Annotated in this window: 60 protein-coding genes; 36 read left to right on the forward strand and 24 right to left on the reverse strand. The window is 33.0% G+C overall.

The window, feature by feature from the left end:
• The 4 genes from EV01_RS0108825 to rimP form a co-directional block, all read right to left on the reverse strand.
• Positions 1-1,085 (reverse strand): translation initiation factor IF-2 N-terminal domain-containing protein (locus EV01_RS0108825; protein ID WP_032523283.1); only part of this gene is annotated, 1,085 nt, incomplete at its 3' end.
• A gap of 47 nt (positions 1,086-1,132) precedes the next feature.
• Entirely contained in the window at positions 1,133-1,414 is a 282-nt protein-coding gene (locus EV01_RS0108830; RefSeq protein WP_193741405.1) for a YlxR family protein, read from the reverse strand.
• Positions 1,411-2,814 carry a transcription termination factor NusA gene (gene nusA, locus EV01_RS06145; protein ID WP_032518096.1) on the reverse strand — a complete coding sequence of 468 codons (1,404 nt, stop codon included), beginning with the start codon at positions 2,812-2,814 and terminating at the stop codon, positions 1,411-1,413. The genes EV01_RS0108830 and nusA overlap by 4 nt, the downstream gene beginning before the upstream one ends.
• A gap of 32 nt (positions 2,815-2,846) precedes the next feature.
• The gene (rimP, locus tag EV01_RS06140) at positions 2,847-3,314 is read right to left on the reverse strand and encodes a ribosome maturation factor RimP (RefSeq protein ID WP_032518431.1); all 468 of its coding nucleotides are present in this window, start codon (positions 3,312-3,314) and stop codon (positions 2,847-2,849) included.
• Between the two features lie 160 nt (positions 3,315-3,474).
• Between rimP and EV01_RS06135 the strand changes: the two genes are divergently transcribed.
• Both EV01_RS06135 and rpiA read left to right on the forward strand, forming a co-directional pair.
• Positions 3,475-4,605 carry a trypsin-like peptidase domain-containing protein gene (locus EV01_RS06135; RefSeq protein WP_032518097.1) on the forward strand — a complete coding sequence of 377 codons (1,131 nt, stop codon included), beginning with the start codon at positions 3,475-3,477 and terminating at the stop codon, positions 4,603-4,605.
• Between the two features lie 46 nt (positions 4,606-4,651).
• Complete coding sequence (gene rpiA, locus EV01_RS06130) at positions 4,652-5,365, forward strand: ribose-5-phosphate isomerase RpiA (protein ID WP_342625985.1); 714 nt, start codon at positions 4,652-4,654, stop codon at positions 5,363-5,365.
• Here the strand turns inward: rpiA and hisD are convergent.
• Entirely contained in the window at positions 5,362-6,648 is a 1,287-nt protein-coding gene (hisD, locus tag EV01_RS06125; protein WP_032518098.1) for a histidinol dehydrogenase, read from the reverse strand. The two genes, rpiA and hisD, sit on opposite strands and share 4 nt — an antisense overlap.
• A 121-nt stretch (positions 6,649-6,769) precedes the next feature.
• On the opposite strand from hisD, the gene rpsT reads away from it, so the two are divergent.
• The 13 genes from rpsT (at position 6,770) to EV01_RS06065 (ending at position 22,019) form a co-directional block, all read left to right on the forward strand.
• A complete protein-coding gene (gene rpsT / locus EV01_RS06120) occupies positions 6,770-7,063 on the forward strand; it encodes a 30S ribosomal protein S20 (RefSeq protein WP_032518099.1) in 294 nt (97 codons plus the stop codon).
• Between the two features lie 17 nt (positions 7,064-7,080).
• Positions 7,081-7,890, forward strand: a complete 810-nt coding sequence (locus tag EV01_RS06115) for a TatD family hydrolase (RefSeq protein WP_032518100.1) — start codon at positions 7,081-7,083, stop codon at positions 7,888-7,890.
• Between the two features lie 176 nt (positions 7,891-8,066).
• Positions 8,067-11,360: a DNA-directed RNA polymerase subunit beta gene (rpoB, locus tag EV01_RS06110; protein ID WP_032518101.1), complete on the forward strand. Its 3,294-nt coding sequence runs from the start codon at positions 8,067-8,069 to the stop codon at positions 11,358-11,360.
• Positions 11,361-11,398: 38 nt separating this feature from the next.
• The gene (locus tag EV01_RS06105) at positions 11,399-13,303 is read left to right on the forward strand and encodes a DNA-directed RNA polymerase subunit gamma (protein ID WP_032518102.1); all 1,905 of its coding nucleotides are present in this window, start codon (positions 11,399-11,401) and stop codon (positions 13,301-13,303) included.
• Positions 13,304-13,338: 35 nt separating this feature from the next.
• Positions 13,339-17,439 (forward strand): DNA-directed RNA polymerase subunit beta', encoded by a 4,101-nt coding sequence (locus EV01_RS06100; protein ID WP_032518103.1) that lies wholly within the window; start codon positions 13,339-13,341, stop codon positions 17,437-17,439.
• A 54-nt stretch (positions 17,440-17,493) separates the two neighbouring features.
• Complete coding sequence (locus EV01_RS09965) at positions 17,494-17,646, forward strand: high light inducible protein (RefSeq protein ID WP_011863593.1); 153 nt, start codon at positions 17,494-17,496, stop codon at positions 17,644-17,646.
• A gap of 28 nt (positions 17,647-17,674) precedes the next feature.
• The gene (rlmN, locus tag EV01_RS06090) at positions 17,675-18,721 is read left to right on the forward strand and encodes a 23S rRNA (adenine(2503)-C(2))-methyltransferase RlmN (protein WP_032518104.1); all 1,047 of its coding nucleotides are present in this window, start codon (positions 17,675-17,677) and stop codon (positions 18,719-18,721) included.
• A gap of 49 nt (positions 18,722-18,770) precedes the next feature.
• Positions 18,771-18,917, forward strand: a complete 147-nt coding sequence (locus tag EV01_RS09695) for a hypothetical protein (RefSeq protein ID WP_193741406.1) — start codon at positions 18,771-18,773, stop codon at positions 18,915-18,917.
• A 19-nt stretch (positions 18,918-18,936) separates the two neighbouring features.
• On the forward strand, positions 18,937-19,704 hold the full coding sequence (locus EV01_RS06085) for a HEAT repeat domain-containing protein (protein WP_032518105.1): 768 nt from the start codon (positions 18,937-18,939) through the stop codon (positions 19,702-19,704).
• A gap of 149 nt (positions 19,705-19,853) precedes the next feature.
• On the forward strand, positions 19,854-20,069 hold the full coding sequence (locus EV01_RS06080) for a DUF2997 domain-containing protein (protein WP_032518106.1): 216 nt from the start codon (positions 19,854-19,856) through the stop codon (positions 20,067-20,069).
• Positions 20,056-20,448 carry a DUF1257 domain-containing protein gene (locus EV01_RS06075; protein WP_032518107.1) on the forward strand — a complete coding sequence of 131 codons (393 nt, stop codon included), beginning with the start codon at positions 20,056-20,058 and terminating at the stop codon, positions 20,446-20,448. The genes EV01_RS06080 and EV01_RS06075 overlap by 14 nt, the downstream gene beginning before the upstream one ends.
• A gap of 9 nt (positions 20,449-20,457) precedes the next feature.
• Positions 20,458-20,817: a ferredoxin gene (locus tag EV01_RS06070; protein ID WP_032518108.1), complete on the forward strand. Its 360-nt coding sequence runs from the start codon at positions 20,458-20,460 to the stop codon at positions 20,815-20,817.
• 8 nt (positions 20,818-20,825) lie between these two features.
• Complete coding sequence (locus EV01_RS06065) at positions 20,826-22,019, forward strand: aldo/keto reductase (protein WP_032518110.1); 1,194 nt, start codon at positions 20,826-20,828, stop codon at positions 22,017-22,019.
• A gap of 2 nt (positions 22,020-22,021) precedes the next feature.
• Here EV01_RS06065 and rsmG read toward each other — a convergent pair whose 3' ends face one another.
• On the reverse strand, positions 22,022-22,735 hold the full coding sequence (rsmG, locus tag EV01_RS06060; protein WP_032518433.1) for a 16S rRNA (guanine(527)-N(7))-methyltransferase RsmG: 714 nt from the start codon (positions 22,733-22,735) through the stop codon (positions 22,022-22,024).
• A gap of 88 nt (positions 22,736-22,823) precedes the next feature.
• Here rsmG and EV01_RS06055 point away from each other — a divergent pair, with 88 nt between their 5' ends.
• Both EV01_RS06055 and EV01_RS06050 read left to right on the forward strand, forming a co-directional pair.
• Entirely contained in the window at positions 22,824-23,264 is a 441-nt protein-coding gene (locus EV01_RS06055; RefSeq protein ID WP_032518111.1) for a J domain-containing protein, read from the forward strand.
• 15 nt (positions 23,265-23,279) lie between these two features.
• Entirely contained in the window at positions 23,280-23,537 is a 258-nt protein-coding gene (locus EV01_RS06050; protein ID WP_032518112.1) for a DUF3143 domain-containing protein, read from the forward strand.
• A gap of 8 nt (positions 23,538-23,545) precedes the next feature.
• Here EV01_RS06050 and bioA read toward each other — a convergent pair whose 3' ends face one another.
• Genes bioA through EV01_RS06025 form a run of 5 tightly spaced genes read right to left on the reverse strand, consistent with a single transcriptional unit; the run spans position 23,546 to position 28,113 of the window.
• Entirely contained in the window at positions 23,546-24,847 is a 1,302-nt protein-coding gene (bioA, locus tag EV01_RS06045) for an adenosylmethionine--8-amino-7-oxononanoate transaminase (protein ID WP_032518113.1), read from the reverse strand.
• Positions 24,848-25,513: a dethiobiotin synthase gene (gene bioD / locus EV01_RS06040; protein WP_032518434.1), complete on the reverse strand. Its 666-nt coding sequence runs from the start codon at positions 25,511-25,513 to the stop codon at positions 24,848-24,850.
• Positions 25,510-26,280, reverse strand: a complete 771-nt coding sequence (locus EV01_RS06035; protein ID WP_032518114.1) for a methyltransferase domain-containing protein — start codon at positions 26,278-26,280, stop codon at positions 25,510-25,512. The genes bioD and EV01_RS06035 overlap by 4 nt, the downstream gene beginning before the upstream one ends.
• Positions 26,273-26,977 carry a hypothetical protein gene (locus EV01_RS06030; protein WP_032518550.1) on the reverse strand — a complete coding sequence of 235 codons (705 nt, stop codon included), beginning with the start codon at positions 26,975-26,977 and terminating at the stop codon, positions 26,273-26,275. Before EV01_RS06030 ends, EV01_RS06035 begins: the two co-directional genes overlap by 8 nt.
• Positions 26,974-28,113: an aminotransferase class I/II-fold pyridoxal phosphate-dependent enzyme gene (locus EV01_RS06025; RefSeq protein WP_032518117.1), complete on the reverse strand. Its 1,140-nt coding sequence runs from the start codon at positions 28,111-28,113 to the stop codon at positions 26,974-26,976. Before EV01_RS06025 ends, EV01_RS06030 begins: the two co-directional genes overlap by 4 nt.
• A gap of 139 nt (positions 28,114-28,252) precedes the next feature.
• Here EV01_RS06025 and EV01_RS06020 point away from each other — a divergent pair, with 139 nt between their 5' ends.
• The gene (locus tag EV01_RS06020; protein WP_032518118.1) at positions 28,253-30,979 is read left to right on the forward strand and encodes a DEAD/DEAH box helicase; all 2,727 of its coding nucleotides are present in this window, start codon (positions 28,253-28,255) and stop codon (positions 30,977-30,979) included.
• A gap of 9 nt (positions 30,980-30,988) precedes the next feature.
• Here EV01_RS06020 and EV01_RS06015 read toward each other — a convergent pair whose 3' ends face one another.
• Positions 30,989-32,374 (reverse strand): class II fumarate hydratase, encoded by a 1,386-nt coding sequence (locus tag EV01_RS06015; RefSeq protein WP_032518119.1) that lies wholly within the window; start codon positions 32,372-32,374, stop codon positions 30,989-30,991.
• A gap of 48 nt (positions 32,375-32,422) precedes the next feature.
• Positions 32,423-33,718 carry an adenylosuccinate lyase gene (gene purB, locus EV01_RS06010; RefSeq protein ID WP_032518120.1) on the reverse strand — a complete coding sequence of 432 codons (1,296 nt, stop codon included), beginning with the start codon at positions 33,716-33,718 and terminating at the stop codon, positions 32,423-32,425.
• Between the two features lie 281 nt (positions 33,719-33,999).
• Between purB and EV01_RS06005 the strand changes: the two genes are divergently transcribed.
• Positions 34,000-34,812, forward strand: a complete 813-nt coding sequence (locus EV01_RS06005; protein ID WP_032518122.1) for a TlyA family RNA methyltransferase — start codon at positions 34,000-34,002, stop codon at positions 34,810-34,812.
• Between the two features lies 1 nt (position 34,813).
• Here EV01_RS06005 and EV01_RS06000 read toward each other — a convergent pair whose 3' ends face one another.
• Both EV01_RS06000 and EV01_RS05995 read right to left on the reverse strand, forming a co-directional pair.
• Positions 34,814-35,152: a P-II family nitrogen regulator gene (locus EV01_RS06000; protein WP_032518123.1), complete on the reverse strand. Its 339-nt coding sequence runs from the start codon at positions 35,150-35,152 to the stop codon at positions 34,814-34,816.
• Between the two features lie 24 nt (positions 35,153-35,176).
• Positions 35,177-35,422, reverse strand: coding sequence for a hypothetical protein (locus tag EV01_RS05995; RefSeq protein ID WP_011819076.1), 246 nt, complete (start codon positions 35,420-35,422; stop codon positions 35,177-35,179).
• Positions 35,423-35,612: 190 nt separating this feature from the next.
• Between EV01_RS05995 and queF the strand changes: the two genes are divergently transcribed.
• Positions 35,613-36,023: a preQ(1) synthase gene (gene queF / locus EV01_RS05990; RefSeq protein ID WP_032518124.1), complete on the forward strand. Its 411-nt coding sequence runs from the start codon at positions 35,613-35,615 to the stop codon at positions 36,021-36,023.
• On the opposite strand, the gene EV01_RS05985 is transcribed toward queF, so the two are convergent.
• From EV01_RS05985 to EV01_RS05975, 3 genes are all read right to left on the reverse strand, one after another.
• The gene (locus EV01_RS05985) at positions 36,020-37,306 is read right to left on the reverse strand and encodes a cytochrome c biogenesis protein ResB (RefSeq protein WP_032518551.1); all 1,287 of its coding nucleotides are present in this window, start codon (positions 37,304-37,306) and stop codon (positions 36,020-36,022) included. The genes queF and EV01_RS05985 overlap by 4 nt on opposite strands.
• Entirely contained in the window at positions 37,307-37,963 is a 657-nt protein-coding gene (locus EV01_RS05980) for a cytochrome c biogenesis CcdA family protein (protein ID WP_032518126.1), read from the reverse strand. It abuts the gene before it with no gap.
• 82 nt (positions 37,964-38,045) lie between these two features.
• Positions 38,046-39,281, reverse strand: coding sequence for an FtsW/RodA/SpoVE family cell cycle protein (locus tag EV01_RS05975; RefSeq protein WP_032518552.1), 1,236 nt, complete (start codon positions 39,279-39,281; stop codon positions 38,046-38,048).
• Between the two features lie 266 nt (positions 39,282-39,547).
• Here EV01_RS05975 and EV01_RS05970 point away from each other — a divergent pair, with 266 nt between their 5' ends.
• From EV01_RS05970 to EV01_RS05920, 11 genes are all read left to right on the forward strand, one after another.
• Positions 39,548-40,024, forward strand: a complete 477-nt coding sequence (locus EV01_RS05970; protein ID WP_032518128.1) for an ATP synthase — start codon at positions 39,548-39,550, stop codon at positions 40,022-40,024.
• Between the two features lie 24 nt (positions 40,025-40,048).
• Positions 40,049-40,774 (forward strand): F0F1 ATP synthase subunit A, encoded by a 726-nt coding sequence (gene atpB / locus EV01_RS05965; protein ID WP_011863567.1) that lies wholly within the window; start codon positions 40,049-40,051, stop codon positions 40,772-40,774.
• Between the two features lie 162 nt (positions 40,775-40,936).
• Positions 40,937-41,182 carry an ATP synthase F0 subunit C gene (gene atpE / locus EV01_RS05960; RefSeq protein ID WP_002805169.1) on the forward strand — a complete coding sequence of 82 codons (246 nt, stop codon included), beginning with the start codon at positions 40,937-40,939 and terminating at the stop codon, positions 41,180-41,182.
• A gap of 69 nt (positions 41,183-41,251) precedes the next feature.
• Positions 41,252-41,713, forward strand: a complete 462-nt coding sequence (locus EV01_RS05955) for a F0F1 ATP synthase subunit B' (protein WP_032518129.1) — start codon at positions 41,252-41,254, stop codon at positions 41,711-41,713.
• Positions 41,710-42,222: a F0F1 ATP synthase subunit B gene (locus EV01_RS05950; protein ID WP_032518130.1), complete on the forward strand. Its 513-nt coding sequence runs from the start codon at positions 41,710-41,712 to the stop codon at positions 42,220-42,222. Before EV01_RS05955 ends, EV01_RS05950 begins: the two co-directional genes overlap by 4 nt.
• Positions 42,222-42,764 (forward strand): ATP synthase F1 subunit delta, encoded by a 543-nt coding sequence (atpH, locus tag EV01_RS05945; protein ID WP_025930851.1) that lies wholly within the window; start codon positions 42,222-42,224, stop codon positions 42,762-42,764. The genes EV01_RS05950 and atpH overlap by 1 nt, the downstream gene beginning before the upstream one ends.
• A 30-nt stretch (positions 42,765-42,794) precedes the next feature.
• Positions 42,795-44,312 (forward strand): F0F1 ATP synthase subunit alpha, encoded by a 1,518-nt coding sequence (gene atpA / locus EV01_RS05940; RefSeq protein ID WP_011863563.1) that lies wholly within the window; start codon positions 42,795-42,797, stop codon positions 44,310-44,312.
• A gap of 19 nt (positions 44,313-44,331) precedes the next feature.
• Positions 44,332-45,282: a F0F1 ATP synthase subunit gamma gene (locus EV01_RS05935; protein WP_032518131.1), complete on the forward strand. Its 951-nt coding sequence runs from the start codon at positions 44,332-44,334 to the stop codon at positions 45,280-45,282.
• Between the two features lie 16 nt (positions 45,283-45,298).
• Entirely contained in the window at positions 45,299-45,625 is a 327-nt protein-coding gene (locus EV01_RS05930; protein ID WP_011819064.1) for a 2Fe-2S iron-sulfur cluster-binding protein, read from the forward strand.
• Positions 45,622-45,813 (forward strand): hypothetical protein, encoded by a 192-nt coding sequence (locus EV01_RS05925; protein ID WP_032518132.1) that lies wholly within the window; start codon positions 45,622-45,624, stop codon positions 45,811-45,813. Before EV01_RS05930 ends, EV01_RS05925 begins: the two co-directional genes overlap by 4 nt.
• 27 nt (positions 45,814-45,840) lie before the next feature.
• Positions 45,841-46,899, forward strand: coding sequence for a DUF3326 domain-containing protein (locus EV01_RS05920; RefSeq protein ID WP_032518134.1), 1,059 nt, complete (start codon positions 45,841-45,843; stop codon positions 46,897-46,899).
• Here EV01_RS05920 and EV01_RS05915 read toward each other — a convergent pair.
• From EV01_RS05915 to EV01_RS05900, 4 genes are read right to left on the reverse strand one after another with little or no spacing between them, the layout of a single operon-like run.
• Positions 46,896-48,593, reverse strand: coding sequence for an NAD+ synthase (locus EV01_RS05915; protein WP_032518135.1), 1,698 nt, complete (start codon positions 48,591-48,593; stop codon positions 46,896-46,898). The two genes, EV01_RS05920 and EV01_RS05915, sit on opposite strands and share 4 nt — an antisense overlap.
• Before the next feature lie 4 nt (positions 48,594-48,597).
• The gene (locus EV01_RS05910; RefSeq protein ID WP_032518136.1) at positions 48,598-49,167 is read right to left on the reverse strand and encodes a nicotinate-nucleotide adenylyltransferase; all 570 of its coding nucleotides are present in this window, start codon (positions 49,165-49,167) and stop codon (positions 48,598-48,600) included.
• A 7-nt stretch (positions 49,168-49,174) separates the two neighbouring features.
• Positions 49,175-50,416 (reverse strand): GTP-binding protein, encoded by a 1,242-nt coding sequence (locus EV01_RS05905; RefSeq protein ID WP_032518553.1) that lies wholly within the window; start codon positions 50,414-50,416, stop codon positions 49,175-49,177.
• Complete coding sequence (locus EV01_RS05900; RefSeq protein WP_032518138.1) at positions 50,413-51,396, reverse strand: CNNM domain-containing protein; 984 nt, start codon at positions 51,394-51,396, stop codon at positions 50,413-50,415. The genes EV01_RS05905 and EV01_RS05900 overlap by 4 nt, the downstream gene beginning before the upstream one ends.
• A gap of 74 nt (positions 51,397-51,470) precedes the next feature.
• Between EV01_RS05900 and EV01_RS05895 the strand changes: the two genes are divergently transcribed.
• The 3 genes from EV01_RS05895 (at position 51,471) to EV01_RS05890 (ending at position 53,591) form a co-directional block, all read left to right on the forward strand.
• The gene (locus EV01_RS05895; RefSeq protein WP_032518139.1) at positions 51,471-52,796 is read left to right on the forward strand and encodes an aminopeptidase P N-terminal domain-containing protein; all 1,326 of its coding nucleotides are present in this window, start codon (positions 51,471-51,473) and stop codon (positions 52,794-52,796) included.
• Positions 52,797-52,850: 54 nt separating this feature from the next.
• Positions 52,851-53,009: a hypothetical protein gene (locus tag EV01_RS09700; protein WP_193741407.1), complete on the forward strand. Its 159-nt coding sequence runs from the start codon at positions 52,851-52,853 to the stop codon at positions 53,007-53,009.
• A 105-nt stretch (positions 53,010-53,114) separates the two neighbouring features.
• Positions 53,115-53,591: a 30S ribosomal protein PSRP-3 gene (locus tag EV01_RS05890; RefSeq protein ID WP_032518140.1), complete on the forward strand. Its 477-nt coding sequence runs from the start codon at positions 53,115-53,117 to the stop codon at positions 53,589-53,591.
• A gap of 3 nt (positions 53,592-53,594) precedes the next feature.
• Here the strand turns inward: EV01_RS05890 and atpC are convergent, their stop codons facing one another.
• Entirely contained in the window at positions 53,595-53,999 is a 405-nt protein-coding gene (gene atpC, locus EV01_RS05885) for an ATP synthase F1 subunit epsilon (protein WP_032518141.1), read from the reverse strand.
• A gap of 40 nt (positions 54,000-54,039) precedes the next feature.
• Positions 54,040-55,500, reverse strand: a complete 1,461-nt coding sequence (gene atpD, locus EV01_RS05880; protein ID WP_011863550.1) for a F0F1 ATP synthase subunit beta — start codon at positions 55,498-55,500, stop codon at positions 54,040-54,042.
• 220 nt (positions 55,501-55,720) lie between these two features.
• Between atpD and groES the strand changes: the two genes are divergently transcribed.
• On the forward strand, positions 55,721-56,032 hold the full coding sequence (groES, locus tag EV01_RS05875; RefSeq protein WP_002806275.1) for a co-chaperone GroES: 312 nt from the start codon (positions 55,721-55,723) through the stop codon (positions 56,030-56,032).
• Positions 56,033-56,083: 51 nt separating this feature from the next.
• A partial coding sequence (gene groL / locus EV01_RS0108835; protein WP_032523284.1) for a chaperonin GroEL occupies positions 56,084-57,421 on the forward strand: 1,338 nt, incomplete at its 3' end.

The following is a 57,421-nucleotide window of genomic DNA, read 5'->3' on the forward strand; positions in this document are numbered from 1 at the left end:
CCTGAAGTCCTTTGCCCACTGTATTTAGAATCAGCTCTAGTATTCATACCAGGCCTGTTGGGGGCACCAACTCTATTAGGCATGCCAGGTCTGTTGGGAGCATCAGCTCTATTAGGCATACCAGGCCTATTGGGGGCACCAACTCTATTAGGCATGCCAGGTCTATTGGGAGCACCAGCTCTATTAGGCATGCCAGGCCTGTTGGGAGCACCAGCTCTATTAGGATTTACTTGTTTAGTAAAGGAGCCTGACCTACCTTGATCTGATGGTTTGTTTCTTAATCCAGGTCTGTTGGGAGCATCAGCTCTATTAGGCATACCAGGTCTGTTAGGGCCACCAGTTCTGTTGGAGTTATTTTGTTTATAGGTAATGTTCTGCTTACTATTATTTTGCTTATTTGAAGCATCTCTTCTTATTGGTGCGCCCACTAATTCAGGGGGATTTATTCTGTTATTAAAATTTTTTGTTTTAGGATTGTTCGTATTTTGATTAGGTTTGTTTGGTAGTTGTCTTTTTTCTCCTGAATTGTGGATGCTCTTGGAAGGTTCATTATATTTATTGGTATTTGTATTTTGAGGCTTTGCAATTAGTTGAATAGGTTGTTTTGGAGGACTTTTGATGGGTATATTTGTGTTTCGAATAGGGTTTTTATCTTGGTTGATATTTTTTGAAGTTTTACCCTTTATATTTTGATCTTTAAGATTTGTTTGAGATTGTGAACTATTAACAATATTTGGTTTATTTGGATTCTTAAGTTGATTTGGAATTGTTTTTAAGCTTTCAGGCTTATTAAGAGGTTTTATCAATAATGGCTTATTCTTTGAACTATCTTTAAGAGGTTTATCTTTTTTGTTTTGTTTGTAATTATCTTTTTTAATTGAAGGTTTATTAATAGAAAGTATTTGTTTATCTGAATTCTTTGTCTTAATAAGATTTTTTATTTTGTTTGCATCCTCTGTACTAATAGAACTACTATGACTTTTTACTGAAATTGAAAGTTTTTGAGCGGCATCCAATATATCTTTATTTTCCAGATTTAAGTCTCTGGAAAGTTCGTAAATTCTGATTTTATCGCTGATAGTCATTTAATCTAATTTGTACTCTTTTAAAAATTAAAGAGGATTTAATTTAATTATATTCCCTTATTGGGATAGTCATTAAAGCTTGTAATTTCTTTTTCAAAAATTTCAATAAATTCAGGTTTTAAAAATATTTTTAGAGCTTTTTGAAGCTTTTTTTTAATCTTGGAATCTGAGTAACACTTTTTTGACTTGCAAATGTAAGCGGATCGACCCATTCCCTTAAAAAACATAATGCCATGCTTATGGTCATTAGTAATCTTTAAAAGATTGTTCCTGTCATATGTTTTTCTACATGAAATACATAAACGCATCACAGGATTTTGTTGTGTCACCTTTCTCTCTCCTCTAGGGAGGATATCTCACTATCTTGAAGAGTATCTAATTCTTCATTATCTGAGAAAGGTTCTTCATCGTATTGTTCTTCTCCATATTCTTGATGATCTTCAGGAAGGGGGTAAAGTTCTCTTAATCTTGCATCCTCTGCAGCTCGTGCAGCTTGTTCAGCCTCTAACCTTAGTTCAGCTTCTCGCTGGAGATTCTCTTCATTTTCCCTTTGAATGATTAATTCAGATACTGCAGCATCTTCTGATTCTTGATCGTATTCATGTGAGTTTTTAACATCAATCTTCCAACCAGTTAATCTTGCAGCTAGCCTCACATTTTGTCCCTCTCTACCAATTGCGAGACTTAATTGATCAGGAGGAACTAGTACATGCGCATGTTGCCCAGCTGGATCAACTAATCTCACTAAATCAACTTTTGCAGGACTTAATGAATTTAAAATATACTGAATAGGATCAGGTGACCATTTAATAACATCAATTTTTTCTCCTCTCAATTCATTTACCACTTGTTGAATTCTCGCCCCCCTGGCACCAATACAGGCACCTACAGGGTCAACCTCTTGTTCGACACTATCAACAGCTACTTTTGTTCTTGGCCCAACAGCTCTCGAAGGAGGGTTCGCTTCTCTTGAAACAGCAACAATTTTTACTGTACCTTCTTGAATTTCCGGGACTTCATTTTCAAATAAATAAACTACTAATCCAGCATTTGCTCTACTAACAAAAAGTTGTGGTCCTTTTCTAGCTATTTCACTAACTTCTTTTAAAAATACTTTAAAAGTTGCGTTCGCTCTATAATTATCATTTGGTAATTGATCTCTTTTGGGAAGTTCGGCCTCTACTTCAGGTCTACCTATGCCAGAACTAACTCCCATAATGACTGACTGTCTTTCAAATCTTATAACTCTTGCTGTTAAAACAGGATCTTCCATATCTGCAAATTCTTCCTGGATCATTTTTCTTTGTTGATCTCTTAATTTTTGGGCTAAAACTTGCTTCGTTGTTGATGCAGCCATTCGCCCAAAATCCTCTTTTTCTGGAGTAACGTCTAAAACAACCGTGTCACCTATTTGAGCATCATCCGCGACTTGTTTAACTTCTACTAAAGATATTTGATGATCTTCGCTTTCTACTTCTTCCACAATTACCTTACTAGAAAGTATCCTATAACCTTCTTCTTCTAAATCTAGGCCAACATCAAAATTACTAAAATATTCTTCATCAAATGGATCTTCATCAACCCCAATGTAAAAAGTTTTTCTGTATTTTTCATATCCTTTTAGTAAAGCTTCGCGTAAGGCTACTTCCACGATATTAGGAGGCAACTTTTTTTCCTCACTAATGTCTTCAATGAGATTGTTTAAACCTGGGAGAATAACTAATGCCATCTATGATGGGAGAATTGAATAATGGTTGATAATTAATCTTGTAATGTACAAAGACTAATCTTTAGTACTTCATCAAAGGGGATTTTTTTTATCTTACCTTTTATGTTAATGGCTAAATAATCTTTAGACTTTTCATAAAGTAAACCATTCAGAAATTTTATTTTTGAATTCTTTTGGTTTAACTCAACATTAACTGGAAAACCCTTAAAAGTTTTGAAGTCTCTTTCTGAGGTTAATTCATCACTGACCCCTTGACTACTAATTTCTAACACATATGAACAATTTATAAGATTTGAATTCTCTATTTCTTCAGAAGCTGGTGCATTAAATTGTGCACAATCATCAAGTGAAATATCATCACCATTAGTTTTTTTAATAATAATCTCTAAAACTATTGGATTTTGATTAGTTTGCACATTTAGACTGCACATTTCAAAATTCCATATATTGGCAACTTTTTTTAATAGAGTTTCTAATTTAATTTTGTTTTCTTTATTCAAATGTTTTTTTGATAAAAAGTGATCTAGCTTGATTTTCACATACAAAAAAGTTTTTTCTATAAAAAATTCAAAAATTTGTATTTTATGGATGTAAACAAAAAAGCAACGATAATATCTTTATTCAATTAGATTTGTTTAATAGTTGGAAATTATTAAATAAATGAAGTTTCTCAAGATTAATTTTATTAATTTAATCCGAATATGCATTGTTGTTTGCTTTTGTTTAATTAATTTCTCACAAAGAGCTGAAGTTTTGGCTTTAACTTCTTCAGAAAGCCACAATTTTGTATCATCTGCTGTGAAAAATGTTGGACCTGCAGTTGTAAAAATAGATACTGAGCGATTGGTAGAGAGGCAACAATTTGATCCCACTTTACTAGATCCTTTATTGAGAGATTTACTTGGGGAGCAAGGGATTAATCCAGAGAGAGAAAGAGGCCAAGGTTCTGGAGTAATCATTAATAACAACGGATTGATTCTTACAAATGCTCATGTCGTTGAAAGAGTGGATGATGTTTCAGTGACTTTGGCAGATGGTACTATTTGCGATGGTCAAGTTTTGGGAACAGACCCTGTAACTGACTTAGCTTTAGTAAAAATTCAGGAATCTACTTATTCTAGTTTTGCTCCACTTGGAAATTCTGAAGACCTTGAGGTTGGAGATTGGGCAATAGCTCTTGGTACTCCTTATGGCCTAGAAAAAACAGTTACCTTAGGTATTGTAAGCAGCCTTCACAGAGATATAAATAGTTTAGGTTTTTCAGATAAAAGGCTCGATCTTATTCAGACTGATGCTGCAATAAATCCTGGAAATTCTGGCGGACCACTAATCAACTCTGATGGTGAAGTTATTGGAATTAATACATTGGTAAGAAGTGGCCCTGGAGCTGGTTTAGGTTTCGCAATACCTATTAATTTAGCTAAAACTGTTTCTGATCAGCTTCTTGCAAATGGAGAAGTTATTCATCCCTATTTAGGGGTCCAATTGATTTCTTTAAATCCTAGAATTGCTAAAGAACATAATCAAGATCCAAATTCACTGGTTCAATTACCTGAAAGAAATGGAGCTTTAATTCAATCAGTCATTCCTAATAGTCCTGCTGAAAAAGCTGGGTTAAGAAGAGGTGATTTAGTAATAGCAGCAGAAAATATATCTATAGATGAACCTAAAGCTTTGCTAGATGAAGTAGAAAAAGCTCAAATAGGAAAAGTATTCCTATTAAATGTTTTACGAGACAATAAAGAGATAAAGATAAACATTAAACCAGAACCTCTTCCAGGTTTGACATAAATCACCCATTGAAATTAAATAATTTATAACCTTAGAAAAAAAGATTTTGGATTCACAAACTCAAATGAAACAAATAGTTGCTGATGCAGCAATTAAAGAAGTAAAGAGTGACATGATTCTGGGATTAGGTTCTGGATCTACAGCTGCCCTTATGATTCAAAGCCTCGCCGCTGAAATTCGTTCTGGAAAACTCAAAAATATCAGAGGTGTTGCAACTTCCTTTCAATCTGAAGTTTTAGCGCTGGATCTGGATATTCCGCTTATCGATTTAGCTTCTGTTCCTCAAATTGATTTAGCTATTGATGGGGCTGATGAGGTTGATCCAGGATTTCAATTAATCAAAGGGGGAGGAGCCTGCCATGTTAGAGAAAAGTTAGTGGCATCTAGGGCTAATCAATTGTTGATTGTTGTCGATGAAACAAAACTTGTACAAAACTTAAATTTATCTTTTCCTTTGCCTGTAGAGGTCCTTCCAAATGCATGGAAACAAGTTCAGGAAGTGATTTCAGAAATGAACGGCGTTTCTAACTTAAGAATGGCAACTAAAAAAGCTGGCCCAGTTGTTACTGATCAGGGTAATTTAATCCTAGATGTATTGTTTAATGATGGGATTAAAAATCCAAAAGATATTGAAATGAGTATTAATAATATTCCAGGAGTTTTAGAAAACGGATTATTCGTTGACCTTACAGATAAAGTTTTGGTTGGTAAAATCGAAAAAAATATCCCAGTTGTCTATTCTCCTTCAAAAGTTGGTTAATCTTCAAATCTTATTTGCACTGAGTTAGCGTGACTATGTAAACCCTCACTTTTGGCAAGATTAATAATATCAAGACTATTAACTTTTAAACTCTCTTCATTAAATTCTATTATTGAAGTATTTTTCATAAAAGTTTCAACCCCTAAAGAACCGCTAAATCTAGAATTTCCTGACGTCGGTAAAGTATGGTTTGGTCCAGCAAGATAATCTCCAACAGCTTCTGGGGTCCATTTCCCTAAAAATATTGCTCCTGCATTTTCTATACCTTCAAGAATTTTTTTTGAATTTAAAGCTATTATTTCTAAGTGTTCTGGAGCAAAGTTATTGCTTAGTTCAATACATGATTCATAATTCTCGCAAATAACAATTAATCCCCAATTTTTTATTGATTGCATACAAATTTCTTTTCTTGGATGATCATCAATTTTTTTATAAATTTCCTCTAAAACTTCTTCTGCTTGAATTTTTGATGTAGTTAAGAGTATTGAAGAAGCTAAAGGATCATGTTCCGCCTGCGCCAGTAGATCAGATGCTATATGAGTGCTTTGAGCTGTTTCATCTGCAATGATTAATATTTCACTTGGACCCGCTAAAGAATCTATTCCTGTAGAACCATAAATAAGTTTTTTAGCAGTAGTTACATAAATATTTCCTGGACCTGTAATAACATCAACTTTATTGATTTGATTTGTCCCAAATGCTAAAGCTCCTATTGCTTGAGCTCCTCCAATTCTAAAAACTTTATTAATCCCTGATAAGTAAGCTGCAGCTAAAACAGTTTTGTTTATTTTTCCTTCTTTGTTGCCAGGAGATACCATCATAATTTGTTCTACTCCTGCTACTTTTGCAGGTATTGCATTCATTAATACAGTACTTGGATAAGCAGCTCTACCTCCAGGGATATAAATTCCTGCATTCTTCACTGGTCTCCATTTTCTGGTGACCGTATCACCGTGCTCCCCTTTTATAGTGAAAGATGATGGAATTTCTTTCTCATGAAATTTTTTAATTCTTTTATGAGCCACTTCAAGTGATCGCTTTAAATTGCTATCAATTTCATTCCATGCATCTTTTATGTGTTCTTCACAAACATGCATTGGTTCAGGATTGAAACCATCAAATTTTTTAGTATATTCTTTTACTGCAGAGTCTCCAAAATGCTTTACTTTCTGAAGAATTTCTTCGACAACTAAATTTATTTTGTTATTATTTTCTAAATTAGTTCGAGTAGAAATCCTTTCTAATTCTTGGATAGCGTCCGTTTTATTTTTTATGATCTTCATATTCTTGAATTTTTCAAATTGAAAGGCAAGAAACTAAATCAATACCCCCTCTAGATTATATATTATTGATTTGTTGTCGAACTATTTGTTATGATATAGTTTCACTCTTATTCTATACTCTGTGGCCAATAACAAATCAGCAAAAAAGAGAATACAAATTGCGGAAAGAAATCGTTTAATTAATAAATCATATAAATCTACGGTAAGAACTTTGACTAAAAAAACATTAGAGAGTTGCGAAAAATATAAAAAAGAGCCTAATGAAGAAAATAAAAATTTAGTTAAAACAAGTCTTAATAAAGCTTTTAGTTTAATTGATAAAGCAGTTAAAAAAAATGTCCTTCATAAAAATAACGGAGCTAATAAAAAATCAAAAATTAACAATTTAGTAAAAACTACACTCACCACAAAATAAAAAGACAGAAAATAATTATGAGCGATATTGAACTCATAGACTCCCACTGTCATTTGATATTTGAAAATTTTGAAAAAGATCTTGAAGATGTTGTTTTAAGGTTACGTTCAAAAGGTGTAAAAAAAATAGTTCACGCTTGTTGTGAATTAACAGAGATACCTAAGTTGAAAAAAATATCCAATGAATTCGATGAAATTTACTATTCAGTAGGTTTACATCCATTAGAAGCAAAAAAATGGGAACTAAGTTCGCAATCTCTATTAAGAAGATCAGCTCAAGAAGATAGAAGAGTAGTAGCTATTGGGGAATTAGGCTTGGATTTTTTTAAAAATGAAAATAAAACTCAACAAATTGATGCTCTTCTTCCTCAAATGGAATTAGCTTATGAACTTGATTTGCCTGTAATTATTCATTGTAGAGATGCTGCAAAAGAAATGATAAAAATTTGTACTGATCTTTCTAGACAAGGACAATGTCCTAAGGGCGTTCTTCATTGCTGGACAGGAACTCCAAAAGAAATGCAGCAATTTCTGGATCTTGGTTTTTATATTAGTTTTAGCGGAATAGTAACTTTCCCTAAAGCACTTGAAATTCATGAGTGTGCCAAATTGGTTCCAAATGATAAATACTTAATTGAAACTGACGCACCTTTTTTAGCCCCTGTTCCTCATAGAGGTAAAAGAAATGAACCTGCATTTGTTGAAAATGTTGCAAGTTTTTTGGCAGAGTTAAGATCTACAGATTTAAATACGATCGCTAAACAGTCATCCCACAATGCTGAAGATTTGTTTAAATTTGACTTGTTAAATAGACATCGCAGCTGCTAGTATTAAAAATTACTGGCAATTTTCCTTAATTTTTTGTTTTTACTTTTTTAAAATTAATTTTTTTGTTGAAATCGAGATTTATTGATTGATTTTACATTCAAAAAAAAGTAGAAAGCATAATTATTGAGTAAATTAAAGGTAAATAGTAAATCTCTCATAATCGCAGGTTTTCTTGGATGAGCAGTAGCGCTTTACAGGTAGCAAAAACAGCTACTTATTTACCAGATTTAGTCGAAGTACAAAGAGCAAGCTTTAAATGGTTTTTGGAAAAGGGTTTAATAGAAGAATTAAAGAATTTTTCCCCCATTTCTGATTACACAGGTAAATTAGAGTTACATTTTATTGGGGAAGAGTACAGGTTAAAAAGACCTAGACATGATGTTGAGGAAGCGAAAAGAAGAGATGCAACATTTGCCTCTCAAATGTATGTCACTTGCAGGTTAATAAATAAAGAAACTGGAGAAATTAAAGAACAAGAAGTATTTATTGGGGAATTACCATTAATGACTGAGAGGGGAACTTTCATTATAAATGGTGCAGAAAGAGTAATTGTTAATCAAATTGTTCGAAGTCCTGGTGTTTATTTTAAAGATGAACTGGATAAAAATGGTCGAAGAACTTACAATGCGAGCGTTATCCCTAATAGAGGAGCATGGTTAAAGTTCGAGACTGATAAGAATAATTTACTTTATGTAAGAGTTGATAAAACCAGAAAAATTAATGCGCATGTTCTCATGAGAGCTATGGGTCTCTCTGATAATGATGTAGTAGATAAGCTAAGGCATCCTGAGTTTTATCAAAATTCAATTGATTCAGCTAATGACGAGGGTATAAATTCAGAAGATCAGGCTTTACTTGAGCTTTACAAGAAGCTACGTCCTGGTGAGCCACCCTCTGTTTCTGGAGGTCAACAACTATTACACAGTAGATTTTTTGATCCCAAAAGATACGATTTAGGCCGAGTTGGTAGATATAAAATAAATAAAAAATTGAGGCTTACAGTGCCTGATGATATAAGGACTCTTACACATGAAGATGTTCTTTCCACTATTGACTATCTAATTAATTTAGAACTGGATATTGGGGGCGCGAGTTTGGATGATATTGATCACCTTGGAAATAGAAGGGTTAGATCTGTAGGAGAATTGCTTCAAAATCAAGTAAGGGTAGGACTGAATCGTTTAGAGAGAATTATTAAAGAACGAATGACCGTTGGAGAAACAGATTCTCTTACCCCAGCCCAATTAGTAAACCCAAAACCTTTGGTTGCTGCCATAAAGGAATTTTTTGGTTCTAGTCAATTAAGTCAATTTATGGATCAAACTAATCCTCTGGCTGAATTAACACATAAAAGAAGAATTTCAGCCTTAGGTCCTGGGGGCTTAACAAGAGAAAGAGCAGGCTTTGCGGTGAGAGATATTCATCCTTCACATTATGGAAGATTATGTCCTATCGAGACTCCTGAAGGTCCTAATGCAGGACTGATAAATTCTTTAGCTACCCATGCGAGAGTTAATGAGTATGGTTTTATTGAAACCCCGTTTTGGGAAGTTAATAACGGCAAAGTTAATAAAGAAGGTGATCCTGTCTATCTTTCTGCCGATTTGGAAGATGAGTGTAGGGTAGCTCCAGGAGATGTAGCGACTGACAAGGATGGAAACATACTTGCTAATTTAATACCAGTAAGATATAGGCAAGATTTCGAAAAAGTACCTCCCGTTCAAGTTGATTATGTTCAGCTTTCTCCCGTTCAAGTAATTTCAGTTGCCACTTCACTAATTCCTTTTTTGGAACATGATGATGCAAATAGAGCTTTAATGGGATCAAATATGCAACGCCAAGCAGTTCCATTGCTTAGGCCAGAACGTCCTTTAGTTGGTACGGGTTTAGAATCTCAAGTAGCTAGAGATTCGGGGATGGTCCCCATAACAAAAGTAAATGGCATCGTATCTTACGTAGACGCTAATGAGATTGTTGTTAAAGATGAGGATGGTAATGAACATTTTCATTATCTTCAAAAATATCAAAGATCAAATCAGGATACGTGCCTTAATCAAAGACCTATAGTAAAAATTGGAGATAGAGTTATATCTGGGCAAGTTTTAGCAGATGGTTCAGCTTGTGAAGGAGGAGAAATAGCACTAGGCCAGAATGTTTTAATTGCATATATGCCATGGGAGGGATACAACTACGAAGACGCAATTCTTGTAAGCGAAAGGATGGTAACTGATGATTTATATACATCAGTACATATTGAGAAATATGAAATTGAGGCACGACAAACCAAGTTAGGTCCTGAAGAAATTACAAGAGAGATTCCTAATATCTCAGAAGAAAGCTTGAATAATCTTGATGAAATGGGAATTATTAGGATTGGTGCTTTTGTTGAGAGTGGAGATATTCTTGTAGGAAAAGTTACTCCAAAAGGAGAATCAGACCAACCACCTGAAGAAAAACTTCTTAGAGCTATTTTTGGTGAAAAGGCAAGGGATGTTAGAGACAACTCTTTAAGGGTCCCTAAAACTGAAAAGGGTAGGGTGTTAGATGTTCGAATTTATACTAGAGAACAAGGTGATGAGCTGCCTCCAGGGGCTAATATGGTTGTGAGAGTTTATGTAGCCCAGAGAAGAAAAATTCAAGTTGGCGATAAAATGGCTGGAAGACATGGTAATAAGGGAATTATTAGCAGAATCTTACCTAGAGAAGACATGCCATATTTGCCGGATGGAACACCTGTAGACATAGTTCTTAATCCTCTAGGAGTTCCAAGTAGAATGAATGTAGGTCAAGTTTTTGAGTTGTTGATGGGATGGGCAGCTTCTAACTTAAATTGCAGGGTTAAGGTTGTTCCATTTGATGAAATGTACGGCGCTGAAAAATCTCATCAGACTGTTCAGGCATTTTTAGAGGAGGCTTCAAAACAGCCAGGTAAAGCATGGGTCTATAATCCTAAAGATCCTGGAAAGTTATTACTTAAAGACGGTAGAACAGGCGAACCTTTTGATCAGCCAGTTGCCGTTGGGTACTCCCACTTCCTTAAGTTAGTTCATCTCGTAGATGACAAAATTCATGCAAGGTCTACTGGTCCCTACTCATTGGTTACGCAACAACCATTGGGTGGTAAAGCTCAGCAAGGTGGACAAAGGTTAGGAGAAATGGAAGTATGGGCTCTTGAAGCTTATGGAGCAGCATATACTCTTCAAGAACTTTTAACAGTTAAATCTGATGATATGCAGGGAAGAAATGAAGCTCTTAACGCAATTGTAAAAGGTAAACCTATACCAAGGCCTGGTACTCCTGAGTCATTTAAAGTTCTTATGAGAGAATTACAATCCTTAGGTCTTGATATCGGGGTTTATACAGATGAAGGAAAGGAGGTAGATTTAATGCAAGATATAAATCCGAGAAGAAATACTCCATCTAGACCAACTTATGAATCACTTGGAACCTCTGAATATGAGGAAGATTAAATACTCAATTAAAAACTTTTAATTTAAATTTCCCAAAAATGACAAACAGCAATTTAAGAACTGAAAATCACTTTGATTACGTCAAAATTTCAATAGCTTCTCCACAAAGAATAATGGATTGGGGACAGAGGACATTACCTAATGGGCAAGTAGTAGGTGAAGTAACCAAGCCTGAAACTATTAATTACAGGACTCTTAAACCGGAAATGGATGGATTGTTTTGTGAAAAAATTTTTGGGCCCTCTAAAGATTGGGAATGCCATTGTGGTAAATACAAAAGAGTTAGACATAGAGGCATAGTTTGTGAGAGATGTGGGGTTGAAGTAACTGAGAGTAGAGTTAGAAGACATAGGATGGGATATATAAAACTTGCTGCGCCAGTTTCCCATGTCTGGTACTTGAAAGGAATTCCTAGTTACGTAGCAATTCTCTTGGATATTCCACTCAGAGATGTTGAACAAATAGTTTATTTTAATTGTTATGTTGTTTTAGATCCTGGAGATCATAAAGAACTTAAATATAAACAGTTACTTACTGAAGATGAATGGCTAGAAATTGAAGATGAAATTTATGCTGAAGACTCAACAATTGAAAATGAACCTTTTGTAGGTATTGGTGCTGAGGCCCTGAAACAATTACTTGAGGACCTTGATTTAAATCAGGTAGCTGAGGAGCTAAGAGAAGAAATTACTGTTAGTAAGGGACAGAAAAGGGCGAAACTTATAAAAAGGATAAGAGTTATTGATAATTTTATTGCAACTAATGCAAAGCCAGAATGGATGGTCTTAGATGCAATTCCCGTAATTCCTCCAGATCTCAGACCTATGGTTCAGCTCGATGGGGGTAGATTCGCAACTTCTGATTTGAACGATCTTTATAGAAGAGTTATAAATAGAAACAATAGACTAGCTAGACTTCAAGAAATTTTAGCTCCCGAAATAATTGTAAGAAATGAGAAAAGGATGTTGCAGGAGGCAGTTGATGCCCTTATAGATAATGGAAGGCGGGGAAGGACAGTTGTTGGAGCAAATAATAGAGCTCTTAAGTCTCTTAGTGACATAATCGAGGGAAAACAAGGAAGATTTAGACAGAATCTTCTCGGAAAGCGTGTTGACTATTCAGGAAGATCTGTAATAGTTGTTGGACCTAAATTAAAAATGCATCAGTGTGGTCTCCCTAAAGAAATGGCGATCGAGCTCTTCCAACCTTTTGTAATCCACAGATTAATACGGCAAAATATTGTGAATAATATTAAAGCTGCAAAAAAGTTAATACAAAAAGCTGATGATGAAGTTATGCAGGTACTACAGGAAGTGATTGAAGGGCATCCAATACTCTTAAATCGAGCGCCTACATTGCATCGTTTAGGAATTCAAGCTTTCGAACCAAAATTAGTTGGAGGTAGAGCAATACAACTTCATCCTTTAGTTTGTCCTGCATTTAATGCTGACTTTGACGGAGATCAAATGGCAGTTCATGTACCTTTAGCTTTAGAGGCACAAACTGAAGCTCGCATGCTTATGTTGGCCAGTAATAATATCCTTTCACCAGCTACTGGTGAACCAATTGTTACTCCATCGCAAGATATGGTTTTAGGATCTTACTATTTAACGGCTTTGCAACCGAATTATCAAAAACCGGATTTTGGAGATGATAATTCTACTTTTGCTTCACTAGAAGATGTTATTTTTGCTTTTGAAGATAAAAGACTCAGCTTACATGAATGGGTATGGGTTAGATTTAATGGAGAAGTTGAAGATGAAGATGAAATGAGCGAACCACAAAAAACTGAAGAATTAGAAGATGGTTCAATATTAGAAATATGGAATTTAAGAAGGGATAGATTTGATTCTCAGAATAACTTAATAAGTAGATTTGTTTTGACTACTGTTGGGAGAGTAGTTATGAACTATACCATTATTGACTCTATATCTAAAACTTAATTTCCAAAAAACTATTAACTTTCACTTAAATAATCATGACATCATCTAAACCTAAAAAAACTTCCAGAGCACGTAAAACTTCTAAAAATTCAAAAAAGAATATTCCGCTTACAATGCCTGCTTTAGCTAAAACGCCACCATCATTTAAGAATAAAGTAGTTGATAAGAAAGCCTTAAAAAATTTAGTTTCTTGGGCTTATAAAACTCATGGTACTGCTATAACCGCGGCCATGGCTGATAATTTAAAGGACTTAGGTTTTAAATATGCAACCCAAGCCGCTGTCTCTATTTCAGTAGATGACTTAAAAGTGCCTGAAGCTAAGCAAGATTTAATAGGACAAGCTGAAGAGCAAATATCTGCCACAGAAGAATGCTACAGACTTGGTGAAATTACAGAAGTTGAGAGACACACAAAAGTTATTGATACTTGGACTGAAACTAACGAGAGATTAGTTGATGCAGTAAAAAATAATTTTAATCAAAATGATCCCCTTAATTCGGTTTGGATGATGGCTAATTCAGGCGCTAGGGGTAATATGTCACAGGTAAGACAACTCGTAGGAATGAGAGGGTTGATGGCTAATCCCCAAGGTGAAATTATTGACCTGCCGATAAGAACTAACTTTAGAGAAGGACTTACTGTTACCGAATATGTAATTTCGTCTTATGGAGCAAGGAAAGGTTTAGTTGATACTGCTTTAAGAACTGCCGATTCTGGCTATTTGACTAGAAGATTAGTTGATGTTGCTCAAGACGTAATCGTAAGAGAAGAAGATTGTGGAACAGAACGGTCAATAAATGTCGAAGCTGAAGATGGTAAATTTGGGGCAAGACTTCTTGGAAGACTAACAGCTGAGGATATTTTAGATTCTGAAGATAACTTAATAATTCCTAAAAATACTGCAATAGATATTTCATTGTCAGAGAAAATTGAGACATCATCAATAGTAAAGGTTAAAATTAGGTCTCCTTTAACATGCGAAGCAAATAGATCGGTTTGTAGGAGATGCTACGGATGGGCTTTGGCGCATAATCATTTAGTTGACTTAGGTGAAGCGGTAGGAATTATTGCTGCTCAATCTATTGGAGAACCTGGGACCCAATTGACAATGAGAACTTTCCATACTGGAGGGGTATCAACTGCTGAAAGTGGGGTAGTAAGATCAAAGATTTCAGGGAGAGTTGAATTCAGCTCAAAAGCAAAGGTTAGAGGATATAGAACTCCTCATGGCGTAGAAGCTAAACAAGCTGAAGTTGATTTCATCTTAAAAATAGTTCCTAATGGAAGTAATTCTAATAGAGCTCAAAAAATTGAAGTTTCGAGTGGATCGCTTTTATTCGTAGATGATGGTGAAGAAATCAATTCTGACATAACAGTTGCTCAAATCATTGCTGGCACTGTTAAAAAGAGTGTAGAAAAAGCGACAAAGGATGTTATCTGTGATTTAGCTGGTCAAGTAAGGTATGACAAAGTTATTCAACCAAAAGAGGTAACAGATAGACAGGGTAATATTACTTTAAAAGCTCAAAGATTAGGCAGACTATGGGTTTTAGCTGGAGATGTTTATAACTTACCACCTAATGCAAGACCAGTTGTTAAAAATGGAAAGTCTGTAAATGATGGAACTATTTTAGCAGAAGCTAGTCAATCAAGTGAATTTGGCGGTCAAGTCAGATTAAGAGAATCAGTAGGAGATTCTAGGGAAGTTCAAATTGTAACTACCTCTATGTCTTTAACCAATTTTAAATTAGTTGAAGAATCTACTCACGCAGGTCATTCTTATCATTTGGAATCCATTGACGGAACTTCTTATCGTTTGAACACTTCTCCTGGGAGTAAAATTAGTAATGGAGAAGTGATTGCAGACTTAGCTGATGAAAGGTTCCGTACAAAAACTGGAGGATTAGTAAAGTATTCACCAGGATTAAGTGTCAAAAAAGCAAGATCATCTAAAAATGGTTTTGAGGTTAACCAAGGAGGAACATTGCTTTGGATTCCCCAAGAAACTCATGAAATTAATAAAGATATATCTCTTCTAATGATTGAAGATATGAAATGGATTGAGGCAGGAACAGAAGTTGTAAAAGATATTTTTAGTCAAACTTCAGGTATTGTTACAGTTACTCAGAAAAATGATATTCTCCGCGAAATAACTGTAAGAAATGGAACGTTTCATGAGTGCGACGATGAAGAAGTTTTAAATAGATTTACGGAAGAAGGTAATCTAGTAAATCCAGGCGAAAAGATTTTGGATGGTATTGATAATAAAGAAATCTTATTTGTTCAGAAATTAGAAACCTCAAAATGTCGAGGCTTATTATTAAGAACTGTAGAAGAATTTACTATTCCTGATGAAGCGGAATTACCCCAATTATTTCATGTTAAACAAGAAAAAGGTCCACATTTAGGTTTAAAAGCTATTCAAAGGCTGACTTATAAAGATGGTGAATTGATAAAATCAGTTGAGGGAGTTGAATTGCTTAGGACACATTTAAGTATTGAAAGCTTTGATGCTACTCCTCAGATGACTATTGATGTTGAGTCGATTGAAGATGAAAATGATCAATCAATCAAAAGATTAAATTTAGTAATATTAGAGTCTATTCTTGTAAGAAGGGATACTTTATCTGATTCTAGTCATGGCTCAACTCATACTGAATTGCAAGTTAACAATAATCAAATAGTTAAAGCAGGAGATGTGATTGCTACTACTCAAATTCTTTGTAAAGAAAAGGGATTGGTACAATTGCCAAATATTAATGAAGATGAGCCCATAAGAAGGTTAATTGTTGAAAGAGAAGAGGATAAAATTAACATTAAGCTTAGTAGTAAAGCACTCGTTAAAGTCGGTGATCGTGTAGTTGATGGTGATCCGATTAGTGAATCTGAAAAATCTAGTTCTTGTGGAGAAATTGAAAAAATTTCTGATAGTTCAGTAACCCTTAGATTGGGCAGGCCCTATATGGTCTCTCCTGATTCGGTTTTACATGTAAAAGATGGAGATTTAGTTCTTAGGGGAGATGGTTTAGCTCTCCTTGTTTTTGAAAGACAGAAAACTGGAGATATTGTTCAAGGATTGCCTCGAATAGAAGAGTTGTTAGAAGCTAGGAGACCCAGAGATTCTGCAATTTTATGCAAAAAATCTGGAATTGTTCAGATTAAACAAGGTAATGATGAAGAATCAGTTTCTTTATCGGTTATAGAAAAAGATGATTCTATTAACGAATATCAATTATCAATAGGAAAAAATATTATGGTTAGTGATGGACAACAAGTTTTAGGTGGAGAAATTTTAACTGATGGCCCAATTAATCCTCATGAGTTACTAGATTGTTACTTTAACGATTTAAAAGATCAAAAACCTTTAATTGATGCTGCTCGAGAATCTATCTCAAAACTCCAAAGAAGTTTGGTAAATGAAGTCCAAAACGTCTATAAGTCTCAAGGTGTCGCAATTGATGACAAGCATATTGAAGTTATTGTTAGACAGATGACTAGCAAGGTGCGAGTAGAAGATGCTGGTGACACTACGCTCTTGCCTGGTGAACTTATAGAATTGAGACAAGTAGAAGATACCAACCAAGCAATGGCAATTACGGGAGGAGCGCCAGCTGAGTTCACTCCTGTCTTGTTAGGTATCACAAAAGCCTCCCTAAATACAGATAGCTTTATATCAGCAGCGTCATTCCAAGAAACTACAAGAGTACTTACAGAAGCTGCAATTGAAGGTAAATCTGATTGGTTAAGGGGCCTTAAAGAAAATGTTATAATTGGTAGATTAATTCCTGCAGGTACTGGATTTAGTGGGTTTGTAGAAGAATTAGCCTCAGAGGCTGGTCCCCATCCTGATATCCTTGCTGAAGAATCTGGTGGATATAGAAGAGCACAAAACTTAAGGCCAGATTATACAGTTGATATGCCACAATCTCCTACTGTAAGCTCTACTGCAATACTTGATGATCCTAGTGATGAAGATTTGGAGAGTACGCGAAATCGACATGGAATTGATCCTTCTTCCAGTAATTTTGCTGCCTTCGCTAGACCTAGTGCTGAAAATCAATTTTCTGAAGATCAACTCCCAGATCCAGCTGCCCTAGAGGGATTACAAGAGGAGGGTCTTCTTTCTGATGAATAAATATTTTCTTTTATTATTTTTAGTGACTAGAATGAAATCTTTAATTTGCAAGTGATGATTAAGCCAGAGATTGTACCCAAAAGAAAATTACCTCGTTATGGGTTCCATTTTTATAATGAAAGGCTCAATGGAAGAATGGCCATGATAGGGTTTATTGCGCTAATTCTTACAGAATTTTTCCTGAAACATGGTTTGTTGTTATGGTGAAATTAGTTTTAACTAAAAATACAATAATTTGAAAAATCTTCTTGGAAGTAGTGTTAAAGAACTAGAAAATGTAGCTTTAAACTACGGACAAGCTGCTTTTAGAGGACGCCAAATTTATAATTGGATTTATAACTATAGAAATAAGAAGAAAAATATTGATCAAATAGAAGTCTTACCTCTAGATTTTCGTAAAAAGTTAAAAGAAGATGGTTTTAAAGTAAGCGAACTTAGTTTTCAAGAAAAAAATTTGTCTAATGATGGCACTCTAAAGTTATTACTTTCCACAGCTGACAATGAAAGTATTGAGTGTGTTGGCATCCCAACTCAAAAAAGACTTACGGCATGTCTTTCTAGTCAAGTGGGATGTCCTATGGACTGCAAATTCTGCGCAACAGGCAAGGAGGGTTTGAAAAGATCTTTAAAAGCAAGTGAAATATTAGATCAAATTTTATTTATTGAAAATGAAATGAATAGAAAAGTAACTAATATTGTTTTCATGGGTATGGGTGAACCTCTTTTAAATATTGATGAATTGCTTTTGTCTATAAGATCTATAAATAAGGATTTTCAGATTAGTCAGAGAAAAATAACTGTAAGTACCGTTGCTGTTCCAAAAATGATAAAAAAATTATCAGAGAAGTCTCTTAATATTTTAGGCAATTGTCAATTTACGTTAGCTATAAGTCTACATGCTTCGAACCAAAACATAAGAGAAACTATAATACCGAGTGCCAAAAACTACGAGATAAGTAATATAATTGAAGATTGCAAGCAATTCGTAAGAGATACAGGTCGTAGAGTGAGTTTTGAATATTTAATGCTTAGCGGGGTTAATGACAAATTAGAACATGCAAATGAATTGAGTAATTTATTGAGAGGTTTTCAATGTCACGTCAATTTAATACAGTATAACCAAATTGATGAGGTTGAATTTAAAAGAGCTTCTTTAAAAAATCATCAATTATTTCAATCTAGACTTTCCAATAATGGAATTGCTGTCAGCTTCCGACAAAGCAGAGGTTTAGATAAAAATGCTGCATGTGGTCAACTAAGACAAAGTGCAAGTAATAAATAATATTTTCTAAGAAAAATTTTTTTAAAATTCTATTAAACAGGTTATTATTATGTTAATTAATTTCAAATCTTTGGGTTTTATCAAGACAAAAATTGTACCTTTGGCTATCGTCGCACTTTTTGGGATTGCTTTCTTTGCAGTAAGCGCAAGAATTTGGTTGCCAGGAGATATGATGTCTCCTGCTCCCATGAATTAATATTTTTAATTTTTTGAAAATGACAAAAAATAATGATCCTAATAAAGAAAGCTTGGCTGAAATAGCAGTTGACCCAGATGTTTTAGCAAGAGAATTGGCCCTAGATATTGAAATAGATCCTTTGGATCAAATTGATGAAGATTCTTTTTCAAAAGGTTTAAACATAACCCAAGAGTGTAATGAAGCTTTAAAAATGCTAAAAGGTAACAGAGAAGAAAGAATACAGGGCTTAAGAATATTTTGTGAATATAGAGATCAAAGGTCTTTCCCTCTTTTATTACCATTATTGGATCAGCCTTGTCCTGTTGAGAGAATGAGTGCGGTTTATGCTTTAGGTCGTAATCCATGTCCCAGTGCAGTTCAAAAACTTGTAAGTCTTTTGGAAACTGACGATAATGCTTATGTCAGAAGAGCGACGGCATGGAGTTTGGCTAATTATGATAACGAAATTGTTTTAAAGCCATTAATAAATGCTTTAAAAAATGATGTAGCTGCGGTAAGGTTATGGTCATCTAGTTCTTTAGCTGAAATCGGAAATGTTTCTTTGGAAAACGCTCAATTAGCAGCTGAACAGCTTTTAATTAGTTTAAATATTGATAATGAACCAGGAGTAAGAAGTAATTGTATTTGGTCATTGTGTAGATTGTACGAAAAGTTAAACAATTCATTTCAAGAAAGTTTCATTGATGAATGCACAAAGATAGCTCTTTTTGATAAAGAGCCATCCGTTATGGAAGAAGCAAAAACTGCCTTAGATTCAATGGGGATGCAGGGTTTTTATAATTAAATATCATTTTTTTCTATCAGAACTCTTCTAAAAAAAATTTAATTTATTAGATATTCAATATAAAAAGTAAAATTAATTAACTTGTACCAACTGAAACAAAAAAATTTCGTTATTCTATGTAAAGTAAAAGTACTTTGTACTTGAGTTTAATGCCTCAAAAAACATTGAGATTCAAAATTCATCAAGATGGAAGAGTAGAAGAGACTGTTGAGGGATTTAGTGGTAATTCATGCGAAGAAGCTACAAAAAATCTTGAAGATGCTCTTGGTAAAGTAACAGTTAAGAATAAAACATCTGATGCTTTCATCTCTAATCAAAATGAAAAACTAAAACAATTTAACAACGGATCTAATGTCACATTTTAGTACTATTAAAACTCAGCTTAAAGAAGCAGAGCCATTAATTATGGCTTTAAATAATCTTGGTTATCCAATTAATCAAGAAGAAAAATTTGTCAGAGGCTACAGAGGTAAGTTTACTGCTGTTGATATAAGCTTAAATTTACCTGGTGATACCAAAGTTGGCTTTAAATGGGACAATCAATCAAATGCTTATGAATTAGTTACTGACCTAGATCTATGGAAACTTGAGATCCCAGTAGAAAGATTTATTTCAAAAATTACTCAAATGTATGCTTACCAAACAATTATTTCCAAAACAAAAGAGGAGGGCTACCAAATCGTAGAACAAAAAAATAAAAATGATGGTTCAATCGAATTGGTTTTAACCAAGTGGGAAAGCTGATATTAGACTATGGATTCTATAGATCCATTTGATGATGTTGTAGGCAATATTGAAATTACAGGTAGGGAGCCTGTACTAGGTGGTCAGTTAGCTGAGAAGGCTGTATGGGTTGATGAGTCTAGATGTATTGGTTGTCAGTACTGTGTACACGTAGCTTCGAATACTTTTTTGGTTGATGAATTTCATGGTAGGAGTCGAGCTATGAGACAAGATGGAGATAGTTCTGATGTTATACAAGAAGCTATAGATACTTGCCCTGTTGATTGTATTCACTGGGTAAAGTTTGAAGAATTGGATGATTTAGAGAATAGCCTTGATAGGGATATGTTTCAATCATTTGGCAAACCACCAAGAATGAATAAGCATTAATTTAAAAAATGCAATATCGCAGATTTGGAAGAACTAATTTAAACATTCCTATTTTATCCTTGGGTGGCATGAGATTCCAAAAAAGTTGGGATCAATTAGATTTTTCTGAAATTTCTTATGAAGAACAAAATAAAGTAGAAAATATACTAAATTTGGCAAATAAATATGGCTTAAGCCATGTCGAAACTGCTAAATACTATGGAACTTCAGAAGTGCAATTAGGAATGGGTTTTCAAAAAACTAAAAAAATTCCAAACATTATTCAGACAAAGATTCCTCCAAATAGTGATCCAGAAATTTTCGAGAGAGATGTAATATCAAGTATTGAAAGATTGAAAGTTAAAAGAATTGATTTGCTAGCGATTCATGGCATTAATACAGACGAGCATTTACATCAGGCTGTTAAAGATGGAGGGTGTATTGACGTCTTGAGGAATTTGCAAAAAGAAAATTTTATTGGATCTATTGGATTTTCGACCCATGGAAAATCTTCACTCATTGAGAAGGCCATATCAACAAACTTATTTGATTATGTAAATTTGCACTGGTATTTCATCAATCAAGAAAATACAAAGGTTATTCATCTAGCAAATAAGTATGATCTTGGGGTTTTTATAATAAGTCCTACCGACAAAGGGGGACATCTTCATACTCCCTCAACAAAAATGTTAGAACTTTGTAGCCCACTGCATCCAATAGTTTTTAATGATCTTTTCTGCCTAAGAAATAAAAATGTTCATACTCTTAGTGTGGGTATTGCAAAAGAAGCAGATTTTGATTTGCATTTAGAAGCGGTCTCTCTTTTATCCGACTCTGAACAGTATGTTCCAAAGATTATAAACAGATTAAGGCAAGAATCAATTAATGCTTTAGGTTTAGAGTGGTATCAAAATTGGAATAAAAATTTACCAAGTTGGGAAAATACACCAGGAAATATTAACATTCCCGTTATGCTTTGGCTTTCAAATTTAGTAGATTGGCTTGATATGGAAGGATTTGCAAGATCAAGATATCAATTGCTTGGTAATGGAAGTCATTGGTTCCCAGGCTCTAACGCTAATTTATTAGATGTGGATGTTTCTGAAGGCCAATTATTGAAAGTTTTAGAAGGCCATATAAATCCAAAAAAAGTTATAAATAAATTGAGAACTTTAAAAGAAAAGTTTGGTGATAAGGTTGCTAAAAGATTGTCAAAAAAATAGTTTCATAATGGATTCTTCTGAGCTTTACCAACTTTTCTTGGGTAAATTTCAGGGCAAAAATTTTTTGGCTTAATAAGAATAATATTTCGGGTACCTTTATTTCTTGGTAACAATATCTTTTTTTTCTCTTTGAATTTTCCCTCTAATATTTCTAAAGTTTTATCTAGATTTTTACTTTCTTCATCAGTCCATTTGCCACAATATAAAAGTCCTAACCCTTCCTTTTTTAGCATTGGTAGTATATATTCTGAAACTGTTGATGGATTACTCACTGCTCTAGTAGTAGCTATATTGAAACTATTTCTCATTGACGATTGATGGGCTAAGTTCTCTATACGATCATTAATTACATGAATATTGTTTTTGAAATTGATCTCTTTGATTAAGATTTTTAGTGCATCTGTTTTCTTTTTTGAAGAATCAACTAGGTATATTTCTGAAGTAGGATGAGTTATGGCGTAAGCTAAGCCAGGGAACCCACAGCCGGATCCAATATCTAAAAATTTTTTATTATCAAAATTAATAGTCGGGAAAGTTTTAAAGGGCCAAATGCTGTCAAAAACTTGAGATACCCAATAATCATCACCATTAATTAACCTTGTTAAGTTGGTTTTATTATTCAATTCTTTAATTTTAATTTTTAATTCTTGAAACATAAATATCTCTTCTTCAGTTATTAAGGAAAAAATTTCTTTTGGAATGTTTTGTTTTTTCATTTCGTTATAAATATAAATATTTACCATTTATAAATACATTCTATTTATTAAAAATTTATTAGAATTAAAATATCAATAAAAGACTATTTTGAAAGGGGAAATTTCTTATTACAAAATTTTAGGTGTAGATGAAAATGCCTCAAATAATGAATTAAGAAAGGCATTTTGCAAACTTTCCATTGAGTTACACCCTGATACAACATCTTTAGAAATAGATGATGCTAAAAGTAAATTTCAAGAAGTTTTGGAAGCTTATGAAAATTTGAATAATAGTAATTTGAGAAAAATATATGATGATAAATTAAAGGAAAAATATAGAAGTAAGCAAAAGACTAAAGTTTTAAATAATTTAATAATCGATTCAAATAATCAAAATTTATTAGAGAACAGAAGACCTTTTTCAAGTGGGGAATTGTTTTCGTTATTTCTTTTATTTATTATCATTTCTATTAGTTTGATTTGTTCAATTTTTATTGCCTCTTTTACTGGCAAAGAATTAGATACAATACCTATCTGGTTAGTAAAATGATATTTTAAGCAGGTTGTGAATCTCCCTAAAAAACCCATTAACCAACATTCACTTCAATCATTGGAATTGTGGCTAACTGATTTAGGTGCTGTAAAGGATGTTAATAATCCATCAAAATGGTACCTGCTACTCTCTAATTGGAATGCAACTATTATTTTTGAACAAGAAGATTTAAATGTCATCTGGAAAAGTGAAGGACAGGAAACTAAAAGATTATTTTCTTACTGCATTAATAGAGAAGATGTAGAAAATGCAATACTGCAGGGACCGTAAATTTTTATCTAAAGATTGTCTAAGATTTGCTTGATTATCCAGTAACTTTTTTCTAATTGATCATCAGTTATACAGAGAGGCGGCAAGAGGTAAATAACATTCCCGAGGGGCCTAATAAATAAACCTTGCTCCATTGCACGACTCTTTATTTCTTTCCCAATATTATTGAAATAACCTTTTTTGTTCCCAATCTCTAAATCAAAGGCAGCAATTGTGCCGGATACCCTAATCTTTTTTAAATAAGGTAAGTTTTTAAATTTATTTAAATGAGATAAATGTTTTTCTTCAAATGAAAGGTATTTGTGTGGTTCTTTTTCTAATAAATCAAGGCTAGCGTTTGCTGCAGCACAACCTAAAGGGTTAGCAGTGAAGCTATGTCCATGCCAAAAAGTTTTTCTTGGGGAATCATCAATAAAGGATTGAAAAATTTTTTCTTTACATAAAGTTATTCCCATCGGTAAAAAGCCACCAGTTAACCCTTTTGAAATACTTATTAAATCAGGAATGATTTTTGCCTTTTGGAATGCAAATAGGCTTCCACATCTCCCAAAACCGGTCAACACTTCATCTGCAATTAACAAAGAATTATTATTTTTTATAATTTTTGAAACTTTTTTTATAAACTGAGGCCTAACCATATTCATGCCTCCTGCTCCTTGAACAAGTGGCTCAAGAATTACTGCAACTGTAGGAGTTTTAAGTAGAACTTCTAATTTTTGGATAGCCTCATTTTCTTTATTTTCTACTTCATCATCATTCATCCAAGTTGAAGGCCAGGGGACTCTTCTAACTGGGAACATAAGATTATCGAAATTCTCATTAAAAATATTCCTTTCACCTAATGCCATTGCTCCAAATGTATCGCCATGATAGGCGCCATCAAAAGCTACTATTTGAGTTCTTGTCTCTCCTCTATTTTGCCATGATTGGAAGGCAATTTTTAAAGCGACTTCCACTGCAGTAGAACCGTTATCAGAAAAGAATAATCTTTCTAGTTTTGTTAATTCACTAAGTCTTTCCGCCAATTTTTTTGCCTGTGGATGTAAAAAATCAGCAAATATAACTTGCTCAAGCTTTTTTGATTGTTTGAAAATGGCATCCGCAATATATTCGTTACTATGACCATGAAGAGTTACCCACCAACTACTAATTGCATCAATTAGCTCTTTTTTAGGATCTTTAGTAAATAGGATGGCATCTTTACCATGAGTTACTTGTATTTGCGGTTTGCTGTTGTTGATTTGTGTAAAAGGTGGCCAAATATTTGGGTGCCAATTTTGATTTGGAGTTTTTGAATCCAAAGATTTCATTTAACTTATTTTTGAGTTTAAAAGGGAGATCAACTTATTCTTGATGTCTAGTTCTTTCCATAGTATATCTAAATTATTTGAGTCCATTTTTTTGATGTAAGGAAATTCAGCAATTAACGGAATACCACTAAAATCAACAAGAGTTTTTGGATTATCTAAGTGTTTTTCGCCATTGACTATTAAACCTAAAATCTCAATATTTCTTCGGTTTAAGGCCTCAATACTAAGCAGGGTATGGTTAAGAGTGCCAAGTGAGCTCTTACATACTAGTATTATCGGAAGATTCCATTGTTTTATTTGATCTATTTGCAAAAAATTGCGTGTTATTGGAACCATTAATCCACCTGCAGTTTCTACAATTAATGATCCTTGCACTTTTGGCAATTTCAACTTGTCAAAGTTAATAGTTTTTTGATCTATTTCAGAAGCCCAATGAGGAGATAGAGGTTTTGTAAAGACATAAGCTTCTTTGATGATTTTCTCTTTACCTGCTTGTGTAAGTTTTTTAACAGTTTGACTATCAGTTTGCGATTCAATACCACTTTGAATAGGCTTCCAGTAAAAGGAATTTAACCCTCTAACGAAAAAAGAGCTTATTAAAGTTTTTCCAATATCAGTATCTGTTCCACAAATTATAAATTTGAAAATACTATCCTGACTATTCATAATTTCCTTATGATTTGAATCGCAATTTGCCATGAAAGGTTCACTGTATTATTGTAATTCTTTGGCCAAAACTTTTGAATTTTTTTTAACTCCTTTACTGTTTTGCGTTGACAATTTGTTGATTGTGCTCCTACATTTTTAATGCTTCTAAAAAGCTTATATACATCTTCAAAATTTTCAAGATAATTAAACTTTTCTGAATAAAGAATTTCATTCGATTTGAAATCTTTTAATAATTCTTTACTGTAAAGGAAATTAAGACCACTATATTCAATATCAATTTTTCTACAAGTATCTTTCCATTCAGGAAAACAATCTTTTGTTGGATATGAAATGATTAAAAAACCTCCAGATATTAATTTACTAAACCAATTTTTTATTATCTTTTCTGGGTTGTTTAACCAATGGATGCAAAAGTTAGATGTTAAAAGAGAACAGTTATTGATTTCAGGAGGTAAATCATTATTCAAATCCCATAAAATTTTTTTACTAGATGATTTATTCTCAAGAAGCATTTTTTTGCTGAAATCAATTCTGGCTACTTTTTGGGAAGAAAAATTTTTTTCTATTTCATCAGCTAATATTCCTGGTCCTGAGCCTAGATCTATCCATTCACCTTTTTTTTGAGGATTTAATTCTTTGATAAATTGAACAATTTTTTTTGCAAAAAATTTCTGAATATTTGAATGATCGAAATACCGATATGCAGCATCATTGAAATTATTTTTTATTTTCTCATTCCACTTTTTACTATTCATTTCAATCATTAAGTCTATTTAGTAAGATCTCGTATAAATTTAAATTATTCAAGCAATGACCTTGTTGAGCTAATTTAATTAAAATAGGTTTCCTATCAAGTATTTTATTTAAGGAATCTAAAAAGTTATTATTTGATTCTTTGTCAAGAATCAAATCATTTTCTGATTTTATAAAAATAATTTTGCAATCTTTTCTTAAGAACACTGGAAAATCTCTATTGACGTAAAGTTGTTTTAAATCGCCTAAAAGTAGAGTTTTATTTAAATTTTCTAAACTTTTATAAAAGATATTTTTAAAACTATTATTAATATGATTAGGCATAAATGATCTATGTATAAATTCTTTCAACATATCCTTAGGTTCATCTTTTATGATTTTTGTCTCCATTCTTTTTAGAGACCTCAAAATAAAGTTTCTCTTATTACTTAAAGGAAGAAAATTATTAAAAGAATTTATAAGAACAATATGAGTTGCTTCTTTTAATATTTTTTTTGGCATTAAATGAAAACCAAATGAATGGCATAAAGTCATTCTGATTTCTTTTTTAGATTCGCTTTTAATCCATTTTGCTTGATAATTTTTTGTTGAGAAATAGCCCCTTTCATTATCTTGCCAATGCCAATCATTATTTAAAAAATCAACTTTATAATCATCCCAGAAATATTTATTTAGTCCCCACCCATGTTGAGTAATAATTTGTTTCATTTAAACTCTTTTAATACTGAAATGAAATTATTTAGCAGATTTAAATCTAAGTTTCTCCTTATTGTTATTCTGATTCTTGATTGACCCACTGGAACAGTTGGAGGTCTTATTGCAATTGCTAAAAATCCATTTTTTTCGAGATATTTTTGTAGATCAATTGCTTTCTCTTCTTTGCCAACAATAATTGATAAAATGTGAGAATCTCCCTGAACTGGAAAACTAAAATTTTTAATAATTTCATCTCTCCATACATTCGCAGAAGATAACAAATCAATACCCCATTCTTTATTTTCTAAAATTTTTTTTAAACCTTCTAGGGCCCCAGCAGCCAAAGATGGCGCAAGTGCTGTTGTATACCTAAATGCACCACTTGTTTGGATAAGATATTCTCCAATTTCTGAATTGGAAGCTATGAAAGCTCCACCGCTGCCAAATGCTTTTCCAAAAGTTCCGGTAATCATAGTAATATCTGAACGACAATTAAAACTTAAACCCCTGCCTTCAGGGCCCAAGATCCCAATTGCATGAGCTTCGTCAACTAATAATTGAACACTATTTTTTTTGCAAATTTCGGTTATTTCTCTGAGCGGAGCAATTGATCCCTCCATGCTATACAGAGATTCAACAACAACTAAAATGGAATTTTTTGTGGGGTTAGATTTAACAATTTTATCTTCTAAATCTTTTAAATTATTGTGTGAAAATCGAACTAGTTTTGCTTGAGCAGCTTTAACTCCAACCAATAAAGAGTTATGGATCAATTTATCTGCTATTACGATACTATTTCTGTTCGCTAAAGCCTGGATAGCGGCTATATTTGCTTGAAATCCGCTTGGGAAAAGTAATACTTTCTCTTGATCAAGCCAATTGGCAAGTTCTGTTTCTAATAATTTATGTATTGGTCTTGAACCTGTAATAAACCTAGAGCTTCCTGAACCAATGCCTTCTAACAAGCTTATTTCGTAAGCAGCTTTTATTAAATCCTTGTCCCTGCTTAATCCAAAATAATCATTACTGCATAAGTCTATAAGTTTTTTATTTTGCGAATTTAAACTTAGAAGTTCGAAGGATTTTTTACCTAAAGAAAATGTTTTTAATTTACGGATTCTATTTTTTGGAATTTTTACTTTTTTCATTTTGGCAAAATAAAATATAGTGGATTTAATTAAAAAGATTTAGATTTACTATTAAAGTTTGCAAGGTATTTTTTGTTTATTAATATCTATATAGATCATATATTAAGAAGTTAACTCATCCTCTCTTCAATCACAATTATTGCTTAATTTAGAGGAATATTTCCCCTTTCCGCTAGATGATTTCCAATTAGAAGCAATACGAGCTATTAATAGCGGAAATTCTGTTGTTTTAACAGCACCAACAGGTTCGGGTAAAACATTGATAGGTGAATTTGCTATATATAGAGGCTTATCTCATGACAGCAGAGTTTTTTATACAACACCTTTAAAGGCCCTATCAAACCAAAAGTTTAGAGATTTTGCTAATCAATATGGTGAGAATAAAGTTGGTCTTTTAACTGGAGATATAAGCATAAATAGAGAAGCACCAATCTTAGTCATGACGACTGAGATTTTTAGGAACATGCTTTATGGTGAATTTGATGAATTTGATGATCCTTTAGAAAATTTAGAATCTGTAATTCTTGATGAATGTCATTATATGAATGACCCCCAAAGAGGTACAGTTTGGGAAGAAACTATAATTCATTGCCCTACTAGAACTCAAATAATAGCTTTATCAGCAACAATAGCCAATGCAGATCAATTGCAAAATTGGATAGAAAAAGTTCATGGGCCCACAGTACTAATTAATAGTGATAAGAGACCAGTCCCACTTGATTTTATTTTTTGTAGTTTTAAAGGCCTCCATCCACTTTTAAATAATAAGGGTAATGGAATTCATCCAAACTGTAAGATTTGGAGAGCTCCTAAAGGGCAGAAAATCAGAGGGAAAGTGGGCAGGATAATGCAACCAAAGTCTCCCTCAATTGGCTTTGTTATCTCAAAGCTAGCTGAACGAAATATGTTGCCAGCTATTTATTTTATCTTTAGTAGAAGAGGATGTGACAAGGCTATTGAGAATATAAAAGATTTAACTTTAGTAAGTTATTCAGAAGCAAGTATGATATCCCAAAAATTAGATGTTTATCTTAAAAATAATCAGGAAGCAATTAAAGATAAGTCTCAATGCGAGGCATTAAAACGCGGTATTGCATCTCATCATGCTGGATTATTGCCTGCATGGAAAGAATTGGTTGAGGAATTATTTCAGCAAGGTTTAATAAAAGTTGTTTTTGCAACTGAAACTCTTGCTGCAGGAATAAATATGCCCGCAAGAACAACTGTTATTTCTTCTTTATCAAAAAGGACGGATGATGGTCATAGATTATTATTTAGCAGTGAATTTTTGCAAATGTCAGGAAGAGCTGGAAGAAGAGGAAAAGATACCCAGGGATATGTTGTTACATTACAAACAAGATTCGAAGGTGCCAAAGAAGCAAGTGCACTAGCTATAAGCAAACCAAATGCTTTAGAAAGTCAATTCACTCCAAGCTATGGAATGGTACTTAATCTTTTACAAAGTTATACTTTAGAGAAGTCTAAAGAATTAATTAAAAGAAGTTTTGGTAGTTTTTTATATTTAGGTGAATCATCAGGTGAGAATATAATTCTTGAAAATTTAGATAAGGATTTAATTGAGTTAAAAAAAATTACATCTAACGTTTCATGGAAAGATTTTGATGCATATGAAAAGTTAAAAAATCGTATTAAAGAAGAGAGAAGACTCTTGAAAATTTTAGAAAAACAATCAGCAGAAAAATTATCAGAAGAGATAACCAATGCGCTGCCATATATTAAAGATGGAAGCTTAATTTCAATCAAAGCTCCCCAAATTAAAAGAAAAATTGTTCCAGGATTAATTTGTAAGAAAATATATGAATCCCAAAAAATTAAGAGTTTATTGTGTTTGACAATTGATAATTTATTTATTCTTATAAAACCCTCATACATAGTAAGTATTTTTAATGATTTGGATGCAATTGATGTCTTAGGACTTGAAGTGCCAAAGATGTATTTTTCTGGAGAGGTATTTAGGGGAGATGATATGTCGCAGTGTTATGCGGATCAAATTTTAGAAGTTTCTAAAAAAAATGATTTACAAACTCCACAATATGATTTGACAACGGAAGTTTTGGCACAAAAGAAACAAATTAATAATTTAGAAGAAACCGTTACTGATCATCCTGCACACAGATTTGGAGACTCTAAGAAATTAAAGAAATATAGAAAAAGAATTATTGATGTTGAACAAGAAATAAATATTAGAAAAAAACTTCTTGAAGATAAAGAAAATCATAACTGGAGAACTTTTACTGATTTGATTAAAATTTTGAATCATTTTGGTTGTTTAAATGATTTGGAATTGACAGAAGTAGGACAAACAGTTGGTGCAATAAGAAGTGAAAATGAATTATGGATTGGTCTTGTTTTAGTTAGTGGTTATTTAGACGATTTAGATCCTCCTGAGTTAGCTGCAATTATTCAAGCTATATGTGTTGATGTAAGGAGGCCTAATCTTTGGTGTAATTTCAAGCCTTCTTCTAAGGTAATAGATGTTTTTAATGAATTAGATGGTTTAAGAAAATTAGTCTCTTTTCAACAAAATAAGTTTCATATTGAAATTCCTATTTATTTAGAAACGGAGTTGACTGGAATTATTTCTGAATGGGCAAGAGGAAAAAAATGGAAAGATTTGGTTTTTAATACTTCATTAGACGAAGGAGATGTAGTGAGGATTATTAGAAGATCAATTGATGTCCTTTCTCAAGTGCAATACTGTATTGGTGTTAGTAATAAATTAAAAAGCAAAGCTAAGCTAGCATTAAAAGCTATAAATCGTTTTCCTGTTTCTGAATCTAGTGATCTTATAAAAGTCTCTGAAGATATTAATCCTGCAACAAAAAGAATTGACAATAATTTTTAGGGTTTTTAATCAAATCATTGAATTTATATTCATTGCTTCATCAAATTCATCTTCGTTTAAATAACCTAATTTAATTGTTGCCTCTTTTAGATTTAATGATTCTTTGAAAGCAAGGTTTGCAATTTCAGCTGCTTTTTCATATCCAACTTTTGGGACTATGGCTGTAACCAACATTAGTGAATTTTCTAAATTTAACTTCATTCTCTTTTGATTAGGTTCCATCCCATCAACTAATTTTGTTCTGAAGTTTTCTATTACATTTTTAAGTAATTTTAAACTTGTGAGAATATTAAATCCAATAAGAGGCTTATATTCATTCATCTGTAAAGTGCCGCTAGAATTTGCCATTGAGACTGCATATTCAAGACCCATTATCTGAGTACAAACCATTGATAAGGCTTCGCATTGAGTTGGATTTACTTTACCCGGCATAATAGAACTTCCAGGTTCATTTTGAGGAATAATTAGTTCATATATTCCTGATCTTGGACCAGAAGATAGAATTTTTATATCATTTGAAATTTTAAATAATGCACCTGCTAATATTTTTATCTGACTCATTACTTGAGCAAGACGATCATGCGAGGCCATGATAGAAAAATTATTTTTTGATTTATAGAACATTAGATTAGTATCATCCGAAATTGATTTTATAGACTCTTCACAAAATCCTTTTGGACAATTAATTCCTGTACCAACCGCAGTTCCTCCCAGAGGTAAGAAATACAATTCATTCAGACTCATAATAATTGCATTCTCAGCATCTTTAAGTTGCTCTGACCATCCTGATATTTCTTGCCCAAAAGTAAGGGGAACTGCATCTTGAAAATGAGTTCTTCCTATCTTTATAAGGTCTTTCCATTCCTCACTTTTTTTATCAAGAACCTCAGTAAGTTCTCTTATCGTTGGAACTAAATTTTTGATTATTTCATTAACAACAGATATTTGAATAGCAGCAGGAAAAGTATCATTAGTTGACTGAGATTTATTTACATCATCATTCGGATGAATTGGTTGATGACTACCAAGCTCTGAATTTGTTTTTAATGCTGCAATATTTGAAATTACCTCATTTACATTCATATTTGTTTGCGTGCCACTACCTGTTTGCCAAACCCTTAAGGGAAACTGTGAATCATGAAGCCCATCAAGTATTTCTTTACATGCCTCTACTATTAAATCTTTTTTTCTTTTATCTATTAACCCTAAATTGAAGTTCGCAATTGAGGCAGCTTTTTTTATGAGGGTGAGTGAATAAATTAACTCAATTGGAATTAGTTCTTCTCCAATGGAAAAATTTATTATCGATCTTTGTGTTTGAGCACCCCACAAAGCTTCTATGGGAACCTCTATTGTTCCCATACTATCTTTTTCAATCCTAAAATTTTTTGTCATTATTCCTCTGAAAACGCTGGTTTAACTTAGATAAGGTTTTCAGCAATCCTAGATACCTAACTTCTCCCATATTACACTTAAATTATTGAGATGAATTGAAGGATTAAAACATTCTTCTAAGTCACTTTGCTCAATAAAATCCATTATTTCATTATCTCTCTCTATATTTTGTTTGAAATTCCCATTCTGAGTATTCCAGGCCTGATGCGCATTTTTTTGTACTAAGCTATAAGCCTTTTCTCTAGAAAAGCCCTTCTCTACTAGCAAAAGTAAAACTTTCTGACTAAAGATTACACCACCATATATATTTAAATTTTTGAGCATATTCTTTGGATAAACTTCCAAATTGGTTACTATATCTTTCATTTCTCTGAGCATAAAATGCAAACAGATTGACACGTCAGGTAACATGATACGTTCATTTGAACTGTGGCTTATATCTCTTTCATGCCAAAGTGGAACATTTTCTAGTGCTGTTAAGACGTAACTCCTCAAAATTCTTGCTAAACCGCTTACTCTTTCACTTCGTATAGGATTTCTTTTATGAGGCATAGCAGAACTTCCTTTTTGCCCTTTTGTAAATCCCTCCTCGACTTCTAAAACATCAGTTCTTTGTAAATTTCTTATTTCAGTTGCGAATCTATCTAGAGAAGCGCCAACTAGTGCGATAGTTTGCACATATTCTGCATGTCTGTCTCTCGAAATAACCTGCGTACTTGCTGTGTCAGGTTTTAAGCCGAGTAAATCACAAGTTATTTGTTCTACTTTGGGATTCGTATTAGCGTAAGTTCCCATGGCACCACTTATTTGTCCAATTGCTACAGATTCTTTCAGTGTTAACAATCTTTTTTTGTTCCTTATTATTTCTGCTAACCATCCAGCAAGTTTAAAACCGAAGGAAATTGGCTCCCCATGAATTGCATGAGATCTGCCAATCATTAATGTATTTTTATGCTTTCTTGCTAATAATCTGACTTCATTTTCTAGGTTCTCAATTTCTTTTAATAACAATTCGCAAGAATCTTTTAACTGAAGAGATAAGCCAGTATCAAGTACATCACTACTGGTCATTCCAACATGTATGTATCTTCCAGAATCTCCTACAAATTCATTAACACTTGTAAGAAATGCTATGACATCATGTTTAACTTCTTTCTCAATTTCTGTAATTCTAGATTCATCAAACTTTGCATTTGAACGTATCTCTTTAATGGCATTCTCAGGGATTTTCCCGAGGGAAAAATTTGCTTCACATGCAGCTATCTCAACCTTAAGCCAACTCTGGAATTTTGCACTTTCAGTCCAGATTTTCCCCATTTCGGGTAATGTGTAACGCTCGATCACAATTTTTATTTATTATCAATTTAAACTTTATAACAAAATCGAATTATTGCCCTATCCCTTTAGAGATGTACTTGCCATTGAACATATTTGACTGATTATTATTTTCCTATGTAACATTTTTCTGGCTAATAAAGAAAGCTTAAATATAAAAATGTTTGCATATATTCCTTAGTTAATCATGGGTAATTTTTTAGTTCTTATTTAAAATTGAAGGGTATTAAAGAATTTGGATCTTAATCTTATAGAAGTTCATTATTCAGTCATTTTTTATTGATTAATATATGATTAAAAAAAGTAGATTAGATCTTTATCTTCTAAATAAAGGTTTATGTGAAACTCGTCAAAAAGCCCAAGGTTTAATTCTTGCGGGAAAGGTTAGAGATATCAATGGAAAAGTATTGGATAAACCTGGACAACAAGTATTAATTGGATCTGAGTTTTTTATTGATTCCGCGCCTATGTTTGTATCAAGGGGCGGCGAAAAATTATTGGAGGCATTTAAAAAACTTGAAATTAAAGTAAAAGACAAAATATGTATTGACGCAGGAATCTCTACTGGGGGATTTACTGATTGCTTATTGCAACAAGGCGCAAAGTTAGTTTATGGGATAGATGTTGGTTATGGACAAACTGCATGGAAGATTAGAAATAACCCAAAAGTTATACTTTTTGAACGAACAAATATTCGAAATTTAAAACCTAATGACCTTTTATCTAGAAGTAATGAATTACCAAATTTTGTCGTTGCTGATTTGTCTTTTATTTCATTAAAGTTAGTTTTTAAATCTATTGGTAATTTATTAGATGGTGATTGTATTGAGGGAATATTTTTAATTAAACCCCAATTTGAGGTAGGTAAAGATAAAGTCAGTAAAGGAGGTGTTGTTCGCAATCCTAAATTCCATACTGAGGCTATAGAGTCTGTTATCTATGCTGCTAAGAATTTCCAATGGAATATAAAGAATTTAATAGCTTCTCCACTGGTAGGTCCTGCTGGTAATCACGAATATCTAGCTTGGATGACCTTAGGAAGTCAATCAAATAAAAGTATTAATAGTGAATATATACAAAATTTAGTAAAAGAAACACTTTGAATTAAAGAGCCTCTTCGTTTTTTTCGCCAGTTCTAATTCTTACAACTGAATCAATTGATGTGATGAATATTTTTCCGTCACCTATCTCTCCAGTTTTTGCTGCTTCAGCAATTGCATCTATGACTGAATTAACCTTTTCATCATCTACGACAACTTCTACTTTAAGTTTTTGCAGGAATTCAACAGTAAATTCGGAACCTCTATATCTTTCAACTTGTCCTTTTTGCCTTCCAAAACCTCTAACTTCACTAACTGTCATTCCAACAATACCGGAATTTACTAATGCAATTTTTACATCCTCCAGCTTGAATGGACGTATGATTGCTTCAATTTTCTTCATGATTAAAGATTGAACATTCCTATTTTAATTGTTTTTTGGGAAAACATCCAACATTGAAATATCAGAAAAACATTCAACATTAAGGCCAGCATTCTTGGCGTCTTCAATTAGTAGTTGGGAATTTTCTTCAGAAATTATTACTGTACTGTTTGACAACGCTTCCCACTGATCATTCTCAAAGTGCGTTTGAAGCCATAACATTCCAATTGCAGTTTTTGGTTGAAGGGATTTATTTAAGTTGTTATCGATAGTTATCAAACAAATGTCCATTAATTTTTCATTGAACTAAACACATATAAACCTTTCGGCGGACATTATGAATGTTACTATTGATACAAAAATAAGATTTAACATCTTTTGAATTCGTTAATTGTAATACTTAGATTTGTTGATACTTTTGCGAATTTTTATCTTTATATATAGTTTTTATATAGGTTTAATAAAAAAGTTCTATTAAAAAATGAGTACAGCTAAATTAGAAGATTCGACTCAAAGACCGCTATATGGTGAAAGAATTATTGAAGAATCAAAAATAATTTGTTTCGATAATCCAAATAAGAAAAGAATTTATGAAATTTCTATTCAGTTACCTGAATTTACATGTAAGTGCCCCTTTTCTGGTTATCCAGATTTTGCAAAGCTAAATATTATTTATCAACCTAATTTGAAAGTCTATGAGTTGAAGTCTTTAAAGCTTTATATTAATAATTTTAGGGATATAAAAATATCACATGAGGAAGTTGTGAATAGAATTATGGATGATTTAGTGAATGAAGGTTCACCTCACTGGATACATTTAAATGCTGCATTTAACCCCAGAGGGAATGTTTCTATGCAGTTAGATGTTTTTAGTGGGCAGAAAAGAAATTAAAAATTTTTTATTTCGTCGGATAATTTAAAAAATTCTTTTTTAAAACCAACTAGATTTTTATTACTAAGGCCTCCAATAGATAACTTTTGTGAATCTTTATTTACCAGAATCCATAATTGGTTAGTTGGTATAAGACTTATCATTGTTCCAAAAATTATTAAGATAAAAGAAAAATAAATAAATGGTATAGACGGATCATTTTTAATTATTAATCCACTGCTGGGGATTATTTTTTTCAGAGATACTTTTGAAGAGTTAACTTCTAAAGGATCATCATTGATGAAGAGATTATTCCCGGAAAAATTTTCTATATTCGAAATTTTAAGTGGACCATTTTCATTATCTATCGTTAAAAGGAAATTTTTTTTAGTCTCCGATCCTAATTCGACTAAAACTCCCCAAACTTGATTGCCGATTTCTGGAATCTCCTTTAATTGTAATTGATAAAGGATATTATCTATTTCTAAAACAACATTTGATATTGCCCAATCTGCTTGATAAATAGTTAATCCTTTAAACCTGATTGGGTGATTAACTTTGGTTATTTTTATTTCATTTAAATTTAGATCTTCAGAAGAAAAATTTAATTTTGAAATAAACTGTTTGGGCACACCATCACTTTCACGTTCTATAGAAAAATCGACTAATTTTACATTGGCTTTTGAGTTTGTGCTCTCATTAACAAGATTTAAAGTTTCTCCAGGAAGTAAATATTGTTCTTTTGATTGACTTGTAAAACTTCCATATGCTGAACCTATAAGTAAGACTATTAATCCGATATGTACAACTAGAGGACCGATTTTTCCAATTAACCCCTTTCTCGCAGAAATATGACTATTAGATTTGTATGTTTTCCATCCTTTTTTTTTAAGTAATAAATCTACTTTTGATATATGTTCTCCATCTTCATTGATTGAATGACTTGTAGTTAGTTGCAGTTTGCTAAATTTTTTTTCGCTCTTATATTCAATCCACTTTAATGAAGCTTTTAATGAAGGAATTTGCCTTCTGAAACTACAAGCTGCCAGAGAAATGCAAAGAAGAATTAATGTAAATAAAAACCAAAAGCTTGTATATATGTGATCCAATTGAAGTTTTAAGACTTTTTCACCATCTAAAAATCCAAGAATGGGAGCTCTATCGAAATTATCAATATAGAATTTATTATTACTACCTTGAGGTATAAAAGTACCTATTCCACTTGCAATAGCAATGAAGATTATCAGCGATATAGCGAATCTTAAACTTGATATTTTTAAAATTAGATTCTTAAAAATAATCATTTAAATCCAATTTGAAAATAAATTTAATAACCCTAGGGAAACTAAAAATATTCCACTTAAAGTTGGAATTATTTGACTAAATTTTCTAAGAGCTAAAAATTGCTTTAAGTTTTCTGCTGTAGCTCCTGCAATGATTAATGGGGTTACTTGACCTATCCCAAAGAAAAATAAAAAAATAATAGATACTATCGGGTTTTTAGCTTGCGATACCCAAGCTAGAAGAGTTGCTAAAACTGGCGTAATGCAAGGTGAAGAAGCTAGTCCAAAAGTAGTCCCTATGGCAAAAGGCGCTATAAATGTTGGTATTTTATCTTCAATTATTTTTATATCAGGTCCATTCGGAAACTGAAACTTTAGAATTCCTAATAAATTTAAACCCATTATTATTGCTATTAGGGCAACAAATGAAGTGTAATAAGATGGAATTTGCCCATATATTTTACCTAAGAATCCACTCGCAGCCCCCAGTGCAACAAGCGAAAAAACTACACCTCCTGAAAAACTAATAAGTTTAAATTTATTTTTCTCTGTTCCGCCTATATAAGCAATTGTCACTGGAAGTAGTGATAATGAACATGGCCCAAGACTTGTTAAAAGTCCTGCGCTGAAAACCAAAAATATAGTAAGTGGACCAGGACTATTAAGACCATTCTGCATAAGCAGATTACCTTTTTGAGATAATTCTGAAATAACTAAATTAAATGATTCGATAGCTTAGATTTAATCCTTTAAATTCTAACTAATTCAGAGTCTTTCGTGTACTAATCATACCAATGAATCCTGTTGACTCTAATGAACATCTAACTAACATCCCTGCAATAAAAAAAGACGCTATTAATGAATTGCCACCATAACTAATGAAAGGTAGTGGTAACCCTGTAGTAGGCATTGAACCTGTTGCTACTGCAATATGCATTATTGATTGACCTGTCAACAACACACCACATCCAATAGCAACTAATTTTGTATAGTTGTTCCTGCACTTAAGACTAATTCTAAGGCTTATATAAGAGAATACTGCTAAAAATCCTAAGAATAAAGTACACCCCAATAAACCAAATTCTTCCGCAAAAATGGCAAAAATAAAATCTGTATACATAAACGGCAGATACTGTAATTTTTGTATTGATAGTCCAAAACCTTGGCCAAATAGTCCACCTGAACCTATAGCTAATAAACTTTGAACCAATTGAAATCCATTTTCTTGTTGATCTTTCCAAGGATTTATAAATGAAGTAACTCTCAGTTTTTGATATTCGTTATTAAGGATGCTGATACATCCAGTAATTAATCCTATTGAAGCAAATGAGCAAAGAGAGCTAAGTTTTACTCCTCCACATAAACCCATTACCCAAAGAAGAATTCCAGTTAATGATGCAGTACTTAAATTAGGCTGTTTAAGTATTAATAAAATTAATAAAGCAAAGGTTATAATTGAAATTAATTTTTTATCATTCTTTACTAGATTCCAATGTGCGAAAAGATTAGAAGCTTCTAGAATTAGAAAAGGTTTAATTAATTCAGATGGCTGCAAACGTAAATTGCCAAGCACTAGCCATCTTGAAGATCCATTAACTGTAATTCCAGTAAGATTGGTAAGGAAAATCAAAAAGAATAAAATATAAAAAATAATTCTTGAAAACTTTAAAAGATTTCTAATTTTTGTATTAAGTACGAAATAAAATAAACCAATTCCTGGAATTGTCAAAATGATTTGTTTTTTTAAGAAGTAAGCCCAATTTCCCATTTCCCTACTAGCCACCCACCAACTTGATGATCCTAGTATGCATATTCCTAATATTGACCAAATTCCAATGATGACAATGAGGATTTTTGCTTCATAAGGCCATATCGCCCAAGGTAAGGGGAATATAGACTCTGTTAAATTGATGAAATTTTTTTTGTAATTAGAACTAAAGGTTTTTTTTCTTTTAGAAATTCTTTTATATTTAATTTTTTCTTGACTTATCTCCAATTTTTTAGATGTATATTTACTATTGAGACGTTTAATTGAGATTTTGCCAAGTCTTTTATTAACGTTTTAAAGCGTTAATACAATTTAAAAGATGACTTTTCATAAATTTTAATTTTGAAGAATAAAGTAAAAAATGGCCTAGAGATTCATCATAAATCTTAAGAATTAATTTTTTATAAAAAAAAACTAGCTAAAAGGCACCTCTCCGTGATAGATTCCGTGAGTTTATATACTTACTTAAAACCATTCAGAGGGGTTTCTAAACTATGTTCACATCAGTGGACTCAAATAGAAAAAAACTTGAGCATCCTTCTAATGAGAATGTTCAATTTCCTCAATCCTTGAATAATTCGATCATCAAAGAAAGTAAATCTGGCATTGCCAATCAAATAGATAATTTGCTTTCCCAAAATGATGAATATACAAAATTGCAATTAACAATTTTTGGAATTACTTTTATTGTTTCTATTTTATTAGCATCAATAACTGGAATTTTTCTAGGCTTTACTTTTGGTTTTAGTATTTTTATAGGTGCAATTGCCGGCATTTTTTACCTACGTTTGCTTGCCAAAAGTATAGGGAAACTTGGTAAAGAATCATCAGGTGTATCAAAATTGCAACTATTAGTTCCAGTTTGCCTCTTTATTTTTGCGAGCAAGCTAGGATCATTGGATATTTTTCCTGCGATGATAGGGTTTTTCATTTATAAGCCTTCACTCATTCTTTATTTTTCACGTTCTTAAGTAAATTTTTTTTATTCAAAACAAATGTTTTTTAATTCCTTGCTAACAAATTTTGCAGCATTAGAAGTTGGTCAACATCTTTATTGGCAAATTGGAAATATCAGACTTCATGGGCAGGTATTTTTAACATCTTGGATTTTATTAGGAGCGCTGTTAGTTTTTATTTCTTTAGGAACTAAAAAGATGGAAAATGATCCTAAAGGTCTTCAAAACCTGCTTGAGTTCCTCTGGGATTACATAAGAGATCTTGCAAGGACGCAAATAGGTGAAAAAGTATATAGAGATTGGATGCCATTTATAGGTACTTTATTTTTATTCGTCTTTGTTAGTAATTGGGGAGGAGCTTTAATTCCTTGGAGATTGATTAAGTTACCAAGTGGAGAATTAGGAGCACCTACTGCAGATATTAATACAACTATAGCCTTGGCTTTATTGGTTTCACTTTCTTATTTCTATGCAGGTTTAAGCAATAAAGGTTGGAGATACTTCGAATATTATGTTCACCCAACTCCTATTATGCTTCCTTTCAAAATTCTAGAGGACTTTACGAAACCTTTATCACTCTCTTTCAGGCTATTTGGAAATATTTTGGCTGATGAACTTGTTGTAGGTGTTCTAGTCTTTTTGGTTCCGCTAATTCTACCAATCCCTGTTATGTTTCTAGGATTATTTACAAGTGCAATTCAGGCATTGATTTTCGCAACTTTAGCTGCCTACTACATTGGAGAAGCTGTTGAAGAACATCATTAGCTGTCTTCTATCACATTCAGAGGCTTTTACAAAGAGTCTGTAATCTGGCAAAATATCTAATCGCGTAGGTCTGAACATATCAGACCCATTCTTAAAAAAGGATGTCCAAGCGTGTATGACAACAAAGATTATCAAAAGTATTAAGCTCTTTATTTCAAAATTATGGATTCGATTACTTCCGCTGCATCAGTTGTAGCTGCTGGTTTAGCAGTTGGTCTAGGTGCTATTGGCCCAGGTCTTGGACAAGGTAACGCAGCTCAAGGTGCTGTTGAGGGTATTGCCCGTCAACCAGAAGCTGAAGGTAAAATCAGAGGAACTCTTCTCTTATCTTTCGCTTTCATGGAGTCATTAACAATTTACGGATTAGTTGTGGCTTTGGTACTACTTTTTGCAAATCCTTTTTCCTAAAAGTTAATATTGCTTCTAAATCCTTATTAGCAATATTTAAATTTAATTTCTTAACTTCAACTCAAGCATATGTTGGCCTTTAATTTTTTTGGTGCTACAGAAGGTGGATTATTTGATATAAATGCCACTTTGCCACTAATGGCGATACAAGTAGTTGCGCTTACTTACATATTAAATTCTCTCTTTTTTAAGCCTGTTGGCAATGTTGTGGAAAAAAGAGAAAAATTTGTAAGCAACAATATTATTGAGGCCAAAAATAAACTTTCTGAGGTTAAAAAATTAGAAGCTGATTTATTAACGCAGCTTCAAAGCGCTCGTAAAGAAGCCCAAAGAATTGTGAGTGAAGCTGAGAATGAGTCTGACAAGCTTTATAAAGAAGCACTAGAGCTTGCTAATAATGAAGCAAATGCTTCAAAAGAAAAAGTAAGACTAGAAATCGAAAGTCAGACGTCTGATGCTCGTGATCAACTTTCTAAACAGGCTGATGATCTAAGCGAACTTATTGTTAATAGATTGATTCTAGAAAAATGAATTTAACTCTTTTAGCTACAGAAGGTTTTGGATTAAACTTCAATTTATTTGAAACTAATATCCTTAATTGGGCTGTAGTGGTTTTCGGTCTTTATAAATTTTTGCCTGGTTTCCTAGGTAAAATGCTTCAAAAAAGAAGAGAAGGAATCCTTCTTGAATTAAAAGATGCTGAAGATCGACTCTTAAATGCAACTCAAGCTTTAGAAAAGGCTAAGAAAGATTTATCTTCAGCAGAAGAAAAAGCTTCTCAAATAAAAGCAGATTCCCTTAAAAGATCTGAATCAATCAGAATGGAAAGTGAGAAAAAAGCGATAGAGGAGATGGCTCGAATTAAACAAAGCGCAATCTCTGATGAGAGCTCTGAAGCATCCAGAGCAATTTCTCAACTTCGAAAAGAAGCTGTTGAACTGGCAATTAAGAAAGCTTTAGAATCCCTCCCAGATCGACTTGATAAAACAACACAAGAAAATTTGGTAACTCAATCAATTAATAATATTGAGGAAAACTAATGCCACTTTTAAATTCAGTTACAACACCATACGCAGAGGCATTACTTCAAGTTGTGAATGAAAATTCACAAACTGAAGAGATGGTTTCTGAGGTTAAACAACTCTTGGAATTAATAAATGATTCTCCTGAATTGGAGAAGGCGCTATCCTCTCCTATTTTAGAGACAGATGCTAAGAAAAAAATCATTATTGAAATTTTTTCAAATAAAGTTAATTCTTCTCTACTAAATTTCTTAAAACTATTGGCCGATAGGCAAAGAATTGGAATTCTTACTTCAATTCTTGATAGGTTCTTAGAGATTTATCGAGAAAATAGTAATATTGCTTTAGCAACTGTTACTTCTGCAGTCGAGCTTACTGATGAACAGAAAGGTTTAATTACCAAAAAGATCATCAATATTGCTGGAACAGAAAAATTAGAACTTGTAACTAAAATCGATCCATCTCTTATCGGTGGTTTCGTCGCCAGTGTAGGATCAAAAGTAATTGATGCTTCCCTTGCTTCACAAATAAGAAAACTTGGCTTATCCCTTTCCAAGTAACTTTTAAATCAACCTTAAATTCTTAAATCCATGGTATCTATACGCCCTGATGAAATCAGTTCAATCTTAAAACAACAAATAACTGATTATGACCAATCTGTAAGTGTTAGCAATGTAGGAACAGTTCTGCAAATCGGTGATGGCATTGCAAGAATATATGGCTTAGATCAGGTCATGGCAGGTGAGTTATTGGAATTTGAAGATGGTACCGAAGGTATAGCTTTAAATCTTGAAGATGATAATGTTGGAGCCGTTTTAATGGGAGAGGCACTTGGTGTCCAAGAAGGAAGTAACGTTAAGTCCACAGGTAAAATCGCTTCTGTCCCAGTTGGTGAGGCAATGCAGGGGAGAGTTGTTAATCCTCTCGGACAACCAATAGATGGGAAAGGGGAAATTCCAACAAGTGATACTAGATTGATCGAAGAAATGGCTCCTGGAATAATCAAGAGAAGATCAGTGCATGAACCAATGCAAACAGGTATCACATCTATTGATGCAATGATTCCTGTTGGAAGAGGTCAAAGAGAATTAATTATTGGTGATAGACAAACTGGAAAATCTGCGATTGCAATCGATACAATAATCAACCAAAAAGGTCAGGATGTAGTTTGTGTTTACGTAGCTATTGGCCAGAAGTCAGCATCAGTAGCAAACATCGTTGAGGTCTTAAGAGAGAGAGGAGCCCTAGATTATACAGTTGTAGTCAGTGCAGGAGCTTCAGAACCAGCCGCTTTACAATACTTAGCACCTTATACTGGTGCAGCAATTGCTGAACATTTTATGTATCAGGGTAAAGCAACACTTGTTATTTATGATGATCTAACAAAACAAGCTCAGGCTTATAGACAAATGTCTCTTCTTTTGAAAAGACCACCAGGAAGAGAGGCATATCCGGGAGACGTTTTTTACTTACACAGTAGATTACTAGAAAGAGCAGCAAAACTTTCTGATGCAATGGGAGGCGGTTCTATGACAGCTCTTCCAATCATTGAAACTCAGGCAGGGGACGTTTCGGCTTACATTCCAACTAATGTAATTTCAATAACAGATGGACAAATATTTTTGAGTGCAGATTTATTTAACTCAGGATTAAGACCAGCTATTAATGTTGGTATTTCTGTTAGCCGTGTTGGAGGAGCCGCTCAGACAAAAGCAATTAAAAAAATTGCAGGAACTTTAAAATTAGAACTAGCACAGTTTGATGAACTAGCTGCTTTTTCTCAATTTGCATCTGATCTTGATGAAGCAACTCAGCAACAACTTGAAAGAGGCAAAAGACTAAGAGAGTTATTGAAGCAACCTCAATTCTCTCCGCTAAACCTCGCAGAACAAGTTGCAGTTGTTTATGCAGGAGTTAAAGGTCTCATTGATGAGGTTCCGGTTGAAGATGTTACTAAATTTGCAACTGAACTTAGAGAATATTTAAAGTTAAATAAAGCAGAATTTATAGAAGAGATTCTTAAAGAAAAGAAATTAAATGATGGATTAGAAGCGACATTAAAAGAGGTGATAAATGAAGTTAAATCATCAATGCTTGCCACAGTTTAAATTTATTTAAGGAGATACCATGGCAAATCTTAAAGAGATTAGAGATCGAATTGTTTCCGTTAAAAATACAAGAAAAATAACGGAGGCCATGAGACTTGTTGCAGCTGCAAAAGTTAGGAGAGCTCAGGATCAAGTTCTTAAGAGTAGACCTTTTGCAGATAAACTTGCACGAGTCTTAGAAAATATTCAATCTAGAGTACAATTTGAGGCTGTTGACTCTCCTCTATTATCCAAAAGAGAAGTAAAGAGAATCTCTTTGGTTTGCATTACTGCGGATAGAGGTTTATGTGGAGGTTACAACACAAATATAATAAAAAAGGTAGAAATAAGATACGCAGAATTAGTCAAACAAGGGTATCAGCCAAATTTAATTTTGGTAGGGAAGAAAGCTATTGGATATTTTCAAAATCGAAAGGATAGATATGTAATTAAAAGTACTTTCAAAGAACTAGAACAGGTACCCACGGTCAAGGACTCTGAAGGAGTTACAAATGAGATTTTAGCTGAATTTCTTTCAGAAAGTTCTGATAGGGTGGAAATTATTTATACGAAATTCATCACTTTAGTTAGCTGCGCCCCCGTCGTTCAAACACTATTGCCACTTGACCCTCAAGGAATTGCTGAGGAGAATGATGAAATTTTTAGGTTGACTACAAAAGATAGTAAGTTACTTGTTGAAAAATCAAATATTGAAAAAACTGATTCAGAGAAATTGCCGTCAGATATAGTTTTTGAACAAAGTCCTGATCAACTATTAGATTCTTTATTACCATTATATTTGCAGAACCAGGTACTAAGAGCTCTTCAAGAGTCGGCAGCGTCAGAACTAGCTTGCAGGATGACTGCTATGAATAATGCAAGTGATAATGCTAAAGAATTAGCAAGTACTTTGAATCTAACCTATAACAAAGCCAGACAAGCCGCTATTACTCAAGAAATATTAGAAGTTGTAGGAGGTTCAGCAGTTTAGCAATAAGATTTAGGATATGCCTGAATACAATATCAAAGTTCAATTTGAGCAAAAGACTTTTAGTTTTTTATGTTCTGAGGATCAAGATATTATTTCAGCGGCAAAAATGAATGGAATAGATTTACCAAGTAGTTGTTGTTCTGGAGTTTGTACAGATTGTGCATCCATGATTTTGGAAGGATCCGTAGATCAGGAAGATGCTATGGGATTAAATGATGATTTACGGGAAAAGGGCTTTGCACTTTTGTGTGTAGCATACCCTAAGTCAGATTTGAATATTGTTATTGGTAAAGAAGTCGAAGATGATTTGTATAATGATCAATTTGGTAAATATCAAAAATGAAATTAAGTTCAGTTGATTATTATTTAAATTGGCCAGTTTCAATAAAAGTAAAAAATTTAAGGGAATTCATCATTACAAATTTAGAAAAAAAAGGAGATTTAATTCGATGGTCAATTGTTGATATTCAAAATTCTATTGACTCTTTTGGAACAAAAAAACTTAAAATTAAAGCTGTCATAGCTAATTAAAAAATATAAATTGAAATATTTTTAATAATGAAAAATTCACCAACAATATTCATTGTTCCAACTGGTATTGGTTGTGAAGTAGGAGGATTTGCTGGGGACGCACTTCCTACCGCTAAATTATTAGCATCCGCAAGTGGATGTTTAATTACTCATCCAAATGTTATGAATGGCGGTACTCTTTCTGAAAAAGATAAAAATATTTTTTATGTTGAGGGTTATAGTTTAGACCGACTTGCTAAAGGAGAAATCGCTTTAAAGAGGGTAAAGCAACAGAAAATTGGGATAATTTTTGATTTAGCCATTGAAAAAGAAATATTAGTAAGACATTTACAAGTTGCTGATGCATGTGTTTCAACTTTAGGGATTAATGTTCATTCTTATGTGATTACAAAAAAGCCTTTAAACATAGTTATTGATTCTGATTCTTCAAAAATAAGTGGCGGCATAATTGAAAATCCTGATACTCTTATTGATGCTGGAAAATGTTTAATAGAAAAAGGAGTTACGGCAATAGCAATTGTGGCAAAATTTCCAGAAGATACAGATTCTTTAGAAACAAATATCTATCGAGAGGGAAAAGGGGTTGATCCTATTGCTGGAGTCGAAGCAGTTATAAGTCATTTAATAAGCAAATTTTTAAAAGTTCCCTGTGCTCACGCACCTGCTTTAAATCCAATTGAATTGAATGAAAATTTAGATCCTCGTGCAGCTGCAGAAGAAATAGGATACACTTTTTTGCCATCTGTACTGATTGGTTTAAGCAATGCACCTGACATTGTTGAATTGCCCGCTAAAAATGAATCAATCTCACTGCACCCTGATCAGATTGAATCTATTGTTGTTCCTAATGGAGCACTAGGTGGAGAAGCAGTATTAGCAGGGATTGAAAAAGGTTTAAATATTATCTCTGTAAAAAATAAAAATACATTAAAAGTGACAAATGAGTTTTATGATTATCCCAATCTTTTTGAAGTGGATAATTATTTAGAAGCTGCAGGCATAATTCTTGCTATCAAAAAAGGTATCAATCTTGATTCAGTTAAACGGCCTTTAAAAAAAATCCAACAGTGTTTTTATGGTGATTAATAAGATATTGCTATGGGAACTCTCCAGTCACTTCCTAATGATTGGCTGCTCAGTTTTAGGATTGGAGGAGCCTGCTTTCTTTTGAATTCCGCTTTTTTTATGAGTGAGATAATTTTTAAAATTAAATCTTTTTTATAACCATCTTCTTCTAGCTGTAGTAAATCTTTTTTCTCTTCAATAATTCCTTTAAGAATATTATCTAAAATAGAATAAGGCGGGAGAGAATCAGTATCTAATTGATCAGGACCTAATTCGGCACTTGGAGCTTTCGTGCGGATATTTTCTCCAATTATATTTTCATTAGTATCTAACATATATGACTTTCTATGATTTATTGATTCTTCACTATCAAGCCAATTGCATAATTTAAAAACATTAGTTTTATATAAATCCCCAATTACCGATAATCCCCCATTCATATCACCATAAAGTGTGCAATATCCTACAGCTAGCTCTGATTTATTTCCTGTTGAAAGTAATAAATGCTTTTCTTGATTTGCTAAAGCCATCAGAAGAGTTCCTCTGATTCTTGATTGAATATTTTGATTTGTTATTTCGGCCATCTCGAAAGATATGGTTTTTATAAAAGATTCTTCAAAAGAATTCATTAGGTTTTCGATTGGGATGCTATTGAAATTTATTTTTAATCTCCTTGCTAAATCTTTTGCATCACTTTTTGAATGGGATGAACTCCACTTGGAGGGCATTGAGACGCAATAAATATTATTACTGCCAAGAGCAGCTGTCGCAATTGCTGAAACTAGTGCTGAATCAATGCCACCACTTAGTCCAATTAAAGCTGTTTTAAAACCGCATTTTTGAGCATAATCCCTAACCCCAAGGACTAATGCATCAAAAATTGATGATATTTCAGATTGTTCAAATTCTTTTTTCTCAGGTATTGTTTGCTCAATATGCCAACTTGAGAGGTCTTCTGAAAAAGATTTCAATTGCTTAATTTTAGATCCATTCTTATCAAGAATAAAACTATTTCCATCAAAAATTAAATTATCATTTGCACCAATCTGGTTTACATATATAAGCGGTACTTGAAGATATTTAGCAGCAAAACTGGAAACTTTGGATCTTAGCTCTAACTTTTTGAAGGTATATGGGGAGGCCGATAGATTCACTAAGATATCAACTTTTTTTTTCTTTAAATCAGAAATAGGATTTTCTTTATGAATTCCTCTACCTTCTATATTTTTGTTGACCCATAAATCCTCACATATAGTAAAGCCAATTCGCCAAGTTTTATTATGTATTTCTTTTGTTAATACAGAAACTTTTTCTTCTGATCTAAAGTATCTTTTTTCATCAAATACTTCATATGTGGGAAGAATAATTTTTCGCGCAATTATTTTCCACTCACCGCGCTCAAGCAATGCAATAGAATTATAAAGATTTGGAAAAAAAGAATCATTTATCATCTCAGCTATCCCGACTGTGATACTCAAGTTTCCATATTTTTTATTAATAACTAAAGCTAACTGGTCAAGAATTTGATATTGATTTTTGATTAAATTATTTTTTAGAAGTAAGTCATTTGCTGGATATCCCCATAATGACAATTCTGGAGTAAGAACTAAATCAGCAGAATTTGAGCTAGCTTTCGAAGCAGCATAAAGAATTTTTTTTGCATTACCCTCTAAATCTCCAACAACCGGATTAATTTGAGCAAGTAAAAACTTCATTCAACTAATTTGTGGATTCATATAAATTATTCTTTTTAACAAAATCTATTAAAGACGGTGGCAAATTAGAATAATTAAAATTTAATCTGAACTTAGAACTTGAAATGTTTGGGATTTTTATGGATGAAATCTTAAATTTCACATTATAAGTTTCTAACATCTTAAGAGTATTTGATTCAACAGGATATCCCTCTCTTAAAATTATAAAAAAACTTACCTCTTTAATAATTTGTTCAAAATTTTTCCAGCAGAAAATATCTTGAATTAAATCACTCCCAATAACGAAATCTAAATTATCAATTTCATAAATTTTTTTACATTTTTTAATCGACTCTACTGCCCATTTGCTAGTGATACTTTGATTAAATAATATTTTATAATCATCTAAATCTTCAATAAGAGTTTTTAATAATTGGCTACGGATTGCGATATCCTCTTTATGCTTTTTTTTCGGATTGTTACTTACATAACAAATGGTATGAGCATATATTTTGGATAATTCTTCTAATATTTTCTCATGTCCAATGGTAGGTGGATCTGCACTGGTACCAAATAATGCGATGCTTTTTTCCATTTAAGTTTCAAGGCAGAATGCTAACAAAATTATTATTAAAATTTCTATTTGAAAAATAAATATTTATATGGTTAAAAATCTCTGAGTCATTAAGATTAATATATTGGATCATATTAGCAGGCTCTATAAAAGAAGCTTTGCTTCTTATAAATATCTCTTTTGCTGCTAATTTCCCAAGTATTTTTGTTGAATACACCGCGATTGCTGCTTGAATAATTGCTATGGGTCCATAGGGTAATAATGAAAGCCCGTTAGTAAAAGGTGCTGTTAATAGAATAACTTTCTTAATTATGTTGAAAGAGGTATTGACGCCGACTTGAGTGACTCCCAAACATAAATTATTAATGGATATATTTTTAATTATTTTTCTTTTAGATTCACCTTTCAACTTTAAGCCATAAATCTTACTTAATTCGTTAATCAATGCAGTATCTAGTGCGAAACTACCAGCAACATCAAAAAAAATAAAAGGATTAAGAGCTACTGCGGATGCCTTTATAGTCGAAAATTTACCAATAGTTGATTGAGCTAATTTCTGCCTTCTTTTCAATCTTTGTTCTTTTAATCGCAGAAACAATTTGTCAGCTAATTGAATAGAATTTAGTGTTAATAGTAACTCACCATATTGATTGATTAATTTTGCTATGTAATCTTTAAGATTGTTTCCATTATTAATAATTATTGGAATATTTAAATCTTTTGGAAGCTTAAACTTTATATTTTCAATTATTTCTTTTAATTCATTTTTATTAAATAGATCGATTTTGTTTAAAATTAAAATAATTTTTTTCCCATCTTTTATAAAAGAGTTGATTTCGTTTAACTCATTTCTATTTAAATCTCCTGAAACTATAAAAAGAATAAGATCTGAATAATTTATGTAAGAGTAAACTTTATCTGGAGATTTAATATTGCAGAAATCAAATCCTGGAGAATCTAGCAATTCTAAACTATTGAGTGTTTGATCTTTAAGATTACAAATTTCTGATTGTATTTCTTTTGTGGTCCCATTAATAATATCTGTTTTGAATATGTCTTTTTCTAATAAAGAATTTAAAACAGAGGATTTTCCTACACCTGATTTACCATATGCGCCAATTCTTATTTTTTTTTCTTTGAGTCTTAAAAGTTGTTGATTAAAAGAAATTATTTCTCTATTAAAAAAACTTTTTTCATAATTGGTAAGATCAATAGTCTCCCACCATTTTTTTAAAAGTAAATAATTTTCTTTAATTTTAAATTGTTTCATAATTTATTCTTCCACCAACCAGCTAATACAGATAAAACAGCTTCTGCACCAATAATTCCCACGAATCCCCCGAATTCATCTACTACTACTTTCACTCCTTTATGATCCTTGTCAAATTTAGTTAATAATTGATCTGCCTTAATCATTTCGGGAATGTAGTCCACAGGTTCGCAAATTTCTGATAATAATTTTTTATTTTGCCCATTAATTAACTCTTCCAATATTTTTTCACGCTCAACTACCCCTTGTATTTTGTCAACTTTATCTCCCAAAATAACCCACCATGGAGAGCTGTCAGACATTATAAGTTTTGAAATTTCATCAATATTTGAAGACCCATCAAGACAAGGTGCCGATACCCTAGGGGTCATTAAGTCTTTTGCTTTTAAGTCATTTAATTGAAAAACCTTAAATATCATTGCTGCCTCATCAGCCTCTATAAAACCTTTTTGACTTCCAATTTTTGCCATTTGTCTAATTTCTTCTTCGTCAGTTGAAATTTCGTTTTCTGCTGTAATAACCGGAAATATCTGTTCAATTAATATTAAGAATGGCCTCATTAAAGTATTTAATATTCGCAGGATAGGAACAGATAATAGTGCTATTTGAATTGAAAATCTTGTGCCAAGAGCTTTCGGTAGTACTTCTCCTACTAGAACAACTAGTATGTAAAAAGCTATTGAAAAAAGGGTTAAACCAAAACTGCTATTAATTACCAATGCACCGTATACTCCTAAAATAAGACTGCCAATTATATTAAATCCATTATTTGTAATAGTAATTACAGTTAGCGTCCGTCCAAGATGTTTCCTAAGTTTTAGAAGTTGATTTGCAGAACTTTTCGGCTTTTGTCTAGAGGCAATTTCTAAAATTCTAATTGAATTTACGGCTAAAAAAGCTGCTTCTACTCCCGAACAACATGCTGATCCAATTAAAATAATTATTATAAGTAAAAATAAACCGTAAACACTTGGTTCCATTAAAGTAGATTGTGTACTAAATCTGTTTTAATTCATTCTTCCATTTTTTTTTTAAACACGCCAATACACAATTTATGTTTGAACCTGATCATAAAGTTTTTGAAGAAAGAAGGGAAATTTTCCTAAATAAATTAGGTGGCAAAGCTGCTATTATCCCTGGGGCTAATCTTGTAAAGCATCATGCTGATTGTGAATATCCTTTTAGGCAAGATAGTAATTTTTGGTATTTAACAGGTTTCGATGAGCCAGATGCAATCGCTCTTTTCTTATCGCATAAGCCAAAAGGAGAGAGATTTATTATGTTTGTCGCTCCTAAAGATGTTATAAGCGAAGTCTGGCATGGCTTTAGATGGGGTTTAGAAGGCGCTGAAAAAGAGTTTAAGGCTGATAAGGCTCACTCAATAAACGAATTAAGAGATTTACTCCCAAATTACATAAATGGTTCTGATGAGCTTGTTTTTGCAATTGGAAAGCATCCAAAAATAGAGAAAATAATACTAGAGATATTTTCACAACAACTTGAAAATCGCTCAAGATCAGGGATTGGTGCAAATTCTATAAAATCTCCAGAAATTTATTTAAATGAGATGAGATTAATTAAAAGTGAATTTGAGATTAAGAGAATGAGAGAGGCAATACAAATTTCAGCCGAAGCTCATGAACTAGTTAGAAAATCTATCTCATCAAAGAAAAATGAAAGACAAATTCAGGGTCTTCTTGAGGGATTCTTTTTGGAAAAAGGGGCTAGAGGTCCAGCTTATAACTCAATTGTTGCATCAGGAGACAATGCCTGTATTTTGCATTACACCTCAAATAATTCACCCTTAAAGAAGGAAGATTTATTGTTGGTGGATGCTGGCTGCTCACTTATTGATTATTACAATGGGGATATAACTAGGACTATTCCAATAGGTGGTAAATTTTCTAATGAGCAAAAAGTTATCTATGAAATTGTATTGAGTGCACAGAAAAATGCAATTAAAAGTGCGGTAAAAGGATCGAATTCTAATGCTGTTCATAATGTTGCGTTAACAATTCTTATAGAAGGATTAAAGGAAATTGGATTATTGTCGGGCAGTACTGAGGAGATACTTGAGAATCAATCTTATAAACATCTTTACATGCATAGAACTGGACATTGGCTCGGCTTAGATGTTCATGATGTTGGAGCATACAGAATGGGTGACTATGAAGTGCCATTGCAAAATGGAATGATTCTTACGGTAGAACCTGGGATCTACATAAGTGATAGGATCCCAGTCCCTGAGGGACAACCCCCTATAGATAAGAGATGGAAAGGCATAGGGGTAAGAATTGAAGATGATGTCCTGGTCAAAGATACAAACCCAGATGTTTTAAGTATTGCTGCACTTAAAGAAATTTCTGATTTAGAGTTTTGAAATTTGACTTATCTAGTTAATCGATTTATTTTTTATTAAGTTTAAAACTCAAAAATGAATAAGTCTGATTCATATGATTCGAAACTTTCTCAAGCAAGAGGCCTAGCTAGTCAACTTGGCATGTTTGCAGAAGAAAACGATATCCCCAAAGATCTTTGGGATTCATTGGAAGCCACTATTTATGATTTTTATGAAGTAACTCATGATAAATAAAATCCTGTTTAGAAGTTGTCAATTACTAAAATCAAGAAATTTTGAATAAATCAATCAAAATGTGACCATCAACTGATAAATTATTTATTAAACACAAATAAGTGAATGACCTCATCAGATAAGTTAAATCAAAATTCAACAGAAAAAAAGGAAAAAAACAGTGATGCACCAAACTCTAAAAATTCTTCTCCTAATTCAGGAATGATGGGTGCGACAGCTGTATTGGCATCTGCCACAATTGATGAAGATGGGGTACCTACTGGTTATACTCCTAAACCCGATGAAGGAAGGTTCATAATTAAAGTATTATGGTTACCTGATAATGTAGCTCTAGCAGTGGATCAAATAGTAGGTGGAGGCCCAAGCCCTCTTACTGCTTATTATTTTTGGCCAAGAGATGATGCTTGGGAAAAATTAAAAAGTGAACTTGAGAATAAAGGTTGGATTACAGATAACGAGAGAGTAGAGATATTGAATAAAGCTACTGAAGTTATAAATTATTGGCAAGAAGAAGGTAAAACAAAAAAGTTAGAAGAAGCCAAATTAAAGTTCCCCGAAGTAACTTTTTGTGGAACCGCCTAAATATTAGTTCTTTGCAGCTTGAATCCTAGCCTCAGCCTTTGAAACCTCTTTCAAGGCTTTAATTTTCTCTGGATTTTTTTCATTTTCCGAAAATTTGCTAATTGCTAATTTTGCTTCTTTAAGATCTTGTTCAGCATTTTGAACATTAATTTCAGAACCAATTTCAGCATTATTTACTAGAACTATAACTTCATCTGATTCAATTTCAGCGAAGCCTCCCATAAGAGCTATTGATTTCCACTGGGAATTCATTCTTAGCCTTAAAACGCCGATATCTATAGCAGTAACTAAAGAAATGTGTCCTGGTAGTACACCAATTTGACCAGTAGTGCTAGGAAGTATTACTTCTTCAGCTTCGCCTTGATAAACATTTTTATTAGGAGCTAAAACTTTTAGAGAAATTGACATTAATTTAAAATTATTGAAGGTTAAATATATATTTAAATATTTATTTTTCTGATTTTATTTTTTCAGCCTTTGCTTTAACTTCATCAATGTTACCAACTAGGTAAAATGCCTGCTCTGGTAAATCATCCAATTCACCTGACAAAATCATATTGAAACCAGCAATGGTATCTTCTAATTTTACATATTTGCCAGACATTCCTGTAAATATTTCTGCTACGAAGAAAGGTTGTGAGAGAAATTTTTCAATTTTTCTAGCCCTGTCTACTGTTAATCTATCTTCTTCAGAAAGCTCATCTAAACCAAGAATTGCAATGATATCTTGAAGTTCTTTGTATCTTTGTAAAGTTGATTGAACAGCTCTGGCTGTTTTGTAATGCTCATCGCCAACAACTGATGGTTGTAGCATAGTGCTCGTTGAGTCTAATGGATCAACTGCTGGATAAATCCCTTTAGCTGCAAGAGCTCTAGCAAGTACGGTAGTTGCATCTAAATGGGCAAAAGTTGTAGCTGGAGCAGGGTCTGTTAGGTCATCAGCAGGCACGTAAACAGCTTGGATAGATGTTATTGATCCTTCTAATGTAGATGTGATTCTTTCTTGTAATTCACCAACATCAGTTCCCAGAGTAGGTTGGTATCCAACAGCTGAAGGCATCCTTCCAAGTAATGCAGATACTTCAGAACCAGCTTGAACAAATCTAAAAATGTTATCAACAAATAGTAGAACGTCTTGCTTATTCACATCTCTAAAATGTTCGGCCATTGTAAGTGCTGATAAGCCTACTCTCATTCTTGCACCAGGTGGCTCATTCATCTGCCCAAAACATAAGGCAACTTTTGATTGAGTTAGGTCATCTGCATTGATAACTCCAGATTCTTTAAATTCTTCATATAAATCGTTCCCTTCTCTAGTTCTTTCTCCTACACCGCCAAAAACGGAAACTCCACCATGCTCCTTTGCGATGTTATTAATTAATTCTTGAATAAGAACTGTCTTCCCAACACCAGCACCTCCGAATAATCCAACTTTTCCTCCTTGTCTGTAAGGAGCCAAAAGGTCGATAACTTTAATACCAGTTTCAAAAACTTTTGGCTTAGTTTCTAGGTCAGTTAACTTTGGCGCAGCTCTATGGATTGGAGCAGTATCTTTAGTATTTACTGGACCTTGTTCATCTACTGGTTCTCCTAAAACATTAAATATTCTTCCTAAAGTTGCTTCTCCAACAGGTACAGATATTGGCGCTCCTGTGTCGATTGCCTCCATACCTCTTACAAGGCCGTCTGTGCCACTCATTGCCACCGCTCTAACTCTATGGTCACCTAGGAGCTGTTGGACTTCTGCAGTGAGCGCTATGTCTTGTCCAGCTGGATTTTTAGCTTCAATTCTTAAAGCATTTAATATCTTGGGCAATTTACCAGCTGGGAATTCCACATCTAGAACTGGACCAATTACCTGACGTACTACGCCTTTTGTTTGTGAAGAAGTTGATGGAGTTGCTACCATTTTTTTATAGATTGGTGATGAATAGCTGATTTAAACAGCTCATAATCCGAAAATACTACCACCTCATGGGTAGATTCGTTAAATGGGTTCGGCCACCCGCACAGTTTAAGTATGGTTTAATTGCCGCTTAGCAGATTATGTTGTTGATGATACGGATGGAGAATTTCTCTTTCCATTTTTTATGACGCAAAGCGTCTCAATCATGATCCTCCATTAATTTATGGCAGCTGTTTCACTTACAGTCTCTACAGTAAAACCACTGGGAGATAGAATATTTATTAAAGTTTCCGCATCTGAGGAAAAAACTGCTGGGGGCATTCTTTTGCCTGATTCAGCTAAAGAAAAACCACAGGTTGGAGAAGTTGCTCAGGTGGGACCTGGCAAACTTAATGACGATGGTTCTCGACAAACTCCAGAAGTGAGTATTGGCGATAAAGTTTTGTACAGCAAATATGCTGGCACAGACATTAAATTGGGGGGAGATGAATATGTCTTGCTCTCAGAAAAGGATATTTTAGCTGTAGTAAGCTAAAATATTTGTTTCAAAAATTATTAAAACTTATTATTAAATCACTGCCTAAACATGGCTAAAAGAATTATTTACAATGAGCAAGCTCGTAGAGCGCTCGAGAGAGGAATTGATATCCTTGCTGAGTCTGTAGCTGTAACGCTAGGACCAAAAGGAAGAAATGTTGTACTAGAGAAAAAATTTGGTGCTCCACAAATCATTAATGATGGTGTCACAATCGCTAAAGAGATCGAATTAGAGGACCACATTGAAAATACAGGGGTTGCTTTAATCAGACAAGCTGCATCAAAAACTAATGATGCTGCTGGGGATGGTACAACAACAGCCACTGTTTTAGCTCATGCAATGGTTAAAGCAGGGTTGAGAAACGTTGCTGCAGGAGCTAATGCAATTACCTTGAAAAAAGGAATTGATAAAGCGACTGATTTTCTAGTTGGTAAAATTCAAGAGAATTCCAAGCCTATTAGCGATAGCAATGCTATAGCCCAATGTGGAACTATTGCTGCTGGAAACGACGAAGAAGTTGGTCAAATGATTGCCAATGCTATGGATAAAGTTGGTAAAGAAGGCGTTATTTCCTTAGAAGAAGGAAAATCAATGACTACTGAATTAGAAGTTACTGAGGGTATGCGCTTTGATAAAGGCTATATTTCACCTTACTTCGCAACAGACACAGAGAGAATGGAGGCTGTTTTAGATGAACCTTATATCCTTCTGACTGATAAAAAAATTGCCTTAGTGCAGGATTTAGTTCCAGTTTTGGAACAAATAGCTAAAACTGGAAAACCACTAGTCATTATTGCAGAAGATATTGAAAAAGAGGCCTTAGCAACTCTTGTCGTTAATCGATTACGAGGCGTGTTAAACGTGGCTGCAGTAAAAGCTCCTGGGTTTGGCGATAGAAGAAAAGCAATGCTTGAAGATATGGCCGTTTTAACTAATGGACAACTTATTACTGAAGATGCAGGCTTGAAATTAGAGAATGCTACCATAGATATGCTCGGAACTGGTAGAAGAATAACTATCAATAAAGAGACTACAACTATTGTGGCTGAAGGTAATGAGCAAGCAGTTAAAGCTAGATGTGAACAAATTAAGAAGCAAATGGATGAAACAGATTCTTCATATGATAAAGAAAAGCTTCAAGAACGTCTCGCTAAACTAGCTGGAGGTGTTGCAGTGATTAAGGTTGGGGCTGCTACTGAAACTGAGATGAAGGATAAAAAGCTTCGTCTTGAGGATGCTATTAATGCAACAAAAGCAGCTGTTGAAGAAGGAATTGTACCTGGAGGAGGAACAACTCTCGCTCATTTATCTCCTATTCTAAAAGAATGGGCTGATAAAAATTTAGAAGGAGAGGAATTAATTGGAGCTAACATTGTTGAAGCTTCA

It is taken from the genome of Prochlorococcus marinus str. MIT 9401, assembly GCF_000760095.1.
Taxonomy (GTDB): Bacteria; Cyanobacteriota; Cyanobacteriia; order PCC-6307; family Cyanobiaceae; genus Prochlorococcus_A; species Prochlorococcus_A marinus_I.

Coding starts and splice junctions, on each gene's coding strand:
- nusA (WP_032518096.1), bottom strand. CDS start 2,814: ATGGCATTAGTTATTCTCCCAGGTTTAAACAATCTCATTGAAGACATT.
- EV01_RS06135 (WP_032518097.1), top strand. CDS start 3,475: ATGAAGTTTCTCAAGATTAATTTTATTAATTTAATCCGAATATGCATT.
- hisD (WP_032518098.1), bottom strand. CDS start 6,648: ATGAAGATCATAAAAAATAAAACGGACGCTATCCAAGAATTAGAAAGG.
- EV01_RS06115 (WP_032518100.1), top strand. CDS start 7,081: ATGAGCGATATTGAACTCATAGACTCCCACTGTCATTTGATATTTGAA.
- rpoB (WP_032518101.1), top strand. CDS start 8,067: ATGAGCAGTAGCGCTTTACAGGTAGCAAAAACAGCTACTTATTTACCA.
- EV01_RS06105 (WP_032518102.1), top strand. CDS start 11,399: ATGACAAACAGCAATTTAAGAACTGAAAATCACTTTGATTACGTCAAA.
- EV01_RS06100 (WP_032518103.1), top strand. CDS start 13,339: ATGACATCATCTAAACCTAAAAAAACTTCCAGAGCACGTAAAACTTCT.
- EV01_RS09965 (WP_011863593.1), top strand. CDS start 17,494: ATGATTAAGCCAGAGATTGTACCCAAAAGAAAATTACCTCGTTATGGG.
- EV01_RS09695 (WP_193741406.1), top strand. CDS start 18,771: ATGTTAATTAATTTCAAATCTTTGGGTTTTATCAAGACAAAAATTGTA.
- EV01_RS06085 (WP_032518105.1), top strand. CDS start 18,937: ATGACAAAAAATAATGATCCTAATAAAGAAAGCTTGGCTGAAATAGCA.
- EV01_RS06080 (WP_032518106.1), top strand. CDS start 19,854: ATGCCTCAAAAAACATTGAGATTCAAAATTCATCAAGATGGAAGAGTA.
- EV01_RS06075 (WP_032518107.1), top strand. CDS start 20,056: ATGTCACATTTTAGTACTATTAAAACTCAGCTTAAAGAAGCAGAGCCA.
- EV01_RS06070 (WP_032518108.1), top strand. CDS start 20,458: ATGGATTCTATAGATCCATTTGATGATGTTGTAGGCAATATTGAAATT.
- EV01_RS06065 (WP_032518110.1), top strand. CDS start 20,826: ATGCAATATCGCAGATTTGGAAGAACTAATTTAAACATTCCTATTTTA.
- rsmG (WP_032518433.1), bottom strand. CDS start 22,735: ATGAAAAAACAAAACATTCCAAAAGAAATTTTTTCCTTAATAACTGAA.
- bioA (WP_032518113.1), bottom strand. CDS start 24,847: ATGAAATCTTTGGATTCAAAAACTCCAAATCAAAATTGGCACCCAAAT.
- bioD (WP_032518434.1), bottom strand. CDS start 25,513: ATGAATAGTCAGGATAGTATTTTCAAATTTATAATTTGTGGAACAGAT.
- EV01_RS06035 (WP_032518114.1), bottom strand. CDS start 26,280: ATGATTGAAATGAATAGTAAAAAGTGGAATGAGAAAATAAAAAATAAT.
- EV01_RS06030 (WP_032518550.1), bottom strand. CDS start 26,977: ATGAAACAAATTATTACTCAACATGGGTGGGGACTAAATAAATATTTC.
- EV01_RS06025 (WP_032518117.1), bottom strand. CDS start 28,113: ATGAAAAAAGTAAAAATTCCAAAAAATAGAATCCGTAAATTAAAAACA.
- EV01_RS06015 (WP_032518119.1), bottom strand. CDS start 32,374: ATGACAAAAAATTTTAGGATTGAAAAAGATAGTATGGGAACAATAGAG.
- EV01_RS06005 (WP_032518122.1), top strand. CDS start 34,000: ATGATTAAAAAAAGTAGATTAGATCTTTATCTTCTAAATAAAGGTTTA.
- EV01_RS06000 (WP_032518123.1), bottom strand. CDS start 35,152: ATGAAGAAAATTGAAGCAATCATACGTCCATTCAAGCTGGAGGATGTA.
- EV01_RS05995 (WP_011819076.1), bottom strand. CDS start 35,422: ATGGACATTTGTTTGATAACTATCGATAACAACTTAAATAAATCCCTT.
- queF (WP_032518124.1), top strand. CDS start 35,613: ATGAGTACAGCTAAATTAGAAGATTCGACTCAAAGACCGCTATATGGT.
- EV01_RS05985 (WP_032518551.1), bottom strand. CDS start 37,306: ATGATTATTTTTAAGAATCTAATTTTAAAAATATCAAGTTTAAGATTC.
- EV01_RS05980 (WP_032518126.1), bottom strand. CDS start 37,963: ATGCAGAATGGTCTTAATAGTCCTGGTCCACTTACTATATTTTTGGTT.
- EV01_RS05970 (WP_032518128.1), top strand. CDS start 39,548: ATGTTCACATCAGTGGACTCAAATAGAAAAAAACTTGAGCATCCTTCT.
- atpB (WP_011863567.1), top strand. CDS start 40,049: ATGTTTTTTAATTCCTTGCTAACAAATTTTGCAGCATTAGAAGTTGGT.
- atpE (WP_002805169.1), top strand. CDS start 40,937: ATGGATTCGATTACTTCCGCTGCATCAGTTGTAGCTGCTGGTTTAGCA.
- EV01_RS05955 (WP_032518129.1), top strand. CDS start 41,252: ATGTTGGCCTTTAATTTTTTTGGTGCTACAGAAGGTGGATTATTTGAT.
- EV01_RS05950 (WP_032518130.1), top strand. CDS start 41,710: ATGAATTTAACTCTTTTAGCTACAGAAGGTTTTGGATTAAACTTCAAT.
- atpH (WP_025930851.1), top strand. CDS start 42,222: ATGCCACTTTTAAATTCAGTTACAACACCATACGCAGAGGCATTACTT.
- atpA (WP_011863563.1), top strand. CDS start 42,795: ATGGTATCTATACGCCCTGATGAAATCAGTTCAATCTTAAAACAACAA.
- EV01_RS05935 (WP_032518131.1), top strand. CDS start 44,332: ATGGCAAATCTTAAAGAGATTAGAGATCGAATTGTTTCCGTTAAAAAT.
- EV01_RS05930 (WP_011819064.1), top strand. CDS start 45,299: ATGCCTGAATACAATATCAAAGTTCAATTTGAGCAAAAGACTTTTAGT.
- EV01_RS05925 (WP_032518132.1), top strand. CDS start 45,622: ATGAAATTAAGTTCAGTTGATTATTATTTAAATTGGCCAGTTTCAATA.
- EV01_RS05920 (WP_032518134.1), top strand. CDS start 45,841: ATGAAAAATTCACCAACAATATTCATTGTTCCAACTGGTATTGGTTGT.
- EV01_RS05915 (WP_032518135.1), bottom strand. CDS start 48,593: ATGAAGTTTTTACTTGCTCAAATTAATCCGGTTGTTGGAGATTTAGAG.
- EV01_RS05910 (WP_032518136.1), bottom strand. CDS start 49,167: ATGGAAAAAAGCATCGCATTATTTGGTACCAGTGCAGATCCACCTACC.
- EV01_RS05905 (WP_032518553.1), bottom strand. CDS start 50,416: ATGAAACAATTTAAAATTAAAGAAAATTATTTACTTTTAAAAAAATGG.
- EV01_RS05900 (WP_032518138.1), bottom strand. CDS start 51,396: ATGGAACCAAGTGTTTACGGTTTATTTTTACTTATAATAATTATTTTA.
- EV01_RS05895 (WP_032518139.1), top strand. CDS start 51,471: ATGTTTGAACCTGATCATAAAGTTTTTGAAGAAAGAAGGGAAATTTTC.
- EV01_RS09700 (WP_193741407.1), top strand. CDS start 52,851: ATGAATAAGTCTGATTCATATGATTCGAAACTTTCTCAAGCAAGAGGC.
- EV01_RS05890 (WP_032518140.1), top strand. CDS start 53,115: ATGACCTCATCAGATAAGTTAAATCAAAATTCAACAGAAAAAAAGGAA.
- atpC (WP_032518141.1), bottom strand. CDS start 53,999: ATGTCAATTTCTCTAAAAGTTTTAGCTCCTAATAAAAATGTTTATCAA.
- atpD (WP_011863550.1), bottom strand. CDS start 55,500: ATGGTAGCAACTCCATCAACTTCTTCACAAACAAAAGGCGTAGTACGT.
- groES (WP_002806275.1), top strand. CDS start 55,721: ATGGCAGCTGTTTCACTTACAGTCTCTACAGTAAAACCACTGGGAGAT.